Origin of the sequence: Clostridium sp., assembly GCF_036642255.1 — a bacterium.
Classification (GTDB): Bacteria; Bacillota; Clostridia; order Clostridiales; family Clostridiaceae; genus Clostridium_J.
Map to the genome: position 1 here is coordinate 1 of NZ_JAVWDJ010000001.1, position 57671 is coordinate 57671.

General features: G+C 30.6%; 48 protein-coding genes, 1 riboswitch and 2 other annotated features (1 of these 51 running past the window's edge). Of the genes, 14 read left to right on the forward strand and 34 right to left on the reverse strand.

The genetic code is table 11. The features are described 5' to 3' along the window. Positions 1-332: 332 nt before the first annotated feature. Together RR409_RS00005 and RR409_RS00010 are read left to right on the forward strand one after the other, a co-directional pair. A complete protein-coding gene (locus RR409_RS00005) occupies positions 333-926 on the forward strand; it encodes a flavin reductase family protein (RefSeq protein WP_332555656.1) in 594 nt (197 codons plus the stop codon). 1 nt (position 927) lies between these two features. Continuing rightward, positions 928-2832, forward strand: coding sequence for an NAD(+) synthase (locus RR409_RS00010; RefSeq protein WP_332555657.1), 1905 nt, complete (start codon positions 928-930; stop codon positions 2830-2832). A 204-nt stretch (positions 2833-3036) separates the two neighbouring features. On the opposite strand, the gene RR409_RS00015 is transcribed toward RR409_RS00010, so the two are convergent. Further along, positions 3037-3459, reverse strand: coding sequence for a YaaR family protein (locus tag RR409_RS00015; protein WP_332555658.1), 423 nt, complete (start codon positions 3457-3459; stop codon positions 3037-3039). Between the two features lie 580 nt (positions 3460-4039). On the opposite strand from RR409_RS00015, the gene RR409_RS00020 reads away from it, so the two are divergent. The 3 genes from RR409_RS00020 to RR409_RS00030 all read left to right on the forward strand — a co-directional run bounded on the left by RR409_RS00020 (position 4040) and on the right by RR409_RS00030 (position 8743). Next, positions 4040-4576, forward strand: a complete 537-nt coding sequence (locus RR409_RS00020) for a chromate transporter (RefSeq protein ID WP_332555659.1) — start codon at positions 4040-4042, stop codon at positions 4574-4576. Beyond that, positions 4577-5122: a chromate transporter gene (locus RR409_RS00025; protein ID WP_332555660.1), complete on the forward strand. Its 546-nt coding sequence runs from the start codon at positions 4577-4579 to the stop codon at positions 5120-5122. 969 nt (positions 5123-6091) lie between these two features. After that, entirely contained in the window at positions 6092-8743 is a 2652-nt protein-coding gene (locus RR409_RS00030) for a cation-translocating P-type ATPase (RefSeq protein ID WP_332555661.1), read from the forward strand. Between the two features lie 184 nt (positions 8744-8927). Here the strand turns inward: RR409_RS00030 and RR409_RS00035 are convergent, their stop codons facing one another. From RR409_RS00035 to RR409_RS00045, 3 genes are all read right to left on the reverse strand, one after another. Further along, the gene (locus RR409_RS00035) at positions 8928-9776 is read right to left on the reverse strand and encodes a S1-like domain-containing RNA-binding protein (protein WP_332555662.1); all 849 of its coding nucleotides are present in this window, start codon (positions 9774-9776) and stop codon (positions 8928-8930) included. Between the two features lie 16 nt (positions 9777-9792). Beyond that, positions 9793-10263, reverse strand: a complete 471-nt coding sequence (locus RR409_RS00040; protein WP_332555824.1) for a GAF domain-containing protein — start codon at positions 10261-10263, stop codon at positions 9793-9795. Between the two features lie 147 nt (positions 10264-10410). Beyond that, the gene (locus tag RR409_RS00045; protein WP_332555663.1) at positions 10411-10917 is read right to left on the reverse strand and encodes a gamma carbonic anhydrase family protein; all 507 of its coding nucleotides are present in this window, start codon (positions 10915-10917) and stop codon (positions 10411-10413) included. 633 nt (positions 10918-11550) lie between these two features. On the opposite strand from RR409_RS00045, the gene RR409_RS00050 reads away from it, so the two are divergent. Further along, positions 11551-14565 (forward strand): vitamin B12-dependent ribonucleotide reductase, encoded by a 3015-nt coding sequence (locus RR409_RS00050; RefSeq protein WP_332555664.1) that lies wholly within the window; start codon positions 11551-11553, stop codon positions 14563-14565. Positions 14566-15004: 439 nt separating this feature from the next. Here the strand turns inward: RR409_RS00050 and RR409_RS00055 are convergent, their stop codons facing one another. Beyond that, on the reverse strand, positions 15005-15337 hold the full coding sequence (locus RR409_RS00055) for a hypothetical protein (RefSeq protein WP_332555665.1): 333 nt from the start codon (positions 15335-15337) through the stop codon (positions 15005-15007). A 146-nt stretch (positions 15338-15483) separates the two neighbouring features. Continuing rightward, the gene (locus RR409_RS00060; protein WP_332555666.1) at positions 15484-16224 is read right to left on the reverse strand and encodes an SDR family oxidoreductase; all 741 of its coding nucleotides are present in this window, start codon (positions 16222-16224) and stop codon (positions 15484-15486) included. Between the two features lie 549 nt (positions 16225-16773). On the opposite strand from RR409_RS00060, the gene RR409_RS00065 reads away from it, so the two are divergent. Further along, the gene (locus RR409_RS00065; RefSeq protein WP_332555667.1) at positions 16774-16944 is read left to right on the forward strand and encodes a 4Fe-4S binding protein; all 171 of its coding nucleotides are present in this window, start codon (positions 16774-16776) and stop codon (positions 16942-16944) included. A 169-nt stretch (positions 16945-17113) separates the two neighbouring features. On the opposite strand, the gene RR409_RS00070 is transcribed toward RR409_RS00065, so the two are convergent. The 9 genes from RR409_RS00070 to RR409_RS00110 all read right to left on the reverse strand — a co-directional run bounded on the left by RR409_RS00070 (position 17114) and on the right by RR409_RS00110 (position 26966). Continuing rightward, positions 17114-17965, reverse strand: coding sequence for a YitT family protein (locus RR409_RS00070; RefSeq protein ID WP_332555668.1), 852 nt, complete (start codon positions 17963-17965; stop codon positions 17114-17116). Positions 17966-18347: 382 nt separating this feature from the next. After that, positions 18348-19739 carry an asparagine--tRNA ligase gene (asnS, locus tag RR409_RS00075; RefSeq protein ID WP_332555669.1) on the reverse strand — a complete coding sequence of 464 codons (1392 nt, stop codon included), beginning with the start codon at positions 19737-19739 and terminating at the stop codon, positions 18348-18350. Between the two features lie 151 nt (positions 19740-19890). After that, positions 19891-20139, reverse strand: a binding site (T-box leader). Between the two features lie 175 nt (positions 20140-20314). Further along, the gene (locus RR409_RS00080) at positions 20315-20809 is read right to left on the reverse strand and encodes a QueT transporter family protein (RefSeq protein ID WP_332555670.1); all 495 of its coding nucleotides are present in this window, start codon (positions 20807-20809) and stop codon (positions 20315-20317) included. Positions 20810-21295: 486 nt separating this feature from the next. Beyond that, positions 21296-21841, reverse strand: coding sequence for a carbonic anhydrase (locus RR409_RS00085; protein ID WP_332555671.1), 546 nt, complete (start codon positions 21839-21841; stop codon positions 21296-21298). A gap of 201 nt (positions 21842-22042) precedes the next feature. After that, the gene (locus tag RR409_RS00090) at positions 22043-22735 is read right to left on the reverse strand and encodes an LrgB family protein (RefSeq protein ID WP_332555672.1); all 693 of its coding nucleotides are present in this window, start codon (positions 22733-22735) and stop codon (positions 22043-22045) included. Beyond that, positions 22716-23084 carry a CidA/LrgA family protein gene (locus RR409_RS00095; protein WP_332555673.1) on the reverse strand — a complete coding sequence of 123 codons (369 nt, stop codon included), beginning with the start codon at positions 23082-23084 and terminating at the stop codon, positions 22716-22718. Before RR409_RS00095 ends, RR409_RS00090 begins: the two co-directional genes overlap by 20 nt. Before the next feature lie 341 nt (positions 23085-23425). Beyond that, a complete protein-coding gene (locus tag RR409_RS00100; protein WP_332555674.1) occupies positions 23426-24265 on the reverse strand; it encodes a YjjW family glycine radical enzyme activase in 840 nt (279 codons plus the stop codon). Next, positions 24258-25754 (reverse strand): YjjI family glycine radical enzyme, encoded by a 1497-nt coding sequence (locus tag RR409_RS00105; RefSeq protein WP_332555675.1) that lies wholly within the window; start codon positions 25752-25754, stop codon positions 24258-24260. Before RR409_RS00105 ends, RR409_RS00100 begins: the two co-directional genes overlap by 8 nt. A 501-nt stretch (positions 25755-26255) precedes the next feature. Further along, the gene (locus RR409_RS00110) at positions 26256-26966 is read right to left on the reverse strand and encodes a hypothetical protein (RefSeq protein WP_332555676.1); all 711 of its coding nucleotides are present in this window, start codon (positions 26964-26966) and stop codon (positions 26256-26258) included. A gap of 247 nt (positions 26967-27213) precedes the next feature. On the opposite strand from RR409_RS00110, the gene RR409_RS00115 reads away from it, so the two are divergent. Continuing rightward, positions 27214-27711, forward strand: coding sequence for a metallophosphoesterase (locus RR409_RS00115; RefSeq protein WP_332555677.1), 498 nt, complete (start codon positions 27214-27216; stop codon positions 27709-27711). A gap of 224 nt (positions 27712-27935) precedes the next feature. On the opposite strand, the gene RR409_RS00120 is transcribed toward RR409_RS00115, so the two are convergent. From RR409_RS00120 to RR409_RS00180, 13 genes are all read right to left on the reverse strand, one after another. Beyond that, entirely contained in the window at positions 27936-28916 is a 981-nt protein-coding gene (locus RR409_RS00120; RefSeq protein WP_332555678.1) for a biotin--[acetyl-CoA-carboxylase] ligase, read from the reverse strand. Between the two features lie 85 nt (positions 28917-29001). Continuing rightward, positions 29002-29637, reverse strand: coding sequence for an HDIG domain-containing metalloprotein (locus RR409_RS00125; protein WP_332555679.1), 636 nt, complete (start codon positions 29635-29637; stop codon positions 29002-29004). 450 nt (positions 29638-30087) lie between these two features. Then, positions 30088-31026, reverse strand: coding sequence for an ABC transporter permease (locus tag RR409_RS00130; RefSeq protein ID WP_332555680.1), 939 nt, complete (start codon positions 31024-31026; stop codon positions 30088-30090). After that, entirely contained in the window at positions 31027-32124 is a 1098-nt protein-coding gene (locus RR409_RS00135) for an ABC transporter permease (protein ID WP_332555681.1), read from the reverse strand. Further along, a complete protein-coding gene (locus tag RR409_RS00140) occupies positions 32118-33641 on the reverse strand; it encodes an ABC transporter ATP-binding protein (RefSeq protein WP_332555682.1) in 1524 nt (507 codons plus the stop codon). The genes RR409_RS00135 and RR409_RS00140 overlap by 7 nt, the downstream gene beginning before the upstream one ends. Positions 33642-33802: 161 nt before the next feature. After that, positions 33803-34915, reverse strand: a complete 1113-nt coding sequence (locus RR409_RS00145) for a BMP family ABC transporter substrate-binding protein (protein WP_332555683.1) — start codon at positions 34913-34915, stop codon at positions 33803-33805. A gap of 119 nt (positions 34916-35034) precedes the next feature. Then, positions 35035-35610: a xanthine phosphoribosyltransferase gene (locus RR409_RS00150; RefSeq protein WP_332555684.1), complete on the reverse strand. Its 576-nt coding sequence runs from the start codon at positions 35608-35610 to the stop codon at positions 35035-35037. 236 nt (positions 35611-35846) lie between these two features. After that, positions 35847-35948: riboswitch (purine riboswitch) on the reverse strand. A gap of 119 nt (positions 35949-36067) precedes the next feature. Next, positions 36068-37612, reverse strand: coding sequence for a VanW family protein (locus tag RR409_RS00155; protein WP_332555685.1), 1545 nt, complete (start codon positions 37610-37612; stop codon positions 36068-36070). A 409-nt stretch (positions 37613-38021) separates the two neighbouring features. After that, the gene (locus tag RR409_RS00160) at positions 38022-39380 is read right to left on the reverse strand and encodes a VanW family protein (RefSeq protein ID WP_332555686.1); all 1359 of its coding nucleotides are present in this window, start codon (positions 39378-39380) and stop codon (positions 38022-38024) included. A 315-nt stretch (positions 39381-39695) separates the two neighbouring features. Further along, positions 39696-40874: an acetyl-CoA C-acetyltransferase gene (locus RR409_RS00165; protein WP_332555687.1), complete on the reverse strand. Its 1179-nt coding sequence runs from the start codon at positions 40872-40874 to the stop codon at positions 39696-39698. 479 nt (positions 40875-41353) lie between these two features. Beyond that, entirely contained in the window at positions 41354-42709 is a 1356-nt protein-coding gene (locus RR409_RS00170) for a sigma 54-interacting transcriptional regulator (RefSeq protein ID WP_332555688.1), read from the reverse strand. A 14-nt stretch (positions 42710-42723) separates the two neighbouring features. Then, positions 42724-43251, reverse strand: coding sequence for a Gx transporter family protein (locus tag RR409_RS00175; RefSeq protein ID WP_332555689.1), 528 nt, complete (start codon positions 43249-43251; stop codon positions 42724-42726). Between the two features lie 9 nt (positions 43252-43260). Beyond that, the gene (locus RR409_RS00180) at positions 43261-43656 is read right to left on the reverse strand and encodes a NusG domain II-containing protein (RefSeq protein ID WP_332555690.1); all 396 of its coding nucleotides are present in this window, start codon (positions 43654-43656) and stop codon (positions 43261-43263) included. 687 nt (positions 43657-44343) lie between these two features. Between RR409_RS00180 and RR409_RS00185 the strand changes: the two genes are divergently transcribed. Further along, entirely contained in the window at positions 44344-45387 is a 1044-nt protein-coding gene (locus tag RR409_RS00185) for an FAD:protein FMN transferase (RefSeq protein WP_332555691.1), read from the forward strand. 151 nt (positions 45388-45538) lie between these two features. Here RR409_RS00185 and RR409_RS00190 read toward each other — a convergent pair whose 3' ends face one another. Continuing rightward, positions 45539-47995, reverse strand: coding sequence for a hypothetical protein (locus RR409_RS00190; protein ID WP_332555692.1), 2457 nt, complete (start codon positions 47993-47995; stop codon positions 45539-45541). Positions 47996-48231: 236 nt separating this feature from the next. After that, positions 48232-48469, forward strand: a binding site (T-box leader). A 299-nt stretch (positions 48470-48768) separates the two neighbouring features. Between RR409_RS00190 and cysK the strand changes: the two genes are divergently transcribed. Together cysK and epsC are read left to right on the forward strand one after the other, a co-directional pair. Then, positions 48769-49674, forward strand: a complete 906-nt coding sequence (cysK, locus tag RR409_RS00195; RefSeq protein WP_332555693.1) for a cysteine synthase A — start codon at positions 48769-48771, stop codon at positions 49672-49674. Between the two features lie 21 nt (positions 49675-49695). Beyond that, entirely contained in the window at positions 49696-50226 is a 531-nt protein-coding gene (gene epsC / locus RR409_RS00200) for a serine O-acetyltransferase EpsC (protein ID WP_332555694.1), read from the forward strand. Positions 50227-50342: 116 nt separating this feature from the next. Here epsC and RR409_RS00205 read toward each other — a convergent pair whose 3' ends face one another. The 4 genes from RR409_RS00205 to RR409_RS00220 form a co-directional block, all read right to left on the reverse strand. Continuing rightward, on the reverse strand, positions 50343-50813 hold the full coding sequence (locus RR409_RS00205; RefSeq protein WP_332555695.1) for a DUF2680 domain-containing protein: 471 nt from the start codon (positions 50811-50813) through the stop codon (positions 50343-50345). Between the two features lie 110 nt (positions 50814-50923). Next, complete coding sequence (gene proC / locus RR409_RS00210) at positions 50924-51733, reverse strand: pyrroline-5-carboxylate reductase (RefSeq protein WP_332555696.1); 810 nt, start codon at positions 51731-51733, stop codon at positions 50924-50926. A gap of 91 nt (positions 51734-51824) precedes the next feature. Further along, complete coding sequence (locus RR409_RS00215; RefSeq protein ID WP_332555697.1) at positions 51825-52394, reverse strand: XRE family transcriptional regulator; 570 nt, start codon at positions 52392-52394, stop codon at positions 51825-51827. Between the two features lie 249 nt (positions 52395-52643). Continuing rightward, the gene (locus tag RR409_RS00220; RefSeq protein WP_332555698.1) at positions 52644-53453 is read right to left on the reverse strand and encodes a ZIP family metal transporter; all 810 of its coding nucleotides are present in this window, start codon (positions 53451-53453) and stop codon (positions 52644-52646) included. A gap of 380 nt (positions 53454-53833) precedes the next feature. Between RR409_RS00220 and RR409_RS00225 the strand changes: the two genes are divergently transcribed. From RR409_RS00225 to RR409_RS00235, 3 genes are all read left to right on the forward strand, one after another. Continuing rightward, positions 53834-54763 (forward strand): diacylglycerol kinase family protein, encoded by a 930-nt coding sequence (locus RR409_RS00225; RefSeq protein WP_332555699.1) that lies wholly within the window; start codon positions 53834-53836, stop codon positions 54761-54763. Between the two features lie 358 nt (positions 54764-55121). Next, a complete protein-coding gene (locus RR409_RS00230) occupies positions 55122-56549 on the forward strand; it encodes a DEAD/DEAH box helicase (RefSeq protein WP_332555700.1) in 1428 nt (475 codons plus the stop codon). A gap of 230 nt (positions 56550-56779) precedes the next feature. Continuing rightward, positions 56780-57469, forward strand: coding sequence for a hypothetical protein (locus RR409_RS00235; RefSeq protein ID WP_332555701.1), 690 nt, complete (start codon positions 56780-56782; stop codon positions 57467-57469). A gap of 178 nt (positions 57470-57647) precedes the next feature. Here the strand turns inward: RR409_RS00235 and hypE are convergent, their stop codons facing one another. Next, a protein-coding gene (gene hypE / locus RR409_RS00240; protein WP_332555702.1) for a hydrogenase expression/formation protein HypE crosses the window boundary here: on the reverse strand, positions 57648-57671 show its 3' end. Its footprint extends 969 nt past the window's final position; the window shows 24 of its 993 coding nt (coding positions 970-993); the start codon falls outside the window, past its right edge — the gene reads right to left on this strand; its stop codon occupies positions 57648-57650.

The window sequence follows — 57671 nt, forward strand, 5'->3', positions numbered from 1 at the left end:
AATTTTTTACTTAGCCACTAACGCTATAGCACCTTAGCTTATACATTATAACTGGATTAGACAATTACTTAACTTTACATTAACTTTCCTCTAAACTCATTATACATGGAAAATTTCTACAATATAGGTTATAATACATAAAAGAATTCACAATGAAACTGTTTATTAATTCATCATTAGGGATCCATTACAAAACTTTGCATATGCATAATTCTACGGTATTCCACTAGAGCTTTTTTAAGATGTATACTAAATATTCATCTTGGAGGCCTATATTAAACATAAAATTTATAAAATTACTTATCCTAATATTAGAAAGTGATGTGATATACATGGCTAAAGCAACTTTTAAGGGCAGTATAATGTTAAATCCTGTTCCTGCAGTCCTAATTACTTCTAAGAACAAAGAAGGAAGAGATAATGTGTTTACAGTAGGATGGATAGGGACTGCTTGCACTAAGCCACCTATGATAACTGTAGCCATAAGACCTGAGCGACTTTCTTATGAGTACATAAAAGAAAGTGAAAACTTTATTGTAAATCTCCCTTCAAAAGACTTAGTTAAAGCAGTAGATTATTGTGGCGTTCGCTCTGGGAAACAAACTGATAAGATTAAAGAAATGGGCTTCACCTTAGAATCAGGCCACATGGTTTCTTCTTCTATTATTAAGGAGTGTCCTGTTTCCTTCGAATGTAAGGTTAGATCCATAACTCCCCTTGGTAGCCATGATTTATTTCTAGCAGAAGTTCTTTGCTGTCATGTAGAAGAAACTTTGATTGATGATAAGGGTAAAATACATTTTGAAAACGCAGATTTAATTTCTTATTCTCATGGTGAATATTTTTCTTTAAATAATAAGCCACTTGGAAAGTTTGGATATTCCGTTATGAAAAAGAAAACTAAGAAAATGAAAGGTGTGAAATAAAATGAACTTTGTTAAAGTTGCCTCTGCTTGTCCAGTTACAAATGTAGCTGATGTGGATTTTAATTTACTAAACATAAAAAAGTGTATTGATGATAGCATAAGTAGGGAATGTAAAGTTGTGGTTTTTCCAGAACTTTCAATAACCTCCTACACTTGCAGCGACTTATTTCTACAAAGAAGACTTTTAGATAAAAGCGAAAATGCCTTAGAAAGTCTTTGTAATTACTCTAGTGATAAAGATATTCTAATAGCTGTAGGTGCTCCCTTTGAGCATAACAACCTACTCTATAATGTAGCTTACATAATTTTTAAAGGCAAAGTTCTAGGGATAGTTCCTAAAAGTTACCTACCAAACTACTCTGAATTCTACGAAAAACGTTGGTTTAGCAGTGGATTACATGTAGATACAGACCTTATTGATTTATCTTTCCAAAGTGAAATTCCCTTTGGTACAAATTTAATATTCACTTGTGGTGACATAAAGATAGGCTTTGAAATTTGTGAAGACTTATGGGTAACCATTCCACCTAGTAGCTATTTAAGCATATTGGGAGCTAATATTATTTGTAACCTATCCGCATCAAATGAGTTAGTGAGCAAGAGTGACTATAGAAAGAATCTTATTTCAAATCAAAGTGCTAGATGTATGAGTGCTTATGTGTACTCCTCCTCTGGAGTCTTCGAATCCACTACAGATTTATTATTTAGTGGTCATCTTATGATTGCTGAAAATGGTTCAACTATATCTGAAAACAAGAGATTCCAAAGAGAAAACGAAATTATTACTGGTATAGTAGATATAAATAAACTTAAATCTGAAAGACTCAAAAATGTAAGCTTTAGGGATAGTGTAGCTTTTTGCCCTTTTAAGGGAGAATATATACACTTTAAATTTGATAACACAGAAATAAGTGAGTTCGATAGATATATAGATAGACACCCCTTTGTACCAAGTAATGAACATGAACGTGATTTGCGCTGTGAAGAAATCTTTAACATCCAATCCTCTGCCCTTGCAAAAAGGTTTTGCCATACAAAATTAAACAAAGCAGTAATAGGTATTTCTGGTGGATTAGATTCTACTCTAGCACTACTTGTAGTTGTAAAAACCTTTGATATGCTGTCCATTCCAAGAAAGAATATAGTAACTATTACAATGCCTGGATTTGGAACAACAGATAGAACCTATACAAACGCCTTAGATTTATGCAGGCATTTAGGCACCGATTTAAGAGAAATAAATATTGTGGATGCTTCTTTGCAACACTTTAAAGATATAGGTCACCCTGTAGAACTTCATGATGTTACCTATGAAAATGTGCAAGCAAGAGAAAGAACTCAAATACTTATGGATCTTGCTAATAAAGAAGCTGGACTTTTAATTGGTACCGGAGATTTATCGGAATTAGCTCTAGGCTGGTGTACTTATAATGGCGACCATATGTCTATGTACTCTGTAAACTGTTCTATTCCCAAAACCCTTGTGAGGTATTTAGTAAGATATGTAGCTGAAAAAGAACTTTCTGGAAAAGTATCAGAAACTCTTCTTGATATACTAGATACTCCTGTTAGTCCCGAACTCCTTCCTAAAGATAAGAATGGAGAGATAGCTCAAAAAACTGAAGATATAGTAGGACCTTATGAGCTTCATGACTTCTTCTTATATTATTTCATTAAACAAGGTGCTACACCTGAAAAAATATTATTTTTAGCTAAAGTAGCCTTCAAGGATAATTATTCTGAAGAAGAAATTTCTAAATGGCTTCATATGTTCTTAAAACGTTTCTTTACTCAACAATTTAAGCGTTCTTGCCTTCCTGATGGGCCAAAGGTAGGTACTATAAGCGTATCTCCCCGAGGGGATTTAAGAATGCCTTCTGATGCAAGTTATAATAGTTGGATATAAGATATAAAAAAGTACCCTAAAAAAAGAGAAGTATGTTGACTGCTACAATAATGTAACTTTCAACCTACTTCTTTTTAAATCTTTAATTTCTAAGAAGTTTATTCGTTTAAAAACTATAAAAAACCTAAATACATATTAAAATTCATTTTACATAAGAGTATTCACACTTTAAATTCTAATAAATAGTCCACAAATTTAAAATGATTATTTATAGATATCCACAATTAATCCAGCTATTTCATCTATTGTTCCCGCAATATTTAAATTTTCTTTTTCTTCGCTTAATAACATAGATGTTAGTTCTTCTAATTTTTTATCTATAATTTCAACTGTTACATAATATTGAGTTTGCCAAAAGCTTATATCCTTCTTCACTGAATACATAAAGGCCATCATGGATTCTAAATATTCCTTAATAGCTCGCTTATAAGCTTTAACATCAGCATAACACTTAGAAACTGCTAGCCTATTGCCTTTGCTTTTTATATCTTTAAACATTTGTTTTAGTTGTTCTTCAGATTTTTGTTGACGAGCAAAGTTAAAATTCTTTGTAAAGTCACTTTTACTTCCTACAGCAATTCCTTCTTGCTTTACTGGAGCAGTTCTTCTCACTTTAGATATTTCCATTTCACTTAACTCCCTTCAAAGCTACTTTTTATAATACAATTATAATTTATATTATAATAAATAACTAGTAAGTACGCTACCCCATTTTGCGGTATACTGCATCTAAAGGAAAGAGGCATCTCATAATGCAGCACATGCACTATGAGTAGTTTCCTTTGTTTTATGTAGAATGTGATCTATACTTTACATAAGTGGATTCATTAACAAATCAATGTACTCTAAATATATTAAGGTTGTTTTAAAATATTGTGAATAAAAGTTAGTTCTGTGACAACCATTTCTTATTTACCTGGGTATTGAACTTGCTTGTAATCACAAAATATTTCTTGATTCTTTATATTGTGATCTTAGATACCCAATGAATCATTTAGCTTTATTCCAACAGATTTGCGCTCATAATATATAAAGGGTATAATTCTAATGTTGGGTTGTATTTCCAATTCATTATATAAAAATTAAAAATAAACCCTATGTTTAATTTTAATTTTTAAGCATCTTATTGCTAAAAGACAATCTAGTAAGTATAGATTATTTATAAAATTTTTCTTGAAAACCATAAATTTTCTTGGAGGTAATAATAATGAAACGATTATTAATGATGTTTTTAACCTTTTTTAAAATAGGTAGCTTTACCTTTGGTGGTGGTTATGCCATGATTCCTCTTATTGAAGCAGAAGTTGTTAGTAAGAACAAATGGCTTACTAAGGACGAATTTATAGATGTTATAGTTGTATCTCAAACCTTTCCTGGAGCTCTTGCGGTAAATAGTTGTACTTTTATTGGGTATAAGCTAGGAGGCCCCTTAGGTGCTACTTTAGGATTATTAGGTGTAGTGTTACCCTCATTTTTAATAATACTCCTCATCGCCATATTCTTTGATAAATTTAGAAGTCTGTATATTGTAGAACTTATCTTTAAAGGAATTAATGCTGCAGTTCCTCTTCTTATTTTAGTTGGCGTAAATAGTATTTCTAAGGTTGTGAGTAAAACTACAAAAAATATTCTTATTATAGTAGCTACAATATCTGTAATCTTAATCTTTGATGTAAACCCAGTGTATATAATTTTAGTCTCAGGAATTTATGGTATTATGTCAAATAGAAGGAAGGTGGAATAGATGGGAATCCTTTTAAAATTATATTTAGCTTTCTTAAAGGTAGGTACTTTTGGTTTTGGTGGAGGGTATGCGATGCTTCCATTAATCGAAAGAGAAATAGTTGATAATAATCATTGGATTGGTAAAACTGAATTTATTGATATTATAGGTATTTCCCAAATGACTCCTGGTCCTATAGCAATAAACTCTGCTACCTTTGTGGGTTATAGAGTTGCCGGCGTTGTAGGAAGCATAGTTGCTACTTTGGGTGTTGTTACCACTTCTTTTATTCTTGTATCCTTAGCCTATATATTTTTCAACAAGTTTAAAGAGTCCAAAATTCTTTCCTCTGCCTTATCTGGTATGCGCCCTGCCCTTATAGGTTTAATAATATCTGTGTTTTTGTCTTTGGGTTATGAATCCTATAGAGATTTAAACAGTATAATTATTGCCTTAATTATTGGTACATTACTTTATAAAACAAAAATAAACCCTATTTTAATCATTGTAATTTCTGGTATTCTCGGTGTAGTTTTTTATGGAGTAATACCAAGTTTTATAAGTTAATTTAAACCACATTTTCGAAGGATAAATCTCATGTTCCCTTCAAGTTATAGATATTTATTGATTAAAGTAAAATCATGGTGTAAAGTGGTTAATCCTACTTTATTTATTGATTATTTGACTTTATTATGCTGAAATTTCTTAACTAATGAATTTTTTGCGATATATCACTTGCAAATTTATTGACATAATTGCAAAAAAGCTGTATAAATATATTATAGACATATTTATTACTTAGATATTACTGTTTATAAGGATTATTGTATAATCTAATTTATAATCATTTGATATGAAGTAAATATATTTTTTATTAATGAGGGAGTAATTAGCACCATTGATTGTGTGGCAAGGTCAACATCGTGACTTTATAAGTCTGGCCTTGCCTTAAATGATGAGACTCATGTATGAAGCAAATTGCATTATACATGGGTCTCTTTTATTTTACAATGGCTTTTCAACTTACAATTTAAGATAGATTTGAAATTTCACTTATTAACTCCGGACTTATCTTTGTTTTATTGTAAATTTAAAAGTTTATTCAAAAATGAATTTTTGTCACAATAATGCAGCTTTAGTGAAAATTATATATACTTTAGATATAATCACTAAAATCAACTTGTTAATATTAAAATAATTTCTTAATTTTTCTACCATATTATGGTATAATATCTTTCAGTCCCATATTTTCAATAACTTCACAGTTTAATTTTTAAGTTATCTGAAAATTAACTAGTCAATAAGCTGGACTACTTTGCATCATACTCAGTGAACAGAATTTATTGGTAACAAACAGATCATCAATGGAACCTGGGTGCTTGTGAATGCAAAATATTCGTCATAGCTTTGTCTTATTTTTTCATTCAGATACTTAATTTGAAATCATATCTATATGGGATAATTTTATAGTACATAATAAAATTTTTATAAATAATAAAATTATGTAGGTAAATAATAATTTATGAGGTGATGCTGATGTATTTTAACGAAACTTCTGAAGATGTTATAAAAAAGTATGGTACTAATAGTGCTACTGGATTAACTTCTTCCCAAGTAAAAGAACACACAGAAAAATATGGCTTAAATAAACTAGCTACCAAAAAGCCAAAAACAAAAATCCAGCTATTCTTGGCTCAACTTAATGATATTTTAATTTATATCTTAATGGTTGCAGCAGTATTATCGGTTATAGTAGGTCACGAAATTGGTGATGCAATAATTATTGGTATTGTTATTCTTGTAAATGCTTTTGTTGGAGTAATTCAAGAGGCTAAAGCTGAAAAGGCATTGGATGCCTTAAAACAACTTTCCACTCCAAAGGCTATTGTAAAAAGAGATGGAGAATTAAAAGAAATTCCATCAGAAGAAGTAGTTCCTGGTGATATACTTATTATCGATGCAGGTAGATTTATTCCTTGTGATATTCGACTTATTGAAAGTGCAAATTTACAAATTGAAGAATCTGCACTTACTGGAGAATCAGTACCTGTAGATAAAAATGCTAAATTAGTTTTAAATGATGAAAAAGTTTCTCTTGGAGATAAGAAAAACATGGCTTTCATGTCAACTCTTGCAACCTATGGTAGAGGTATCGGTGTGGCTGTTGCTACAGGTATGGATACTGAAATAGGTAAAATAGCTAAGATGTTAGATGAAAGTGAAAATGAACTTACTCCACTTCAAAAGAAGCTTGAGGAATTAGGAAAAATCCTTGGTATTGGTGCCATCGTAATATGTGTAGTTATATTTGGTGTTGGTCTATTACAAGGTAGAGGTTTCAGTACTATGTTTATGACTGCTATAAGTTTAGCAGTTGCTGCTATTCCTGAAGGTTTAGCTGCTATAGTTACAATAGTACTTGCTCTAGGTGTTCAAAGAATGATAAAAGAAAATGCTATTATCAGAAAACTTCCTGCAGTTGAAACCCTTGGATCAGTAAATATAATTTGTTCTGATAAAACAGGTACACTAACTCAAAACAAAATGACTGTAGTTAAGTTTTATGCTGATGGTACTTTAGATGAAGTTTCAAAGTTAAACCTTGAAAATAAAACACAAAAACTTTTATTAGAAAATATTGTGCTTTGTAATGACGCAACTGCTACTGAAACTTCAAAAACTGGAGATCCAACAGAAATTGCGTTACTTGAAGCTGGTAACTTATTTAATGTATTTAAAGAAGCTTTAGAGAAAACTCATAAAAGAATGGATGAAATCCCTTTCGATTCAGATAGAAAATTAATGACCACAGTAAATAACTATGGTGATAACTACTATGTAATGACAAAAGGTGCTACAGATAACCTTTTACCATTATGTAATAGTGCTTATATTAATGGTGAAATAGTACCAATAACTGAAGAGCTAAAAAATCAGTTCCTAAAAGCTGCTACAGCAATGTCTGATGATGCTCTTAGAGTTTTAGGCTCTGCCTTTAAGATAGTTCCATCTACTCACATTGAAATAGATGAACTTGAAAAAGACTTAGTTTTCATTGGTTTAGTTGGTATGATAGATCCTCCAAGATTAGAGGTTAAAGATTCTATAGAACTTTGTAAGCAATCAGGTATTAAAGCAATAATGATTACAGGTGACCACAAAAACACTGCTTTTGCCATAGCTAAAGAGCTTATGATTGCAGATAGTATCAATCAAGTAATTTCTGGTGCTGAACTTGATGATATGAATGACGAGCAGCTAGCATCTAAAATTGACGCTCTAAGAGTTTTTGCTAGAGTTTCTCCAGAACATAAGGTTAGAATTGTTAAAGCGTTCAAAGCTAAAGGAAACATTGTATCAATGACTGGTGATGGTGTTAATGATGCTCCTTCCTTAAAAGCAGCAGATATTGGTGTTGCTATGGGTATCACTGGTACAGACGTTGCAAAAGGTGCTTCAGATATGGTTTTAACAGATGATAACTTCTCTACTATCGTTGCAGCCATTGAAGAAGGTAGAAATATATTTAATAACATTAAAAAATCTGTAATATTCCTAATTTCTTGTAATGTTGGGGAAATAGTTTCACTATTCCTTGCTATAATTCTTGGATGGGCATCTCCATTAAATGCTACTCATATTCTTTGGGTAAACTTAATAACAGACTCCTTCCCTGCTCTTGCTCTTGGAGTTGACCCAGGTGACAAGGATGTTATGAAGAAAAAACCAAGAAATCCTAAAGATAGCATATTTAAAGGTTCTATATTTACTTTAGTGCTTAACGGTTCATTGATTGGTCTATTAACACTAATTGCCTTTGTTTATGGTGTACACACTTACGGTGGTGCTGAGGTTACTCTTACTACTGTTGCAAATAATCCAGAAGCATTAATGCATGCTCAAACTTTAGCTTTTGTAGTATTAAGTGGTACTCAATTAGCTCATGCTCTTAATATGAGAAGTGAAAACAAATCCATATTTAAGGTTGGCATTTTTACTAACATGTATATGCTTGGCGCAATTGCCATTGGTATAATTCTACAACTTGTAGTAATATATATCGCTCCTATAGCAGAAGTATTTAAGGTTGTACCTTTAACTTTAAAAGATTGGGGCTTTGTACTTCTATTAAGTATCATTGTACTTGTAGTTAATGAAGTAGTTAAATTATTTAAACGTAACAAATAAGTTGTAGTGTAATTTTCAATCTACAACTCATTTAAATCAAAAATTAAAGGAAGCACTAAAGAACTCTATCTTTTTTAGTTCTTTAGTTACTTCCCTTTAAACTTACTATATAACTGAAACAATTTCTTCTGTCATAAGAAATAGCCTCCTATTTAATTAGGAGGCTATTTCTATACAGAATAACTTATTCTTGCGTTACTTTTAGTCTTGTTCCTTCTTCATTTTGAGTAATTAGCCCTTTTTTCATTAAGCCACCAAGAGCTCTTTTAAAGGTATTCTTACTGCTTTTAAAAGCTTTTTTTATTTCTTCTGCGTCACTCTTATCATTGTAAATCATAAAGCCATTGTGGCTCTCAAGATATTTCATAATCACTTCTTCAATTGAATCCATTTCTTCTAATCTTGGTTTTCTTGCAGTAACTTCAACTTTTCCATCGTCAAAATATTTCTTTACTCTAACCTTTAACACTTCTCCCATAACAGCCTTAGCGAAATACTCCTTGCTAAGTATTAATCCTCTATAAGTATTTTCTAATGCAACCATTACATTACCATTTTTGTGAGTTCCATAAATGGTACCTTCTACTTCATCACCTATGTTATAAGTTGTAGTATGGTGAAGATGTTTATCAACCTTTGTAGTAGCAGCTATTCTATCTGTTTTATCTAAATAAATATAAAACAAGTAACTCTTTCCTACTTCTAGGTCATAAGATATTTCTTTAAAAGGAACTAAAACGTCTCTTTCTAATCCAATACTTATAAAGTATCCAACCTTTGATTTATCTACTACTTCTAAGTATTGAACTTGCCCTACAGTAGATTTAGGCTGCTTCATTGTAGCTATTATTCTGTCCTTAGAATCTCTGTAAATAAAGACTCCTACTTCATCTCCTACATTAAACTCTCCCACAGCACTTTTTCGTGGTAAAAGAATATCGTCAGAGGTGGTTTTACCATGACCCTCTAAATAATATCCAATATCACTAGTTCTAACAACCTCTAATTTATTAAAATTTCCTATTTCTATCATAACTTTCTCCTAACTCCTATAGCATTTCCCAATCAATATATTTATTTAGTTTTTCAACAAATTTTAGTAGGTATTTTTCCTCTAGCTCAGTGAATCTGTTAAGAACCGGACTATCAATGTCTAGTACTCCATATACCTTTTCATTCTTTATTAAAGGAATTACAATTTCTGAATTAGACGCAGAATCACAAGCAATATGCCCTGGGAATTCATAAACATTTGCTATTCTTTGGACTTCCTTTGTGGATACTGCAGTTCCACAAACTCCTTTTCCAACTTGTATTCTATTGCAAGCAGGTCTTCCTTGAAAAGGCCCTAACACTAATTCACCGCTACGCATGAAGTAAAATCCACTCCAATTTAGTTTATCCATAATTGCATAAATAATTGCACTAGCGTTTGATATGTTAGCATATATATCACTTTCTGAGCTTAATTGTCCTTCAAGTAAGATTAACATATACTTATATTTTTCTTCAGTGGTCATTTTATCTAAAACATCTAATTTTATCACTGCTTAACGCCTCCATAACTTCCAATTAAATAAGGAACAAGTTCATTTTGTTTAACAAATTTGGAAGGAGATTTAACTTTCATCTAAAGAGGATGTGGAAATTATCCTTCCAAAACGGCATTATAACTTTTTATGTTCCTCTGCCATTTCTATATAATGAATAACCGAAGATTTAATTGACTCAATCTCCTCTTTCGTTAACTCTCTTATAACTTTTGCTGGGGAACCTATACAAAGTACCCCACCAGGAATTTTTTTCCCCTGAGTTACTAGACTTCCTGCGCCTATAATTGTATTCTCGCCAATTTCTGCATTATTTAATATAACAGAACCCATTCCTATTAAAACATTATTGCTTATCTTGCATCCATGTATTACACAATTATGTCCTATAGTTACATTGTCACCAATTTCTGTAGGAGTACTAAAATCATTATGTACAGATGTATTATCTTGTATGTTTGTATTTTCGCCAATTGTAGTATAACTCATATCACTTCTTATTACAGTGCCATACCATATGTTTGCATTATCATTAATTTCAACCTGTCCGATCACTGTTGCATTTTCTGCAATAAAGCATGAGTCCTTTATTTCTGGTGTGTTTCCTTTATAAGCTTTTATCATATCCTCTTCCTCCTCCATTAAATATTCTTAAATAACTAATAATACCTGATTTTTATGAAAATCACTTTAACTAAAAACTTATTTTATGAAAGAATTCTCATGGTTAATAGGCTTATAGACTTTACCCCTTATTATATCATTAATAGACAAATTAATTAATAAAATAAGAAAAATTTTCAAGCTATCCTATATTTTTCACAAGGAACTTTCACAACAGCTACTGATGAAAGTCATCTAATTAACCATATAAAAATGCTTTTTCATAAAAAATTAATAATCAACCTTGCTAAAAATAATTAAAATTTCTTATTGCATCTTTCTATTATAATTCCACAATATTTAAGTTCTTATTATTTATAGCTTATTTCTGTCAAGAAAAAAATTTTAAATTTTACCAAAATATTTTTAAACTTAGCTATGTATTGCAGCTAAAGGCTTTGCTAATTTTTCACATTAATTATCTAAATATTTAACAGTATTAGTCGATAATTTCTATATTGATTAATTAATTACTTTGGTATATAATACCACATATAGTAGTACACTATTAATATACAACTATATATTGTGTGTCGATTTATTTTATAGGGGGTGACTTTGCTGGTCTTTTCTTTGGAATAGCTAGCATTTATAATGAAGAAAATAAAGGATATGATTAAAAGATATTATACAAAATCATTGGAAAACGATAAAAGCCTTACAGTATATGACTTGTTTCAATGGAAAAAAGTAAATGTGTTTTTAAAGGATTATAAGACAAATAATATAATTGTGGATATGAAGGATTTAGAGTTCCCTGTAGATTATTCACAAAATGCTTGTGACATCATTGCTTCTAAATACTTTAAGAAAGCTATGGTTCCAAATGAAGTTGGATATGAGAATAGCCTTAGGCTTGTAGTTCATAGAATCGTAAATTTTTGGTGCGAAGCACTTATAGATGAAGAAATAATTACTTCCGAAGAAGACTTTCAAATTTTATATGATGAGTTAGCATACTGTTTCTTAGCTCAAATGTATGCTCCGAATTCACCTCAATGGTTCAATACAGGGTTAAAACATTCCTATGGTATTGCTGGGGAAACTCAGCATAATTATTATTTCGATGAGACCCTTAGAAAAGTTGTTAAAAGTGAAGATGGATACACTCGCACACAAGCATCTGCTTGTTTTATTTTGTCAGTAGAAGATAAACTTTTAGGTCCCCACTCTATATCTGAGCAGTATGTAACAGAAACTAAACTATTTAAAGGTGGTTCTGGTACTGGGACTAATTATTCTACCTTAAGAGGAAGAGGGGAAAAACTTTCTGGCGGTGGTGTTTCTTCTGGTGTTATGAGCTTCTTAAAGGGCTTTGATAGAAATGCAGGAGCAATTAAATCAGGTGGTACTACGAGAAGGGCTGCGAAGATGCTATGTCTAGATATAGATCATCCTGAGATAATGGAGTTTATCCAATGGAAAGCTAAAGAAGAAGATAAAGTTCGCGCAATGATTAAAATGGGCTATGATTCAAACTTTGAAGGGGATGCTTACGAAACAGTATCTGGCCAAAACGGTAATAACTCCATAAGACTTAGTGATGAGTTTATGAATAAAGTTGATAATCTAGAAGTTCATCCTAATGAGACTCTTACTCTTAAAGGTAGAGTGGATGATAGGATTAATAGAAAAGTTAAAATTCAAGACCTTTGGGATTCATTTAATACTTCAGCATGGCAGTGTGCTGACCCAGCACCTCAATTTGATGATACCTTTAATGCTTGGCATACTTGCCCAGCTGGTGAAGATGGATTATATGGTGCAAAACACAATAGAATAAACTGTACTAATCCTTGCGGAGAATATGCTTTCTTAGATGATACTTCTTGTAATTTAGCTTCTATAAATATTTATAAATTTTACAATACAGAAACTAAATCCTTTGATATAGATGGCTATGTTCATTTGGTAGCTTTAACTCAGCTTGCCCTTGAAGCATCAGTTTATTGGGGTCAGTTCCCAACAGAAGATATTGCTCGTAAAACCTATATGTTTAGAACTACTGGGCTTGGAGTTGCAAACCTTGCTTCTCTGCTTATGGTAATGGGGCTTCCTTATGATTCAGAAGAATCAAGAACACTTTCTGCTGCTTTAATAGGAACTCTTACAGCAACTTCTTATCTTACTTCTGCACTAATGGCAAAAGAACTTAGTCCTTTTGAGAAGTATGATATAAACAAAGACTACATGCTATCAGTAATTAGAAATCATGGAAGAGTTGCTGGCGCTATAAACTCTCCTTATGAAAACTTACACTATAAGCCATTAGAGGTTGATCATGATATATTGAATAAAAATAATCTCTCTAATATGTCTGATACTTTAAAAAATCTTTGGTGTGAAGCTATAGAATATGGTGAAAAATATGGCTTTAGAAATGCACAAGTGTCTGTGGTTGCACCTACTGGTACTATTTCTTTTGCTATGGATTGTGGCGCTACTTCCATTGAACCGTACTTCTCTCATTTTATTTATAAGAAGCTTTCCGGTGGCGGCTTCATGACTTTAGTAAATCCTGTAATTGAAGCTTCCTTACAGAACTTAGGCTATAGCGAAAAGGAAATTAGCGATATTATAGAGTATATATTAAGAAAAGAAACAGTTACAGAAAAAGGTTTTGAATATGAAAAGATTATAGATGGTAAGATCGAAGGTGCTCCACATCTTAAGGAAGAACACTTACCAATATTTGATACTGCTAACAAATGTGGTAGTGGTAAAAGATATATCAAACCAATGGGTCATGTTTTAATGATGGCTGCAATAACTCCATTAATCTCTGGAGCTATATCTAAAACTGTAAATTTACCTAAAAATGCTACAGTAGAAGATTTTAAGAAAGTAGTTTTAACCTCTTGGAAACTTGGCGTAAAGGGAATATCTCTTTACAGAGATGGTTGCAAAGCAAGTCAACCACTTAACTCTACTAGCTTAAATAGTGATGATAAGATTGCTCTAGAAGATTTAAGTTACGATCAACTACTCGAAAAGGCAAAAGAGTTACAACATAAATCTAATGTTTCTACAAGAGAAAAACTTCATGGAATAAGATTTGGTACTACTCATCCTGCTCAAATAGATGACGTAAAGATCTATACTACAGTTAACAGAAACGAACAGGGGGAAATATCTGAAATTTATATGACTACTGATAGAGAAGGAACAATAATAACTGGACTTTTAAATTCCCTATCTAAATCTATTTCAGTAATGCTTCAATATCATGTTCCAGCAAGTGATATTGCAAAAATGCTTAGAGGTCAAAAGTATGAACCTTATGGCTTTGTACAAAAGCATCCATACATTAAAAATGTTTCCTCTATTTCTGATTTAATTAGTAAAATTATAGATATTGAGCTTGGAGATTTTTCTAGATGCCAGGTAAAACCTGATAACTACGAAATTCTTATAAATAATAGATCTAAATCTTTTATGGTAGAAAGTGAAATATCTAGTTCCATAGATGAGGACTTAAAATTCCCTAATTCTATTGAAGGAGAAAGAATTTACTCAGAGGTTTGCTCTCACTGTTCAAGTACAAGACTAGTTAAAAACGGAACTTGTAAAGTTTGTCAGGATTGTGGAACTACTACAGGATGCAGCTAATCCTTAAGCTAATTTTCTCCTCTTACCATTAAATTACCTATAGATTATAGCTAAAAACTGACTCCATAGAGTCAGTTTTTTTGTGTCTAAATTTCACAAAGATACCACAAATTTATGGAAAATTCATTACAACTACTTGTTACAATTAAATTATAGTGATTTAAAACTGTAGTAAATCAGCTTCGACATGTTTTAAGTATTACCTACTATTGCTATAGACTTACTATTATCACTTAAAACTTTAGATTCAAATGAAATAAATTATTTAGAAACTCATAGAAAAAAATAAAATTTAATATTTACCCCAGTGTGTATAAAAAACAAAAGAAAGAATGAAAATCTCATTCTTTCTTTTGCTTTTGTATCAAATTAATCAATATTAAAATGCCATGCTTCATTGTAGAAAGTTCACTTTCTACAAACATACCATATTTTACTTTTACTTTTGCTCTTCTTCTTCTTCAAACTCAACATCAATTATAGGTGAATCACTATAATCAATAATTGTATCTTCACTGCCTGCCTCATATTCATCCTTATTATTCATGTTATAATTTGCACTATAGCTAGGATTATCTTCATATTGTTTTTTTATTTTTTTAGCTTTATATTTAAAATAAAATACTACACCTGTAATAATTATAGCTCCAAATACAACTAGGAAAAATAAGCTTCTCATTAAAAATCCAAGAACTCCAAATATCACTGGTGAAAACACGATAAGCAAGATAAATATTAACATAATTTTTAGTATTTCTTTTAAGTTATTCATAGAATTTTTAAGTTCCTTCCCCTTCTTTATCAAGGTATATTTAATTTTTACTAATACCTTGTCCTAAATATATGAATTTTATATACATTATATTATAATTACTCACTTATTAAAATATATTATTGTATTTTAATAAAAACTTAATATTATTGCAATCCACCGTCCACATTTATTATTTGACCTGTTACATAACTAGAATCCTCACTAGCTAGAAATGCCACAACCTTCGCTACTTCTTCTCCATTTCCTAATCTACCAAGGGGAATTTCATTTATTAATTTCTCCTTTTCTTCCTTTGATAACCATCCGTTCATTTCTGTATTTATAACTCCTGGTGCAACTGCATTAACTCTTATATTGCTTGGAGCTAACTCCTTTGCTAGGGATTTAGTAAAAGAATTTATAGCCCCTTTAGAAGAAGAATACAAAACTTCGCAAGATGCACCTAAATTTCCCCACATAGAAGAAATATTTATGATATTTCCGTTTTTTTTAGAAATCATGTGTTTTATAACATTATGAGAAGTATTATACACAGATTTAAAATTCACATCCATAACTGTGTTATAATCACATTCCTCCATATCCATAAATAAACCTACCTTTGATATAGCCGCATTGTTTACAAGGATATCAATTTTCCCAAGTTCGCTTATTACTTTATCAATCATCATAGCTGCAAACTTATAATCACTTACATCTCCTTTTACTAACATTACAAAGGCTCCACTATCTCTAATTTCTTTTACGGTGTTCTCTGCACTATTGTCATCATTGACATAATTCAGTACTATCATAGCTCCTTGTTTTGCTAGCTCTAAAGCAATGCTTTTTCCTATGCCTCTAGTTCCTCCAGTTATTACAGCAACCTTACCCGTTAAATTCATTTTATCACTCCTAAAGTAAAAATCTTGATATATCAAATAAAGAACAACACCATTTTATTCCATCATCATCCAAAATAGCTTCACTCTTAATTAAAAGTAACATTCTATCAATGAACTGCGACTATCTCTTATTGAGTATGGGTTATCTCCTCTTTTAAAGTATTATTGTGAAGATTTATATTCTTTATATACGGTTAATTAAAAACTAATAATATTAATTATAGTATTTATTTTACCCCACTAAAAAATTTAATTCTACAACAAAATATTTATATAAAAATTGGCGTTTTTTTCAGTATCACCATTATAAGAAGTTATCTTTCTTTAAGCTTGCTTGTTTTAAACCTAGAATTAACTTTTGAAATACTATGTTAAAAATATCACATGTTTAGTAAATACTAATAAGTCTTTTGTATTTTGATGATAAATTTCACTGTTTATTTCATTTTATTCCATGACTAAATCGTTTCTATATTTTGATAAATCTCTTTATTATTATTTGAAAATATGTTATTATAATGTTGATTTAAGAAAAAGGAGGTTTTGATTATGGCTTATAAAATTGCAGATGCTTGCATATCTTGCGGAGCTTGTGAACCAGAATGTCCAGTTAACTGTATAACAGCTGGAGATGGAATATACCTAATCGACGGAGATGCTTGTATCGAGTGTGGTGCTTGTGCTAGCGTTTGTCCAGTAGGAGCTCCAGTTCAAGAATAATTGAACATAACTAATAAAAGTACAAGCTATTAACTTTATTGTTAATAGCTTGTGTTTTTTTATGTGAGTTATAGAACTTATACACCTAGCAGAAACGAACTACTAAGTAATGAATAAATTCATTTTATTTAACCCTTCTTGAGAAGAGATTTAACCCACCCAAATCTTTTTATTCCATTAAGTCTGTGAATCCCTCACCTAAAGTTTCATGAACATTATAAGTTATTATAAATGCCTTAGGATCAATTTCCTTAATAAAGTTTTTAAGTCTAATAACTTCTCTTTTTCCTAAAACCGTAGTAATAACTTCCTTATTTTGTAGTGAGTAAGCGCCCTTAGCATCATATAATGTTGCACTTCTATCTAACTCTTTAATAATAAAGTTTTTAATTTCAGCACCTTTACTACTTACTATTTCAACCTTCTTAATTATATTTAAACCTTGAATAGCTGAATCTACAGTAAATCCATTTATAATTACACCTAGTAAAGAATACATTCCAATAGTTGCACCAAAGGCAGCTATTGCTAGTAGAGTTACGATTAAATCTGCCAATAACAATCCTTTACCAATATCCAAATGCATATATTTATTTAAAATCTTTGCAACTATATCAGTACCACCAGTGGAAGCATTTTGATTAAACACTATAGCCATCCCTATAGCACCAACTAGAATACCAAATATAAGATTAATAAATATATCCTCAGTTATTGGTCCCTCTAATGGAAATAGAATTTCCATAATAGAAATCAAAAAAGAAAGCATTAAGCTGGAATATATTGTCTTCACCCCAAAACCTGAACCTATAAAAATAAACCCTATTATAAATAAAATAACGTTAAGTACTAACATTATTGCTCCCACATTTAAAACGGGAAAGTAATGGTTAATTACCATAGCAAGTCCTGTAACTCCGCCTGCTGCTAGATCGTCAGGAATTAAAAAGAAGTAAACTCCTGCTGCAACTAATATAAGTCCTAATGTAATCATTACATATTCGTAGATTGTTTTTTTCATATTGGATTACCTCCTTAAAGTATATTATTTAATTAAACATAAAAATATATTTATTTTTGCACAAATAAAAAACTCTTAACCTATATGGAAAAGAGTTATACTCATTTCTAAAATTGCATGTAACAAATTCAGAAAATCTTTATTATGTATAGTAACTCTAATAAGCTCACGTCTTAATATGGCTACTACAATATATTTTAGCTTAATTTATCATTGTTATCCTATTTTATTATACTATAAATTATTTAAATAGTAAATACTATAAACCTTGTTTCTTTAATGAGTTATGTTAAATATTTTTAACAAATTAACATTAAAAAACAATAAAAATAGTCCTTAAGTGATTTTTCAATCATTTAAAGACTATTATTTTTTTTAAATCTTAGAACTCAGCCGTGCCTGTAGTTCTTGGGAAAGGTATTACATCTCTGATATTGCTCATACCAGTTACATACATGATCATTCTTTCAAAACCTAATCCGAAACCAGCATGTTTTGTTCCACCGTATTTTCTAAGCTCTAAATACCACCAATAATCTTCTTTGTGAAGTCCTAGTTCCTCTATTCTCTTCTCAAGAAGTTCTTGTCTTTCTTCTCTTTGGCTTCCACCAATGAGTTCTCCAACTCCTGGCACTAAAAGATCTGTAGCTGCTACGGTTTTGTTATCTTCATTCATTCTCATATAGAAGGCTTTGATATCCTTTGGATAGTCAGTAACAAATACTGGCTTCTTGAATACTTCTTCTGTAATATATCTTTCATGTTCAGTTTGAAGGTCACAGCCCCACTCTACTGGATATTGGAACTGCTTATTAGCTTTCTTTAAAAGCTCCACAGCTTCAGTATAAGTTATCTTACCAAATTCTGAATTTGCTACATTAGTTAATCTTTCAATTAAGCCTTTATCTACAAAACTGTTGAAGAATTCCATTTCTTCTGGAGCATTTTCCATTACATAGTTAATGATATATTTAACCATATCTTCTGCAAGCTCCATATCATCATTTAAATCTGCAAAAGCAATTTCAGGTTCAATCATCCAAAACTCTGCTGCATGTCTTGGAGTGTTTGAGTTTTCTGCTCTAAAGGTCGGTCCAAAGGTATAAACATTTCTAAAGGCTAAGGCGTAAGCTTCTGCTGCTAACTGTCCACTAACTGTAAGGTTAGTTTCTTTTCCAAAGAAATCACCCTTGTAATCAATTTTACCTTCTTCAGTTTTTGGAATGTTGTTTAGATCCATTGTTGTAACTCTAAACATTTCTCCAGCACCTTCACAGTCACTTCCTGTGATAATTGGAGTGTGTGTATACACAAAACCTCTTTCTTGGAAGAACTTATGAATTGCAAAAGCTGTTAAAGAACGTACTCTAAATACAGCTGAAAATGCATTACTTCTTGGTCTTAAGTGTGCAATAGTTCTTAAATATTCAAAAGTATGTCTTTTCTTTTGAAGGGGGTAATCACTAGAAGACTCTCCTTCTACTGTTATTTTTGTAGCCTTAATTTCAAAGGATTGTTTTGCCTCTGGAGTTAAAACTATTGTTCCTACTACTGTTATAGATGAACTAATGCTTAATTTTTCTATTTCTTTAAAGTTTTCTAAATTGTCCTCAAAGACTACTTGAACATTCTTAAAGAAGCTTCCATCATTTACTTCAATAAACCCAAAGGCCTTAGAAGATCTTAAAGTTCTAATCCATCCAGAAATAGACACTTCTTTGTGATCAAATTTTTCTGTTTCTCTGTAAAGTTGTTTTACTAATACTTTTTCCATATTAACTCCTCCTATATTACTTACAAACCTGAGTTTGTTTATTCATTTAATTTATTTTATACCTAAACTAGCTAACTATTTTAGAAAACTATTAGCTATGGCTTTCAAGTTTTTTATTATTTTATAAAACAAAAAACCTTCCATCCCTAAGTAAAGGGACGAAAGGTATTAATTTCGCGGTACCACCCAATTTGTGATATAGAATCACCGGCTCTATCAGTACGGAGAGTTCTCGATACTGCTCAAGGATAACGGTATGATGCCGTCTAAGTCTACTCTCCAATGGATTTCGGTTAGAAACTCAAAGATGTTCTTCAATATAAGCTTCATATTGGCCTTCCACCCTCACCAACTCGCTTTAACTACTTCTTATATCTACTCTTCTTATCATTGTTTTTACTTTTAGTATTACTTTTATAATATACAAAAGTTTAAATAATTATACTAATTTTTCTATATAAAATATTATATTCTTTAAATATATTCTTGTCAAATAGTTATTGTTACCAACACAATATTGTGTTATTAAAAATATTTTTCAGAGTGAATTTCTTCTTAAATAACTCTATAACCTATTAATATTTTTTAAGCCTTAAAGTTTCAAGTAGTTTTTTATTGTCTAAGATGTACTTAAATATTACAACTCCAACAATTGAAACCACTGTAAATTCTCCCACTGCTACTTGAAGTGTAGATAACCAAAATGGAAGATTTAAGACATAATAAAGTTCCGCTCCAACCATAAAGGCGTTAAATATTGTTGCCCAAAGAGATGCAATGAAAAGGTTTTTAGTTTTACTAATCGCAATTGTAGCAAATAAAGTAGCTAAAGTTCCAACTATTACATCCACCATTCCCATAGGACTTAATAAGAAGTTTGAAATAAAACATCCTATTGTAAGTGCTGGTACATATAATGGATCTATAAATGCTAGAAGCACCATAACTTCAGAGAATCTAAACTGTACCCCTAAAAAAGATAATGGAGCAAAAACATAAGTAAGAGCCACATATATAGCTGCTACTAGAGACATTTTTAATAATCTAACTAAATTGTTGTTATCATTCATTTTTCTTCCCCCTAACATATCTTTAACAGTTGGCCATACCTCACATATCAACTTCAGCATTATTATCCGTGAACTCTTTTTAATATAAATCTATAATTAAGTTTCCTGATTATTAGATAAAGGTGATCTTTCCTTTATCCTAGTCTAGTTTGCACATAATGAACCATTCTATCACTATGAAAGGTAATTCATAACCAAAACTAGTTGTAACTTAAAAATAGACTTCTAAATAAAGTTAATTTCACAAATAAATAAAGCTGCCATAAATGACAGCCTTGTAATCTTTAACGCATAGGTAATAGCCTTTGTATATATACAAAGGGTTGTACTCTAAAGATTTCAATGCCGTAGTTTTATTTAAAGACAGGAGGCTTACGAACTGTCCTACTAATTTTAATAAAATTCAACAGTATTAATTATATATTACACGGTAATAGAAATCAAGTTGTAAAATTTGTTCCTCTTATGTTCCTTATCTAATAAACCTTATTCATCTTCATTGATTAAATATAAAAGATTATCATCAACATTATAAAACAATGGAGCCACAAGTATCTTTGGATACTTTGTTCTCAATCGCTTTGCTTCACTTAATAAAAAATCTACTTCATTATCAATTTCAAACATTGGTGCAAAATTAGTGAAATGTTCCTTGGCTTGTTCCTCGGTCCATCCCGCATTTTCAACTAGACCACTAATAAATCTCTCTTTTTTAGACATTAAATTAACCATACCACAATTATTATGACCAGTTAATGCTATGGCCTTTACTCCCCCCACTGCAATTGCATAGGAAACTTTAAATTCACTATAACGTAAGTTTCCACCACCGGTACGGAGAATGTATGAGAAGTTATTAGGAATTTTAAGCTGTTTTCTATTGTCCATACACATTCCTATTAATAATTCTGCTTTTTCATGCTCTTTAAAAGGATAGCCTAAATTATGATAATTTAAAAGTTTTTCTATTGGTGTACCCTTATATTTTAACGAAATGTCCTCATTGCAGGATATTTTAATTAATTTCTTCATAGAATTGGAATACCGATATTAAATCATTAGAAATAACTCGATATTTCCTCCCTTCCGTAATTTTATACTAATTATAATTGGTATCTTTACCAATAACAATAGTTTTTGTATCTATTCTAACTAATGTATTTATTCCTACTCTAATTAGTGGCTTGTGGGGATGTTTAAACTATCGTTAACCGTTCTATACATTTACAAATGTTAAAACAAGGTGGCAAAAAAGGATGCACAAACCACTGTTAATAACCCTGATACTGCAATGGATAAACTGCTCATTGCTCCTTCTATTTCCCCTATTTCAAGAGCCTTTGCTGTTCCTATAGCATGCGAAGCTGTTCCAATAGCTAATCCAACTGCTATAGGTTCTTTTATTTTAAATAACTTACAAACACCTTCTGCTAAAATATTCCCAAGTATCCCAGTAACGATAATCACAGCAACAGTAATTGTGGTTATTCCACCTAATTCTGCTGATACACCAATGCCGATGGCTGTGGTAATGGATTTTGGTAGTAATGTAACATACTGTTCATGAGTCAGTTGAAATAGATACGACAACCCTAATACACTTCCAAGACTAGATAACACTCCTGTTGATATGCCGATAATCACAGCCTTACTATTCTTCTTTAGTAGCTCTAATTGCTGATATAAGGGTATCGCTAAGCAAACCGTTGCAGGAGTTAAAAAATAGCTGAGATATTTTGCTCCCTGATTATAACTTTCGTAGTCTATATCGAAAACTAATAAAATAGTTATTACAAAAATAATGGAGATAAGCAATGGGTTTAAAAAACTCCACTTGAATTTCTTTTTTATTGCCATGCCAAGAATATAACCTAATATACTAACGGCTACTCCAAAATAAACTGAATTACATAATATCTCTTTCATCACTGTCCCCCTTGCGCATTACAAATTGTGTCATCCTCCCAGTTACTACCATAACAATAATGGTGGTGAGGAAGGTGATGACGATAATTGGTAATAAAATATGGGTTAATTCCTCCCAAACAGTAAGTAACCCTACTGCCGCTGGTATAAACATTAAAGGCATAGTTTCTAACAGAAAATCACCAGCTTGTTTTACTCTTTCTAACTTAACAACTTTTCTTTTTAAACATATTAACATTATTAGTAAGCCATAGATACTAGCTGGAATTGGTAATGGTATTAGTCTATATATTGCCTCACCAATAAAGGTAATTGCTAAAATAATTCCTAATTGATAAATGAATTTCATCCAAGATGCCTCCTTATTAAAGAATAAATTAATCAGTGTTAATTTATTTTGAATTTAAGTAACTTATATACACATAGATTGTACCACTGATTAACAATATAGGTCTAAGTTTTCTTCATGGTTCTTTGCCATATAAATAAGGTTATTTAAGGATATTTGAGAATGATAACTGCTTTGGTGTAACAAGACTCTTTTGCTCACAAAGATATTTTATTGAATCTAAATCTGACTTCTAAGTTGTTAGACTTAAGCAGCTTACTGTGCCTTTAATAACCTACTTAAATAACTTCATTTTTCATTGCAAATAAAAAGCTAGAGAAACCCGTCCTCTAGCCTTTATCTTACACAATTATTACATTTTTACAGCCATTTGAAATAGCTATTTCTTTAAGTTCTTCCATATAACCTTGAGTTGGTACAGTGGATTTTATTAAAGCTTCTCTAACTCCCATGGGCCTATATTTAATGAGTTTATAAATAATATTTGGGTTTATGCTTGCAAGAAGCTTGCTTCCCATATCCACAGTTTTTTTGCTATCTAAAACTTGTGGAACTACTACTGTTCTAATTTCATAGACCTTATCTAGCTTACCTAATACCTTTATATTTTCTATAACAGTGTGATTCTCCAGCCCAGTAAGCATCTTGTTTTCTTCACTGTCATAGGCTTTTAAATCTATCATGGCCTTATCCATTACTTCTAAGAATTCTTTATCTTTAAATATTGGAGTAGAACCATTGGTATCAACAAAGGTAGTTAATCCCATTTTCTTAACTTCCCTAAAAAGCTCTGTTAAAAAGTCACTTTGAAGTGTACATTCTCCACCAGACACCGTTATTCCTGATATAAAATATCTAGTCTTTTCCAAGTATTTTACAATATCCTCCACCGTCATGGGGGTGATTTTAGGACTGCTATTTCTATTGCACACTGCAACACATTTATCACAGTTTTGGCATTTTTCTATATCATAAGCTACTTTTCCATCTACTTTAGATAGTGCTCCATATTCACAATGAGGCACACAAAGCCCACAGCTATTACAGTGATTTATGGTTTCTGGGTTATGGCAGTATAGGCAGTTATAGTTACAACCTTGAAGAAATATAGCTGTTCTATTTCCTTCCCCATCTACATTGCTGAAGGGAATTATCTTATTTACTAAGGCACTTTTACTCATTGTGTCTTAGTTTTCTTTCAAGAATTTTTGAGTTTTTAACTGCACCATAGCCTAATGCCACTGTATCTTGTAGAACCTGCTCTCCTCTATCTAACTTTTCAATGTCTGAACGTTTAACTAGATATCCTGTGATTCTTATAACATCACAATCATCACAGTATAAGGAAAAGTATCTCATATCTAAGGAGAAGGCTCCCTTAATTATATCTAAAATAGATTTAGGATTATTCTTTGACATAGTATCAAACTTAAAGATATCACCTATTCCTGATGGGAAGTACTTATGGAATACAGCACTTTGAACTAAATGCTCATGTAACTGTGGTTCCTCTCCAATAGGAATTCTGCATCCTGGACTTGTTTCACAATCGGTTTCTATTCCAACTTGAGCATGAAGCAAGAAGTGTCCATTTGTTGGAGTGCAGTATGGATTATTATGAGCTTCAACTATATCATACATAACTTTAATTATAGTTTCTCCAAGCTTATTAGCCTTTTCATTATGCCCAAATCTATCCTTTTGCTGCGTAGCCCCTAAAAGAGTGTTTACACATTCTGCAAGTCCTACTAATCCAAACATAGCAGTAAATCTATCTGGACTTATTAATCCTTCTCTGACTAAGAAGCTTGATTCAAAGAAATTACTTTCTTCTACAATAAACTTAATTCTTTTATCCATATAATCAATCATAGCTTCCATGGCATCAGGAAGTACATTGGCTAAGAAGTCTTCTGGATTTTTAGCCTTTTTAGCTACCTTTGATAAAATCATTCTAACTAGAGTGTAGCTACCTCCACCAATATGCAAACCATTATAGCAGCTAGCAATTCCATAGTCTTCACCAAGCTCCTTAGAAAACATTCTATGGTTTGCAAAGCTTGGTTTTGCACAAGAAAGAGCTGTTTTTATAGCTTCAATAGCGAAGTCATCACTAGTTTCTTCGCTATATTTTAAAGTTATATTTGGTGTTGCATTTTGAAGTTCTCTTTCTACTTCTAGTATGATTCTACCAGCTTTTGATTCTCTAGGTCCTATGTTTCCATGACAGAAAGAATCTGTAATAGTTCTATCTATATGCATTAAAAAGAACTTAACTGCTGCATATGCTTCTTTTTCATCTTTTACAAAAGGCTCTAGTAAATAATCTATATTTCCTATATATACAGGAAAAGAAGTTATTGATGGCACATGTTTATATAGTATCAATAAGTTATTTACAGCTTCCCATATATTTGTTGGTGGCTGTAATCTCAAAAATTCACTACCTTGTTTCATAAACTTTTCATAATTAGGAACAATATATCTTGGCCTATAGGGTGCTACTCCTTCGTTTAAGTCACAAATTAACCCTTCTTCTCTATATTGTTTCGTCTTATCACTCATATTTAAAACATCTAAGCTATTTTCTGAAGCTCTTGCTAAATTTAGTACCTTCATCTCATAGGTTAAAGTCTTGTCCTTTATAATGTTAAGGATTTCATTACTCATGTTATAATCACTCCTTCTCAAAATATGATCTTACTTATATTCTTTATCTCAGCCTGCATAACTATTTATTTAAAATAGTTATTACCTTTAAAACACTTTAAAATTTTCTTATGAAGAAACCTTCTTAAACCCATATTATTCAAATAATTAATTAGTTAATTTCCATGAACTTTTCAAAAGAAAATTAAACTTCCCTTAATATTATTTTGGTATAATACTCTTTATTAAACTTTGTTTTATATAATATATTATACATAAAAACCTATAATAATTCTACATTTATTAATAATGATTATTACCAAATAATTTCTCTAAACATTTGTTTAATACTGAAACTTCCTATTTTTTACTATATATTTTTCAAATGTAGTATTCTTCATATTTCTACAAATTTCTGAAAATTACTCAAAATAAAAATATAAGCAAAAGCTTATATTTTTATTTTATGCTATGGATTAATACCTCTATTAAAATTTCTATAATTTTTCTAAAATCTAAAAGTTATCTACAAAATAAAATTTCTCTGCCCCTTTTTCCACATTCTTTTATGATTTCTGCGTTTTTTAGTGTATAAGTTATTTTTCTTACCTTATGTACTGGAACATTTAATGTTGCTGCTAAGTCCTTATTGGTAAAATACTCTGGTAGTTCCTTTGGTAAAAAGCATTGAAAATCCTCTATGGAGTTAAAAGTATGTTTTTCAAGCACCTTTACTAACTTTCTATCCACGATGCTTATTCCTTTTCTTCTCCAACTTCCTTTTCCATCACTTTTTCTTATTTCCTCTTCTACAATCATTAACACTTCTAATTTAAAGTTTTCATTTCCTAATAAGTAGGGCGTACTAACTAGTTCATCAAAAACATCAACTAAAATTCCCCTTTTGGGAGATTTTCTTCTGCTCATAACTTTTCCTTCTTCATTTAAAGTTACTATATATTTTTCCACTGCTATTGGATGCACTAGTACTACATTATTATTTTCTTCTGTAATCTCTTTTAACTTCCTACCTATTGCATAAAAATTTTTTGTTTGTATTTCATAAAAAACATCGTCCTTGATTACATCAATAATATAGCTTCCAACTTTATACTCAACCTTTGAATTTTCATCACTATACAAATTTTTTATATCTGAATGTAGACTCTTTTCGTTATTTGTTCCTATTCCTCTTCTATCTATAACCTTTTCCTTGGTCTCTTTTTCTGTCACTTCTAGTCCCCCACGTATCTATGATTTTATAGATTAATTGTATTATACTTACCTATTATTTTATATAGTTTATTAATAAAGTTTATAATTTGTAACAGGAATAACTTGCATTAAATAAGCTATATTATGAAAAACTTTTAAGTATATATGGTAGAAATAAATTACCTTTCCAAATCCACAATATTAAGTCCTTTTAAAACATTAAAAATATTAAACCTATCAAGCATTTAATAAACTAATTTTGGCGGTGATAAACTTGAAGATAGCAATAATTTCTGATACACATATTCATAAGCATGATGAAAAACTTGAAATTTTAATTAAAAACAGACTTTCCTGTGCAGATTTAATAATTCATGCTGGAGATTATACTGATATAAGAGCTGTTACCATCCTTCAAAGAACCAAGAAATTCCTGGGGGTTTGGGGAAACAATGATAAAGCTTCCATAAGAGAAATTACTAAAGAAAAGGAAATACTTAAGGTAGAAAAATATAAAATTGGAGTATACCATGGTCATGGTATGAGAAGCACCACTATAGATAATGCATACCATGCTTTTTCTGATGATGAAGTGGATATAATAATCTATGGCCACAGCCACCAACCTTCCATCTGTACAAAAAAGAAAGTACTGATGCTTAATCCTGGTTCTCCAACAAACAAAAGGAAAGAAAGGTGGTATTCCTATATAATCCTTGAAATTTGTGGAGACAATATTTTTGCAAGCTTACATTTTTACTAATAAATTTTAGCATTATTTACATGAAAAAAAGTCAACCTCCTTATGGAATGTTGACTTTTTTATGTTTTATTATTTTATTAAAAAGTTTACTTTAACCATTAATAAAATGAATTTTAGGGACTATCACAGTTTATCTTGCGGCTAAATATTTGTACACGGAAACTTCCTAGTCACTATTATAGCTATTAGTGTTAGAATTAAAGAATTTTATTATTATTTCTCAGTTATACATATCCGTATAATCCTCTAACAGATACCTCTCCTGATACCACTTTTCCAAGAGTTCCATCTTCATACTGAACTACTAATTCACCCTCATCATCTAGATCTAAAGCTTTTGCTCTTCTTTCATTAGTTCCATTAATGAGCTTAACCTCTTTTCCTAAGAGAATAGACCTAAATCTACATATCTCTAATACTTCATTAAGGTTATTTTCTTCAATAAAATAGCCATATAGTACTTCAAATTTATTTAAAATATTTGCTAATAATAATTTTCTATCTACTTCATTACCTGTTTCTATTTTTAAAGAAGTAGCAACATTTTCAATATCCTCAGGGAAACTATTCATATTAACATTTATTCCAATGCCCATTATTATATAATTAACCCTGTCTATTTCTCCACTCATTTCAGTTAAAATGCCACAAACCTTTTTATTATTTAAAACTATATCATTAGGCCACTTTATGTAAGAATTTATCCCCATTTTTTCCATGCCTTTCTGTACTGCTGCTGCTCCTACTAAGGTAAGTTTTGAAGCCATAAAAGGACTTATATCTGGCCTTAGAATTATAGACATCCATATTCCTGTGGATTTAGGTGATACCCATGTTCTTCCTAGTCTTCCACGACCCGTAGTTTGCTCTTCTGCAATGACGATAGTTCCATGAACTGCACCTTCCCGAGCTAGCTTTTTTGCTAATAAATTAGTAGAATCTATAGTTTCATAATGAATGCAATTACTTCCTATATCCTTTGTATTTAGATGTGTTTTAAATTCCCCATAAGTTAATAAGTCTGGAGCATAATCCAATCTATATCCCTTTTTAGATACAGATTCAATTTTGTACCCTTCCTCTTTTAAGGCTTTCATATGTTTCCAAATCGCAGCTCTGCTAATACCAAATTCCTTACTCAACTTTTCTCCGGAGATGAAATCCTCTGTGTTATTTTTTAAAGCTTCTAAAATTTCTTCTTTCAAAATATCTTTCCTTCCAATAATATAACTAAAGGTTATATTAATATTAACTTTACAATTTGTTCTTAATTTAAATTCACTTTAGTATCTATTTTCTAGCTTTATTTCTCAACTTCTTTTTACTTTTTTCTAAGAATATTTTAACATTTTTTTCTTCCTTTTCAATATTAGATTTGTTCATGTCCCCTCTTCCCATTCTATCACATTTTCCAAGTAGGGCTATTTCATCAATAGAAGTTTCCTCATTCATTTTCTCTACATCTTGCCACGGCAATTCCTTTACCACAAATAATATCTGCATATGCCATCTGACAAGTCCTGCTACTTCATTTACAAATTCCTTATCTTCCTCAAAGAATTCTAGAAACTCCCTTGCCATTCTTTCACCAACTTCATCATGGTCATAGGAAGTAATTTTCCCTTTTCTGACTTTTGTAGTTGGCCCCTTGCCTATATCATGAAGTAGTGCGGCCCACATAAATACTCTTGGGTTTTCACTATTATTTTTTCTTTTCGCTGCTTCATCCACTACCATCATAGTATGGTTCCAAACTGATCCTTCCGGATGATATTCTAAATTTTGTTCTGTTTTAATTAAATCACTAATCATTGTAAATGGGTGTTTTGAAGGATATGTGCCTGAATCTATAAGTTCATTAAAATACTCTGAAGGTTTTTCATCCTCCATAAGATGTTTTTCAAACTCTAAATAATAATTATTCATCTTTTTCACTCCTTTAATTCAAATTTATAAAAACATTTCACTTTTAATCCTCTTAAGAACTTTTTATTTTTTCATAGTTAAGATATTGTTTGTAACGAAAATGCCCTAAATTAATATACTATTCATATAATCTAAAATATAGTCCCCCTTAAACTTGAAGCTATGATATATTTTTTATATTATAGCTTCCTTTTATTATTTTACCATTATCACATTATATTTCATCTTATTATATACATTTATTATCTCCTTACAGTAATTCTTTACTACATAAAGATAACTACTCATTTAGTTTTTTTACCTTTAATTCTATTCTTTGAGTCTTACATAAAAATGACACTACTTTTTATACAAAAAGCACTATGAATATTACAAAACAAATAATATCCATAGTGCTTTACTATTTTTAATTATAAAACTTTTAAACTTCTAGAATCTATGTACTAAAAATCATCTTTCTTCTCTAAAATAAGAAATACCCAGAGCTGCTGGTGCTTTATTTTTACTGTTTTTGTTCATGGAAGTAACCACCAAAACTATTATAGTAACTACATAAGGTATCATATCAATTAAATATTGGGATATATTTATGCCCTGAATTCCTTGAAGTCTAAATCCTAGAATATCTAAACCTCCAAAAATATAAGCACCAAGAATTGCCCTCTGAGGTTTCCATGCCGAAAAAATTACAAGGGCCACTGCAATCCAGCCTCTACCTGCTGTTACACCTTCCTGCCAAGCTGGAACATACACTAAAGATAAGTATGCTCCTCCGATTCCACATAGTAATCCTCCTAATATTATGTTTATGTACTTATACAAATTAACATTTATACTAGCTGAGTCTGCAGCATAAGGGTTCTCCCCTACTGCTTTTGTGTTAAGTCCAAAAGAAGTATAAGAAAAATAAACAAATAATAATATAGTAACTATATATCCAAAGTACACAAATAAATCTTGATTAAAAAATATAGGTCCTATAAAAGGAATATCCCCTAACACAGGTATTTTCATGGTTGAAAATGCTGCTTTAATATTTTCAGGTGTAGATAACCCTATTAATCCCTTACCTACCATACTAGAAAAACCTGTTCCGAATATGGTTAAGGTTAGTCCTGTTACTACTTGGTTTGACTTTAAAGTAGTTGTTAAGAAAGCATACACTAATGCTCCTAGCGCTCCTGCTAAGGCAGCTACTATAATAGTAATTGTAACATTATTTGTTTTAACCGCTGTCATAAATCCCATCACAGCTCCCATGAGCATCATACCCTCTATACCAAGATTCAGATTTCCTACCTTTTCGTTCATTATTCCACCTAGGGTTGCAAATAACAATGGTGTACCTGAAACTACTGCTGCAGCTAAAAATGATATAAGTCCATCCATCTATTCCACCCCTTTATTTACTGCTGCATTAATTGCACCAACAGTATCTACATTATTTGTAAGCTTTATTTTATACCTTATAAAAAACTCAGATCCTAGCACAAAAAATAATATGGTGGCTTGAAGTAGCTCCGCTGTAGCCACTGGTATTCCAAAAGCGGTTTGAATGTATACTGTTCCTTGTAGTAATACGGCAAAACATAAGGAAGTTATAACAGTTACCCAAGGTTTTAAGCCTGATAACCAAGCTATAATTATGGCTGTAAATCCCACTCCTCCAGCTACTTCCACAGACAAGGTTCTACTTACTGCTGATGCTTGTACAAATCCTGCGATTCCACATAAAGCCCCGCTAATAAATGTAGCTAAATATATACTTCTTTTTATGTTTATCCCTGCATAAATTGCAGTATTTCTACTTTCTCCGATTACTGAAATTTCATAACCTAACTTTGAGTTATTTAAAAATACATGTACTATAACTACCAATACTAAAGCTATAATAAACCCTATATGTAAGGAAGAAATTGAGGGTAAGGTAGCATTAAATGAAAAGCTTTTTATCTTTGGAAATCCCATAGCTGCTGGATCCTTCCATGGTCCATGCTGAAGATAAATTACTATCTTTATAGCAATATAATTTAGCATTAAAGTAATAATAGTTTCATTAGTATTAAATTTTTCTCTAAGTATTGAGGAAATTAGTGCCCAAGTGCCCCCTCCTGAAATAGCTGCAATGGCCATTAAAGTTAAAAGTATGGATTTTGGCAGGTAATTAAAGTTTAGTCCAATATATGTACTGAATAATGCACCCACAAGTATTTGACCCTCTCCTCCAATATTCCAAAATTTCATTTTAAAGGCTATGGATATACCCAAGGCTGTTATTACCAGTGGAACTGCTTTAACTATGGTTTCTATAATTGAATAAGAGTTTCCAAAACTCCCCTTTATTATTCCCCCATAAACTTGTAGGGGATTAAATCCGAAAAGCATTAAGAATACTGCCACTAAAGAAAGCGCTAGCACTATAAAAGTTATTCTTATTAGAATATTAGTTTTATTTTCTACGTCTCCTCTTTTCACCACTTTTAACATGCTTCTTCCTCCTTGCAATTTCTCCCTACCATCATCATTCCGATTTTTTCACGACTTACGTTGTCACTATTTAAAATCCCCATAATTTCGCCATTGTGAATTACCATGATTCTGTCACAGAGTTTTGTTAAAACATCTAAATCTTCTCCAAAATAGAGGATTCCAGTGCCTTTCTTCTTTTGCTCATTTATTAAATTATATATATTATAGCAAGTATTAATATCTAATCCTCTCACAGGATATGCCATTATAAGCACCTTAGGTTCAATGCTAAGTTCTCTTCCCACCAAAACCTTTTGTATATTTCCTCCAGATAAATTTTTTATTGGATGATATATACTTGGAGTTTTTATTTTAAACTGTTTTAAAAGATTTTTAGATTTCTCTATCATAGGGGCTTTTCTGATAAATATACCTTTTTGCATATGATATTCTTTTAATAAAAGATTTTCTACCATACCCATAGTTCCCACAAGCCCCATTCCTAATCTATCTTCTGGTATAAAACTCATTGAAATTCCGCAGTTCATGATTTCTCTCGGGGATTTCCCCACTATATTTTCACCTTGTAAGGTTATAGTTCCTGATTTAACCTTTTGGATTCCTGAGATACCTTCACAAAGCTCTTTTTGTCCATTTCCGGCTATCCCTGCCACACCTAATACCTCACCACTTCTTAGATGAAAACTCATATTATTAACTACTTTAATACTTTCGCTATTAACTATATTAAGTCCCTGTATGTTTAAGATTACTTCTCCTTGGGACAATTTTTCTCTCTCAATAAATAATTCTACAGATTTTCCCACCATAAGTTGTGTTAAAGTTTGAGGATTAGTATTCTCTTTACACAAAGTCTCGATAACTTCACCTTTTCTAAGCACAGTAACTTTATCACTTATTTCCATTACCTCATCCATCTTGTGGCTTATGAAAATAATTGCACAGCCTTGTTCTTTCATTCTTCTCATTATATTAAAGAGTTTTTTTGTGTCCTCTGTAGTAAAAACAGTGGTGGGTTCATCTAAAATCAATATCTTAGCTCCTCTATATAGGACCTTTAATATTTCAAGATTTTGTTTTTCGTTTATAGACATATTTCTTACTTTTTTTTCAATATCAATTGTAAGTTGGAACTTGTTAATAAGTTCCTGTATTTTTCTTATTTCTTTATTATGGTTAAACCAAATGCCTTTTTTTTCACCTAAAATTATATTTTCCAATCCATTCATTTCATCAACTAATCTAAAATGTTGATGAATCATTCCTACCCCATAATTCATTGCACACTTAGGTGAGGAAAGTTTAACCTGACTACCATGAATAAATATAGAACCACTATCAGGAGTATAAACTCCTGATAGCATATTCATTAAAGTACTTTTCCCTGCACCATTTTCTCCTAAGAGTGTATGAATTTCTCCCCCATAAATATCTAAATTCATATTATTATTTGCTACAACTTTTCCAAAGGTTTTTGTTAAATTATTAATTGATATATAAGGAATTTTTTTCATACCACTCTACTCCAATCTGTAATATTGAATAACTAACAAATGACTTGTTAAATTATTGATAGAATTATATTTGAAAATCTATATGAGCTTACCGTATAATTCATGATGCACTTATATTAAACCTATTTAAGCTTTTAAGATTACAAGATAAATATCATTAACTATTGCTCAAGTTTCCCCTCTACACCTTCTACAAACCAATCAAATTTTAATAATTCCTCATCACTCATAACTTCACCTTGTTGCACTTTTACATTCCCTTGTTGATCCTTTATTGGCCCCACAAATATTTTGTTTTCTCCAGAGATTATAGCTTGTTTCTGTTTTTCAACTAATTCCTTTGCTTCTGCTGGAACCTTATCTGTAAGTGGAGCTAAGTCTACATAACCATCTTTAATTCCATTCCAAGTTACTGAGGATTTCCATGTTCCATCCATTACAGCTTTTATCTGTGGTATATAGTATTTTTCCCAATGCCAAATTGGTGAGGTCAAATAAGATTTTGGGAGTTTTGAGCTCATATCTGTGTTATAACCTATAGATAAAGCCCCTGCTTCCTCTGCCGCCTGTGCAGGACCTGCTGTATTTTGATGCTGAGCCATTACATCTGCACCTTCTGCTATTAAAGCTTTTCCAGCTTCCTTTTCCTTTGCAGGATCATACCAAGTGTTTGTCCACTTAACCTTTACTACAACTTCTGGATTTACACTTTTTGCTCCTAAAGTGAAGGCATTTATTCCTCTTACTACTTCTGGTATTGGAAAAGCTGCTACATATCCAATGCTATTGGACTTTGTTGTAAGTCCTGCGATTATCCCAGTTAAATATCTACCTTCATAAATTCTTCCAAAGTAATTTGACATATTTTCTGCTGTTTTATAGCCTGAGTTATGTAAGTATTTTACCTCTGGATGTTTCAGCGCTGAGCTTTCCATTCCATCCATAAAACCAAAGCTTGTCCCAACAATTACATTACATCCTTGGCTAATTAATTGCTCACAAACTCTTTCAGTTTCTGCTAAGTCTTCTTTTACAGATTCAACATATATAGTTTCTACACCTAGTTCCTTTTCTAGTAGTTTTCTTCCTTCATCATGAGAATAAGTCCATCCCTCATCACTTACTGGCCCAACATATATGAAACCTACCTTCACCTTCTGTTGTTTTTCTGGTGCTACTGTATTGGCTGGTTCTGTATTGCTACTACATCCTGTTAATATGAAAGTCATTAACATTAAAGTAGCTAATAGAATGCTAGTAATTATTTTTTTCATTTTTGAATCCTCCTCTAAAGTTGTTTTTTCTTTTGACTTTGATTATGTTTTATCGATAAAAAGCTATGCTAAAAATCGATTAGATTACTCCTCATGCTAGCTTCTAGATTTCCATGGATTTACTCTAGAAAAAGCACCTTTCCCTGACTAAACCCACTTATTCTTGCCAAAGATTCTACTTGCACTCCTAATCCTTCAACTTTTTCTCTACCCGATTGAAAGGACTTTTCAATTACAATCCCTACCCCTGCCACTTCTGCTGAACCCTTTTTTACTATGTCTATAAGTCCTATGCAAGCATTACCGTTAGCTAAAAAATCATCAATTATCAGTATTTTATCTCCTTCATTAATATACTTTTTACTTGTTTTAATATTGTAACTTCTCTTTTTTGTATAAGAATAAACCTCACTATCATAAGTATCCTTATCCATATTAGAACCTTCATGTTTTTTTGCAAATACTACAGGAACATTCCCAAAATACTGTGCTGCAATACATGCCACTGCAATACCTGAAGCTTCAATGGTAAGTATCTTATTCACCTCTTTATCTTTAAACCTCTTTTTAAGTTCCTTTCCCATTTCATTAAACAATTCTATATCTATTTGATGATTTAGAAAATTGTCTACCTTTAAAATATCTTCTCCAATTACTCTTCCATCTTCAACTATTCGTTGCTTTAATAATTTCATAACTTTTCCTCCAATTAAATAATGAATAACGTCATATTTTTCCACCACATTCTAAGACTATTTAATTTATATCATTTAAAAACCAAAGAAACTTTGCCCAATCTGTAATTCTTGATTTTTATATAAAAAAATAACCCCCTAATAAAACTAGGGAGTTATAAATGCATCATAGCCATAGCAATATATAGTTATATAAATGCCATAGAAATCTTAAAGATACCAATGAGATAGTTATCTTTGATGTTTATAAAACCCATAGTCCGGCACTTTACGGATGCCTGGTAGAAACACTCAGACCATATTACTGAGTATATATGAGTACGAATATTAAGTTTTTTATTTTAATCTTTCGTTCGTAATTTCTGATTTTATATTACATTAATCTTTATTTGTTGTCAATAGTTCACTATGGACCTTTATATAAAAATAAGACCTACATTCGTAGGTCTTTTACATCTTATTGATTTTCACCATCATTTGGTTGTACAGCTTCACCTTGTGTAGTTGGAGTGGTTGGCGTTTGATTATTGCCTGGCTTAATTTCATCTTTAGGTTTATCAGTACCTGTATTAGTCCCTTGTACTGGTTTTGTACCTCTTTTTATTATTTTAGGGCTTGGTTTATAAGTATCATTGTTCATAAGCTCCCTTGAGATTTCCTTACCATTTTCATAAGTTACTCTATAAGCCTTCACCTTATACCCATTTGAACCTGGTTTATCAATGACTTCTTTACCCACTTCCAAAGTTGGATCATCTACATACTTAACTGGAGGTGCTATAGTTTCATAAGTTTCTGTTGGAAAACTATAAGTTTTTCCTATTAATGAAGAATTAGAGTACAAATTAAATGTAACTTTACCTTTGTCTGTGAATCCCTCAATATAAATTGGATATTGGGTTGAGTTTGTAAATGTATAATCAGTTCCTCCATAGAATATTGTTGCATCTAATCCTAAAGGCACATATCCTACTGTCATACTGTGATTTCTTCTTTGATCTGGTAAAATTCCAAGTCTTAATACTGCATTGTGAAGAGTACTAGATACTTGGCATATACCACCGCCAATATCATCTACAAGCACACCGTCTATATAGGCTCCGCCAGATTTATACCCTTTAGCTGCCGTTGTGTCACCTACAATACTATTAAAACTAAATTTATCTCCTGGCATTAACAAAGTTGCGTTAACAGTTCTAGTACCAATACTTATATTAGTAGCTCTGTTAGATGTAGAAGTTCCAAAAGCTGTAGTAAATGATGATACCACAGAATCGATTTTGGATAACTGCTCCTTAGTCACCTTTGGATTATCCTTATTCACGGTAGCCTTTACCTGTACATTTCCTTCTTTTGTACTGGCAATTTTACTATTTAGTTCAGCAATTAACCCTGACACATCCAGCTTTGCACCTAAGCTCTCTTCTACTATAGAAAAACCACCACCAGGATTCTTTTTTATGGTTGCATCTTTCTTCTCTTTATTTACTTCCTTTTCAATCTCTGAAACTTTTCTTGTTATAGCCTCATTATTATAAGTAAATTCTAAGTTGAAATCTTTATTCTCAGGGTTTCTAATTAAATTGAATACTTTTACAGAATTTAAATCTTTTCCATAGTTAAAAGCATTCTGTACTGTGTGCTCTATATTATACTCTAACTTAATGTCTGAATAATTTATAGAATATTCCTTACCCTCTACGTTGATTTTTATATTTCTATCTGATATTTGTTTTTCATATTGATTTCCTATAGTTTTCATTGCTTCATCTATAGTTTGTCCCGAAATATCTATCCCCTCAACATTAACCCCAGGCATTATTACACTTTTATATTTATTTACAGTCGTATAAACATAAGAGGTTGTCCCAATAAAGGCTAAAACAACAATTCCTAACATAGCAGATATTACTATAAATTTCTTTTTATTTTTGGAATTTTTAACTTTATTTTTTGTCGGTTTATTATTTTGTTCTTTATTCCTCTCTAAATTTATATCCATAGCCACATCCCTTTCAAATTATATTGGAAAAATAACTTACTGTTTTAGTATATCATAAAGCTTTTAAACTTTCACTTATATATTAGTTTTAACAAATATTTCTATTTTTTGACCTTTTGGAGACTTTTAAGCTATCTATAATACGATATTAAATTAATAAACGTTCAAAAACGTCTTTTCCCATTTACAATCAAAAATAAAAAGAAGCAATCATCGCTCTCTAATTACTTCTTCTTATTTTTATCAAACACGTGAAAACTATTAATTTTTATTATATGAGCTTACTGCCAGTGGCATATATAAGTTTCATCGTTATTTCTACATTATAAAACTACCTTAACAACTTATATTTAAGATAATGCAACATATAACTGAACATTTATGGAGTTTCTTTATTGCATTATACATACTATAAGTTTTCTTTTACAACTTTATCCACTGGTTTATAATAGTCATCATAAAGTAATCCTCTATTAATTTTTTTACCATTTTCATATGCTATTCTATAAACTCTCACTCTAAATCCATCGCTGCCTTTAGAATCAATCACTTGTTCCCCCTCATCGAGACTTAAATCTTTTATATATTTTACTTTTCTAGGGATTTCCTTATATATTTCACTTTCTATATCATAAGTCTTACTCTTCAAACTTGAATTTGAATAAATATCAAAGATCACCTCATCATTTACAATGTATCCATGGATATAAATAGGATAATTTAAGGTGTTTGTGAATTTATAATCTACAGCCTTATAAAATACTGTTGCATCAGCGCCCTTTGGAACATAAGCGACTGGCATTGAGTGATGCATTCTTTCTATAGGTACAATTCCTGCTCTTAATACGGCATTATGAAGAGTTGTTGATACTTGACAAACTCCGCCTCCATAGCCTGGTTCTAGTTTTTTATTCTTTATTATTGGTGCTTCTTTATACCCCTTATCAGGAGTTGTATCTCCTACCAACTCATTAAAACTATAGGTATCTCCTGGCATAAGAAGAACATCACTTGCTGCTTTAGTTGCCAACATAATATTCGTAGCTCTTTCACTAATAATAAACTTTGTTTTAAATGATGAAATTACACTATCAATAGTTTTGAGTTGCTTTGCTGTAATTCTAGGTTCTACATACTTTACAGGCATTTCTAAATCTATAGTGTATAATCGTTGTTCTATCTTCTCTACTATTTCTTTATATCCTTGTTCCTTATCTATTTCTTCCTTTATTTTTTCCTGAGTTACTTGAAATCCAGTATTACCCTTCTTTATGGAGCTATCCATAATTTCTTTAGGTAAAGTTTTATCTATACCTTCTAGAAAACTTCTTATGGTTTCATCATTATAGGTTAGGTTTAGATTATAATTTGTATTTTCACCCTTCTTTATGAGTTTATATCGCTCACTAACACTCAAATTTTTACCATACAAGAAGGCTTCATTAACTACTTCCTCAATATTATACTTAATATTTAACTCCTTATATGGCAAATTGTGCAGTTTATCTTTTACTTTTACATTGATACTACCATTTTCCAAAGGCTTGTCATACTTTTGAAGAAAATACTCTAGAACTTCTTCCTTTGTTTTACCTGACATATCTATATTTTCTATGCTTACGTTAGGATAAACGGCATTATTGAATTTATTAGCAATAGAATACATATACCAATAATAACTAACAACACTCATTATTAATAAAATAAATACTGTTAAAATTAATAAATTAACTCTCTTTCTCTTATGTGTTTTTGTTGTTTTATCCATTATATCCTTCCTTTCCAAATATAATAAAGTGTCTGGTACAAAATAACTAGTACAGGATATTTTCAATACACAATGAAGCTGAATCTATAGATAGTACTGCTAGAAAATAGACTCCGGTTATGCAGTAGCCTTAAAATATATCATCATAATGATTATTTATTTTTTAAAATTTTAATCAATTAATTATTACTATGGTGTGTAGTAATGATTAAAATATACTTTAAGTAACTCTATCTAAAAATGAAAAAACCTAGTTAAAACTAAGATAATTTCTTAGTTTAACTAGGTTTCAAAGTTTTTAAAATTTAATTTTTATTATCTTTCAACAATAAGTGCAGTTCCTTGTCCGCCACCTATACATAAGGTTGCTAGACCTGTTTTAGCATCTCTTTTTATCATTTCGTAGATTAATGTTGTAAGTATTCTTGCTCCTGATGATCCTATTGGATGACCTATAGCAATAGCTCCACCATTAACATTAACTTTATTCATATCTAAATTTAGATCCTTTGCAACTGCTAATGATTGAGCTGCAAATGCTTCATTAGCCTCAATTAAATCTAAATCTTCTACTTTTAAATTTGCTTTTTCTAAAGCTTTTCTTGTTGATGGTACTGGTCCATAACCCATTATCTTAGGGTCTAGACCTGATGATGCATAGGATTTTATTGTTACAAGAGGTTTAACACCTAATTCTTCAGCTTTTTCTTTTGACATAACAATTAACATAGCAGCACCATCATTAATACCTGACGCATTTCCTGCTGTTACTGTTCCATCTTTCTTGAAAGCTGGTTTAAGTTTTGCCAATTTCTCAATAGTCATATTTGCTTTAGGGAACTCATCAGTATCAAATACAATCGGTTCTCCTTTTCTTTGTGGTATAACTACTGGCACAATCTCATCCTTAAATCTTCCAGTTTTTATAGCTTCTTCAGCTCTTAATTGACTATTTAATGCAAACTCATCTTGCATTTCTCTTGTTAGTCCCCATTGCTCAGCAATATTCTCTGCTGTTATTCCCATGTGGTAATCATTGAAAGCATCCCAAAGTCCATCTTTAATTAATATATCTACCATGGTAGCATCTCCCATTCTTTGTCCCCATCTATTACTTGGAACAATATATGGTGCATTACTCATGCTTTCAGTTCCCCCTGCTAATATAATGTCTGCATCTCCACTTTTAATCATTTGAGCAGCTAAGCTCACCGCTCTTAAGCCTGAACCGCAAACCTTGTTAATAGTCATTGCTGATGAATTTTCGTTTAAGCCAGCATGTACAGCTACTTGTCTAGCAACATTTTGACCTAGACCTGCACCTAAAACATTTCCAATTATAGCTTCTTCTATAATTTGCGGATCAATTCCTGCTCTCTTTATAGCTTCCTTAGCCGCAATAGCACCTATTTCCACTGCAGATAATTTAGATAAACTTCCTCCGAAAGATCCTAAAGCTGTTCTAGCAGCACTGACAATAACTACTTCTCTCATAATTAATTCCTCCATTTAATAATCTATATATTTTTAAAAACAAATTTTTATTAAAAAACGTCTTATTAATTAACTTAATAAATTTATTTTTATCATCATAGATAGTATAGCAAGTTTTATGCCAACTTTGCAACTTCAATAAAATCCATATATACCAACAGAAATAAATCTTTTTTTAAAACAAAAGTGTAAACAAAGTTTACACCATTGAAAAACCCACTATTTTCAATGGTTCATGTTAATTTTATAACACTTATGTTAAATTAATCACTAAAAGTAATTACAATACATTGCTTCATATTTATTTTTAATAATTACTAAAAAAAATATATCCCATTTATAGTTTTACATAATTTTCCCAAATTAATGCAAAAAATAAACACATGTAAACTAAGTTTACATGTGTACATTTGTTGACACTTAATTTGTACTATTAATTTAAGAGACTAAATATGAATTATTAACATTTTGAAAACTTTCTAATAAAGGCCTAATCTTTTAAGCTTTTTGTAGAGCCCAGCCCTACTTAATCCTAAAATTTTAGCTGTTTCATTTTTATTTCCACCAGTTTTCTCTAAAGTGCTAATAATAACATCCTTTTCTACTTCATCTACAATATCTTTTAATGCATTATTATCCATAGCATATTTTTTCCCCTTAGCTTTTAGAACTTTTTCTGGCAGATGTTTAGGCAATATAAGCAAATCTGTGTCTAACAGGTTTATCGCCCTTTCAATAACATTTTCAAGTTGCCTAACATTTCCAGGCCAATGATAGCCTTTTAAATATTCTAAAGCTTCCTGTGATATTCCTTCAGAATAAACCCCATATCTATTACTAAGCTTAATTCTTAAACTATTAGAAAGTAATTCTATATCTTCCACTCTATCTCTTAATGGAGGAAGGTTTAAATGTATTACATTTAATCTATAATATAAATCTTCTCTAAATTTCCCCTGTTCAATAAGCTCAGGAAGAGACTTATTAGTAGCGGCAATTACTCTTACATCTATATTAATAGTTTCATTGCTCCCCACCCTAACTATTTCTCTTTCTTGCAAAACCCTTAATAACTTCACTTGCATAGTTAAAGGCATGTCTCCAATCTCATCTAATAGGATAGTACCTCCATTAGCAAGTTCAAACTTACCTTTTAGCCCGCTTTTTTTTGCTCCAGTAAATGCACCTTCTTCGTATCCAAACATTTCTGATTCAAAAAGCTCTGCTGGAATTGCAGCACAGTTGATTTTCACAAAAGGTTTTAGTGATCTTTTACTTCCATTATGTATCGCCTGAGCAAAAAGTTCTTTACCAGTTCCACTTTCCCCAGTTATAAATATAGAAGAGTCTCCTTTTGCTGCTCTCTTTGCAAACTTCACTACTTCAATAAAACTACTACTTTCCCCTAAAAGATTATTAAAAGTATACTTCGCTTTTTTTTCACCATCTAATTCATTTTTGTAATATTGAAGTTCTTTTTCCAAATTAGAAATTTTGCTACTTAGCATCTTAAAGTTACTTAAATCCTTGAACATTATTTTTCCTATGGCACCGCTTGGTTTTCCATTTAGTATAATTGGTACTCTCATAGAGATTGTTCTATGTCCATTCACATCCTGAAGTTCCCCAAACTCTTTTATTCCCGTTTTTGCTACAATGTGGAGCCTAGTATTGGTTACCACTTCTGTTATATGTTTTCCCTCAGGATTAGTGCAGCCTAAAAATTCCTTATAACCATTACTCATCATTGTTACAAAACCATTTTCATCTACTACAACTATGCATTCTTCTAAGCTGTTAAAAATAAAATTTAATAATTCTTCATTAATTTTCATAGTTAAATTCCTTTCTAAGACAGAAAATCAAATCCCATTCGCCTTGATATTTTTCTTATATGATCTACAGCAAAATTACAGGTTAATCCAACGAATATCCCTGTACCAACACCAGCTATAGACATAATCGGTAAATATAGCATTACTCCAAAAGTTTGCACAATAAGAGCTGATACAATAAGCTGTCCTATATTATGAAACACTGCCCCTGCAGAACTTACCCCTATAATACTCACATGATTTTTACCCACTTCCTTGACAAAAATCATAGCTAAATAACTAAGAATTGCTCCTGCTAAGCTATAAAGAAGCCTTGATATACTTCCACCAAACATTACTGATAGCACCATTCTAAGTACTATTACTAGGAAAGTTTCTTTATAGCTTAAAGTATAAAGTGCTATAACAGTAATAATATTTGCTAATCCTAATTTGGCCCCTGGGGTAATAAAAGGTACTGGTATCATTCCCTCAAATATATGAAGTACTAACGCCATAGACACCAATAAGGATATATACGTCATTTTTCTTGTATTATTCATTTAATCACCTCAACGAGAAATAAAGTCTTCTTCACTTTCTTGTATTTTAGTACCTTTTATCTCAACTACCACTTTATGAGGAAGACATACTAATCTTTCTCCCACCTTATTTACAAGCCCAGGCAATATACAAACTTTATCAGGACAATCTGCATCTATAACCCCTATAGTGCTTCCTTCTATCCTAATTATATTAAAACCTTCTGGAGTTTTCACTGTAAATTCCTCTGTGGTTGTATGATTATCCAGTCTTATTTTTTTATATTCTTCTCCAGCAACTGATACTACAGCATAGATTTCTCCAGTATTATTTCGCTGACTATAGGTAAAAATAATGTAGGGTACAAAAGAAATCATCACAAGTACTATAATTATTATTACATCCCACTTCTTAACAATCTTCATTTTATCATCCATTCTCGTAATAAAATTAGGCATATAAAGTAAATTATAAAATCAAAAATGCAGCTAACCTTTTATATCTCACAATGAAATAGTCCTGTTATTAACCTAGTATGTTACAAAACACACAGGTATCCTGATTCATTATTTTTCAGATATCTTACCTTAACCATAGTAAATATGCCTTTATAGTTATTAGTATAACACAAAATATTATGAAGACGACATATTTTTGTGAAACGGTTTACTTATAAAATATGGCTATTTGAATCATATTTTGCATAACTAAGTTTTCTTTGTTTTTAATAATTCAAACCTTTAAAATACCAAAAACTAAGGCATGTTATATTAATAATTAAACATTAAAAAGAACTTCTATAACCTTTTAAGGACATTCTGCAAGGATAATTCTCCTAACCTCTTTAGGCGAAAGTCAAATCTTCTTCCCCAGCCACTTACCAAAATGAACTTGTTCATTATCTAACTGAATATATGAAGGCTAATCATGATATGATATAATAAATTTCAGATATTAAATCAATAGTATTTTAACTTAGAAACTTTCATAACCTATAATATTTGAAATTTATAGAGTCCTACATTTTAAGAAATCAACCTACTATTGGCTATAAATCAGGAAATTTAAAATGGACAGTTACTTTACTAAAGCTGTCTAAACAGGAGGATAAAATGAAAAAATTAAAACTTATTATATCAATATTGCTATTAATAACTACATTAACTTTATTCGGTTGTAGTAATTCGTCACCTAAAGAATCTAGTACGCCTTTGGTAAAGAGTGAGGTAGTTATAGGTACTGTTTGCACAATCAGTTTATATGATAATAAGGATGAAAAAATATTTGATGAAGTTTTCAATAGGTTAAAAGAATTAGAAAATATTTTAAGTATCAATAAATTAGGAACAGAACTTGATAAAGTTAATGAAATGGCTGGAAAGGAACCTGTAAAGGTTGGCGAAGATACTTTCATAGTAGTAACTCAGGGATTGAAATACTCTAAATTATCTCAAGGCTCTCTTGATATTACTATTGGACCGTTGGTTAAACTTTGGGGAATTGGAACTGATACTGCAAAAGTACCCACAGAAAGTGAAATAAATGACAAAAAATCATTAATAAATTATAACGACTTAGTACTGGATGAAAATAATAAAACTATCTTCTTAAAAAGAGAAAATATGGTGATTGATTTAGGGGCTATTGCTAAGGGATATGCTGCTGATGAGATAGCAGAAATACTAACAAGAAATAATGTAAAAAGTGCCATAATAGATCTTGGTGGAAATATATTTGCTCTCGGCTCAAAAGTTGATGGTTCTAATTGGAAAATTGGTATTCAAGACCCTGAAAATACTAGGGGTGCAAGTATAGGTTATATAGAACTTAGTAATAAATCTGTAGTAACCTCTGGAATCTATGAGAGATATTTTGAAACTAATGGTAAAAAATATCATCATATATTAAATCCTCAAACTGGGTTTCCTTATGAAAATGAAATTTTAGGAGTTTCAATTATATCTGATAAATCTATAGATGGTGATGCTCTATCAACAACACTATTTTCTCTCGGAATAGAAAAAGGACTAGAATTTATTAATTCTCAAGAAAATGTAGAAGCACTGTTTTTATCCAAGGATCATAATATCTATTTAACACAAGGCCTTAAAGATAAGCTTAAATTAAATTCTGATAAATACACAATAAAAAACTAAGCCTTTTTTAAAGACTTAGTTTTTTATTGTGTATTTATTTCTTCACTTCTTCAACACTTCTAATAATTAACTATAATATTGCTAAATGCACACATTTAATATTCAATGATTTAGCTTGTACTCTAAATTTTTGTTACTTGAAAAAACTATATCATATCCTATAGCATTTGTTATTAAAATATATTATACCTAAGGAAACTTGCTCATCAAACTTACCAAGTTCTTCTCTAATTAAATTTAGTAAAATTTCAATTTCCTCATTTCTATTTTTTAACTCACTATGATTAAGCTTAGCAATATGATATCTTTTTTCTATGCAGCTTCTATCCATGATAACTTCCTTTAAAATATCTGAGAACAAAGTCTCCACTTCAGTTTGAAGTTTTTCACCTAATCCTTTTAAGTCTATAAATACCTCTTCAATTAGTCTATCAGCTATCTGCGACTTTTCTTCACTAACTTGAAGTCTTATTCTATTTTTTACATTATCTAATCTATTTTCTGCTTTCAAGAAAATACTCTTCATTGTAATTGCTACTGTATCTACCATTTTTTCATCACGTAAAACTCTGATATCATAGCTTAATTCACTTAAGAACTCTTTATAGTGATTCATAAATTTATCATAAACTTCTTCTTTAGGAATAATTGATATTTCATTGATTTCAGTATTGAAATCCTCACAAACTGTTTGAACTCTTTTTCTGTTTCCTTCTACTTTATTAATAATTTCCATGTGTTCTAAATAAAGATTTGTATACTTAGATAAATACACATTGAACTGTTCCCATAGAAGACTTTGCAAATTTTCTTCACACCACTTTGCAATAATTTCTTTTAGTTTCTCTTCAGTGAAACCTTTTATAGTTTTCACATCATTAAATTCATCTATAACATTTAGATTGTTTTCTAAAATATCTGGAAGTGCAATTTTGATTTTACTATCTCCATACTCCCTTAAAAATTCTAGATCTCCTTTTATTTTGGCTATAAATTCTTTTAAAATAGTTTCAATTTCAGCCTCAATGTCTTTATTTTCATAAATGCTATCTGACAGTGTCTCTAATTCATGACTTAATATAGATTCCTCTTCATTAATTTTCATAATTATGGAATTAATGTCTTGATCTATCTTATTATTAAAAGAGTAGAACTTGTCTTTTATATTGATGTAGCTCTCATCCTCTATTGATAGTTCTTGTATGTTATATTGATTAAGTTCGCGAGTTAAACCCCCTTTTTCACTTTTCTCATCATTTGCACTAGAGATAGGGTTAATCTCCTCATTATTAAGCTCTTTTGTCTCACATTGTTTCCTTACGTATTCTAACGTCTCTTTAAGATAAGCCCAGGGATACTTTTCCAAAATATCATTTTCTAAAACTAGTCCTTCTATTGAACTTACCTTAAAGGTGTCAATCTTATTTTTTATATCCTTAATATTATTATTTCTATATGTCATAAACGATAGTTTTGTTGCGCTTTCGAAAGCTTCACAGTAATTTTTATTGTAAAATGCACCTTCTAATAAGAAAATAGTAAAATCAAACTCATATTCTCTTAATTCTTTACTTTCATATTTATTTATTCTTATGTGCTCGTAGATTTTACTAAGAATACCTACACATTGCGGAAAATGAGAAAAGTCCTTTTCGTAATTAATTTTATTAAAAGATTTTCTTAAATAATTAAGAACATGCTTTATAGCTGTATCCCATGTATTTATAGCATTATAAAGACTTAATATAATGCTACTCCATTCTGCTAATTCTAGATTCCAAAGCAAAATTTCACAAAAACATAATACTTTCTCTACACATTGAATATTAAAATTACTATCTCTACAGCATATGTCTTTTGTCATATCAATCCATTGTTTATCACCAGTTCTTCTATATTCACTAATTATAAACTCTAGGGCACTATAATATTCTCTATGCACTTTCAAAAAGCTTATTACATCTATATTTACATTTTCATAATCTGGAAGAACCTTGATAATATTTCTTGCTGCTTCATGCGCTTTAGTTACTATATTAAGACTCTTTGACACATTATAGATACAATAATTTTTTTGTAAATAAAAGAAGTCGCTTTCGCTAACTACTGCTTCATATTTTTCTAAGGCTTCCTCACCAGATTCCATATCTGCTATATTTTTTCCAGACCACATCATAAGTTCAAAAAAACTTACATCTTCTCTTTCCCTCATAACTTCGTGTCCATATTTATTCCCACTTTTTAAGGTTTCTTCTAAAATACTAATAACCTTATTAAAATGTTCTTTGCATAAATCATATTTTTTATCATGAAAGTATAGTTCTCCTAAAGAATAATGGGCTACTACAAGATTTTTAACATCAGTATATTCCATTTTTCCCAAAGCCTTATATTCCTCTTTAGATACAATTTTAGTAAAATAGTCAAAGACACTTATATCTTCTAGATTTGTTTTGTAAATATACTTTAAACTCCATTTATAATAATACTTCAGTGCCAATGAAGGCTCACATGTAATTTTTTTATCACTTACACTGAGATATAATGTAAATTTGTCCATGTCTTTAGTACACTGATTTATAAAGTTAATCTGCTGAGTTAATATCACTATTATTCCTCCCAATCTATAGAAGACTAAAATAAAAACTTTATCTTATAAAACTATTAAAGTTTTATAATTTGTAGTTTAATCTTACCATAATAATACAATAAATCAAAGGGTAACCATATCTAGTAACGATTTTAATAAAGAAAAGAAATATTTTAATTAAATTCATTTTAGGGGTTTACAAATTTAAAATCTATCATATAATATAAGTATAAATCAGAGTAAATAACTAAGAATTAAATGCATTGAAAAAGGAAAGTAACATAAATCTAAGTTACAGAGAGGAAACGGTGGTGTAAAGTTTCTACTGATGATTTTTGTGAAGTGCCCTTTGGAGCAGAAGCCTGAAATTATAGTAAGGTATTCCAGGTTCGCCTGTTATAGCGATAAGGTATTTTTGTACCTGATTGAGGTGAGATATTTTTATATCTAATTAGGGTGGAACCGCGAAGCATACATAGCTTCGTCTCTATATTTGGAGACGAAGCTTTTTTGTATGTTTTTTTCATTTTATTTAAGATCTTAGTTATATTAATACTTTTGGTTATACTAATTTCAAGCGCTTGAAATTTTGTAAATATAATTACTGTTAGTTAACTCTTTTTTATTAATTAATAAAAAAGCTTATTTTACAGAAACGTTACTTCGTTTTAAATACTTCTAGAAGGAACTTTGATTGTTATGAAGATGAAATTCATATAGATTTATCATAGTGTTAGAAGTTAGATCAAAAGATACTTGAAAATTAATATTAAACTTAAGGGGGAAAACCAATGTTATATAATAATATTTTAGAAATGATAGGAAATACGCCAATTGTAAAATTAAATAATGTAGTTACTGAGGACATGGCCGAAGTATATGTAAAACTAGAAAAATCTAATCCAGCTGGTAGTGTTAAGGATAGAGCTGCCATTGGTATGGTAGAGGAAGCAGAAAAAGCAGGCCTCTTAAAACCTGGAAGCATTATAGTTGAGCCAACAAGTGGTAATACTGGTATTGCACTTGCTATGATTGGCAAAGTAAAAGGTTATAAGGTAATAATTGTTATGCCTGATACCATGAGCGTTGAAAGAAGAACTATGATTAAAGCTTATGGAGCTGAACTTGTATTAACAGAAGGTTCCAAGGGTATGAAAGGTGCTATTGAGAAGGCTAAAGAAATCGCTGTTGATGACACCTACTTTATCCCTCAGCAATTTGCAAATATAGCTAATCCAAATAAACATTATGCCTCAACAGCAGTTGAAATACTGCATGACATTCCTGATCTAGATGGATTCGTGGCTGGAGTAGGTACTGGTGGTACTATTGCTGGGGTAGGTAGAAAACTAAAGGAAATTAAAAACTCTATAATTGTCAATGCTGTTGAACCTTCAAAATCTCCAATTTTATCAGGTGGAGTCCATTCTCCTCATAAAATTCAAGGAATTGGTGCTGGCTTTATCCCTGAGAACTACGAAAGTAAAGTAGTGGATAAAATAACAACTGTTGATGATGAAGATGCTTTTAATACAGCTAGATTAGTTGCTAGCGAAGAAGGTATCTTAGTTGGAATCTCTTCTGGAGCAGCTATCTTTGCAGCACTAAAACTTGCTAAAGAATTAGGAAAAGGCAAGAAAGTTTTAGTGATCGCACCAGACAGTGGTGAAAAATATTTATCTATGGGTCTTTTTTAATAATTTATAGGTAGTGGTGATATGTTCAATAGACTTAAAGAAGAAATAAATAATGTATCTTCTAAAGATCCTGCAATTAGAAGTGTTTGGGAAGTAATTTTATATCCTTCCCTTCATGCTATTCTTATTCATAGGATTTCCCATAAACTTTATAACTTCAAATTCTATTTTCTAGCTCGACTAATATCGCAAATTTCTCGTTTTTTAACTGGAATAGAAATTCATCCTGGTGCGAAAATTGGAAAAGAAGTGTTTATTGATCATGGAATGGGAGTTGTAATTGGAGAAACTGCTGAGGTTGGGAATAATGTTACAATTTATCACGGAGTTACACTAGGTGGTGTAGGTCTAGAAAAAGGTAAAAGGCATCCTTCTATAGGAAATAATGTAGTAATAGGTGCTGGTGCCAAAGTTCTTGGTCCAATTGAGATTGGCGAAAACTCAAGAATAGGAGCTAATTCTGTGGTATTAAGATCCATTCCTAAGGATAAAACCGCAGTGGGTATACCTGCTAAGATTTTAGCTTATCCCTATGAGGATTATGTTATCTAGGATAATTTTAATTATAGCAAATAGTGAATTAATATTTATTCACTATTTGCTATAATTTTCATAAAAAATAAGCTAATAATAAATATTAGCTTATTTTTGATAAATTCAATAACTTACTAGTTTTCACTTTTTTTACTATTTTTCTTTTCCTTTATTTTATCTGTAAAATCAGTTCTGCTATCCATTTTTGCTTTAATTTTTGTCTTAATTTCCTCAGCTCTTTCTTTTGTAACCTTGCCTTCTGAAACAGCCTTGTCAATCAATTCAAATTTCACTTCTAATACAGCAGCTTTATATTGCTCATAAGTTATCCCTTTTTCTTTAACTAAATCTCTTAAGTCTTTTCCTTCTTCTCTAGCTTTATCTATTTCTTCTTGTGATATCTTTAACTTTTCAGTGAATACCTTTTCATTAACTTCTTTACCTCTAAGTCCTAAAGAGTCTTTATGATGATGTTTTTTATCACAACATTCCTTGTTAACTTTAGGTTGAATTTCTGAAAGACTTGTATTTTGTGCAAAAGCTAATGTGCTAGTATTAACTGCAAGAACTAATGTGAAAACTAGAGCAAGTGATTTTTTTTTCATTAACAAACACCTCCAATATTAATTATTGATATAATTGGAGTATTTTATGTATTTATTAATATATAAAATTAAAAAAACCACAAGAACAAATCAATGATTTAGCAAAATCATTACTTTTTAGTCATATTTTTAGATTTTTCCATGCAATTGACCATGGCTTCTATAACTGCACTTCTAAGCCCCTTTTCTTCTAGGGTTCTTACAGCCTCTATAGTTGTTCCACCTGGAGAACATACCATATCTTTTAATTCTCCTGGATTTTTACCTGTTTCTAGAACCATTTTTGCAGCCCCTAAAACAGCTTGTGCAGCAAATTTGTATGCTTTATCTCTTGGCATGCCTCCTAAAACAGCTCCATCAGCCATTGCTTCAATAAACATAAATACATATGCTGGAGAGGATCCACTAACGCCTATTACACTTTCAATTAAGTATTCAGGTAATATTTCCGCCTTACCAAAGCTTTCAAATATTTTCTTTACTTCCTCTAATTCTTCATTAGTAACCATTGCATTTGCACAAAGAGAGCTCATTCCTTCATTAACTAATGCAGGAGTATTTGGCATAGTTCTTACAATTTTAAAACTTTCTCCTAAAATGTTTTCTATATTCTGGATACTCTTTCCGGCAGCTATAGTAACTATTATCTTATCATTTGTTAAGTCTTCTTTAATATCTTCAATTACCTCATCATATATATTAGGTTTTACAGCGATTACTATTATATCTGTAGTTCTCGCTACATGTTTTGCACTACTACCAATTTCAATATTAAACTCATTTTTAAGTATATTCAATTTATTTGCATTTGGAGCATAAGCAATTACATTTGATGCAGGAATAAGGTTAGACTTAACTATACCACCAATCATTGCCTTTCCCATATTTCCTGCACCTATAAATCCAATTTTTTTATTCATACGTTCCTCCTACTGTTAAATAAGTAATCAATAAATTAATTCTTTTACCCATTTTATATGGGAAATAATTAACCATGAACACTTGTTAATATTATTTATTTACATCCTTAAGGTGATTTGGGATGCTTACAATCAGCATTTTTGAAATCTTATTAGTATAATTAGTAAAATTATGACACACTTTAGAATCGAAATGAGCAGAATCCCCTGGATATAGCTCTTGTCTTTCATTGTTAATAAACAAAGTAACTATTCCTTCAAGTACATAAATAAACTCTTCCCCTTCATGATGAAAAGCTGATAAATCTTCATTACTACAGTTAGGTAGCATTTCTATAAGTCTAGGAAGCATAGTCTTGTCACTTGCATTATTTGACAAAACATAGTTTATGTATAAACAATTATCTATATTATCTACTTCTCTTTCATAACTTCTTTGAATAAATCTTTCCTTTCTCTTTGCGCTAGAGAAAAAATATGAAAGTTCTACTTCAAGAGCTTCTGCAATACTTAAAAGGGAATCTGTTGCAATACTAGTAAGTCCACGCTCAAGTTGAGATAAGAATCCTGTTGATAAATTAGTCTTTTCACTTAACTCTTTTAAAGTCATCTTTTTTTGTGTTCTTAATTCCTTAACCTTACTTCCAATAATCTTATTCAATACCCATACACCTCTTTAAGCACTATAATTATCATAAAGAATAATTCTAGTACGAATTTAATAGAATAATAATTTTATAAGAAATTTATATAATATAATTATTACCCAAACTACTATGTTTTGTCCATATATTATTAACAATTTAAATTATTTAACCATCCTTATGAAAAAATTAAATCTCTATACAAAACTGCATAGAGATTTTAATTACAGATAATTTTTCATCTTAATGCACGATACTTGCATTATCTATCCTAAAGCTACATCTAGGATCATCATTACTACAAAACCCATAATTGTTGCAATTGTAGCTAAATCTGTATTTCCTCCTAGTTGAGATTCTGGTACTAGTTCTTCTATAACAACAAATATCATAGCTCCTGCAGCAAAGGAAAGAGCAAAGGGTAGCAAAGACTTCATAGTCATTACTGCGATAACACCTAGCACTCCTGCTATAGGTTCTACAATTCCAGATGCCTGGCCATACACAAAGCTTTTAAATCTGGAAAATCCTTCCCTTCTTAAAGGTAAAGAGACTGCTGCCCCTTCAGGAAAGTTTTGAAGTCCAATACCTATTGCTAGGGCTATTGCACTTGTTAAACTTGCTGAGGGCAATCCTACTGCCACTGCTCCAAATGCAACCCCCACTGCCAAACCCTCTGGAATATTATGAAGAGTTATAGCTAAAACCAGCAATACACTTCTTTTCCAACTAGTTTTTATTCCCTCAGCTTCCTCGGTTTTAAAACCTACATGTAGATGTGGTAATATTCTATCTACTGTAAGTAAAAAAAATCCTCCTGTGACAAATCCTAATGCTGGTAGAAGCCATGGGATACCTCCTCCTTCTTGCGACATTTCAATTGCTGGTGCTAATAGAGACCAAAAGCTAGCAGCCACCATTACCCCTGCTGCAAAGCCCATCATTGCATCTAATACTTTTTTATTTATATTCTTAAAGAAAAACACTAATCCTGCTCCTAAAGCAGTAACACCCCAAGTAAACAAAGTAGCAAGAAGTGCCTGATATACAGGACTTAGTTCAACAAACCATTCCATTGGAATCACCTCTTTGATTATTATCTTAAGTTTAGGCATCCTAAAATTTATACATTTCTCATCTTTGGGAACTATTTTGCATTGAGTTAATAAAAAGTTTTTATTGCTTCAATATGCAACAAAATAAACTAGCAAATAACTAGTTACCTTTTGAAGGCGCCTTTAGTAAGAATTCATTAATATATCCTATTCAAAAATATATAAAGATGCTATTAAAATTTAATATGTTTTTAACTATTAAGACAAATATTAAATTCAAAGGTTCTTTAGACATTAACTTATTTAAATGATAAAATATAATTATTATTGTTTTTCCTTACGTTAATAATTAACTTCATTAAACATTTAATAGTACAAAGTTAAATTAAGGAGTATGGTTAATGAGATACCTATTTATAATTAATCCAATAGCAGGTAACGGAAAAGGTCTAACCTATATAGATAAAATTCAAGATTATTTTAAAGATAAGAGTGAAGAATTTAAAATAGAATTAACAGAATATAAAAATCACGCTGAAGAAATTGCTAGAGAATATTCCTGCCGAAATGACTATCATATATTTGCTGTAGGTGGAGATGGTACAATAAATGAAGTTCTAAACGGTTTAATTGGTACAAACAGTATATTATCTATAATACCTTGCGGCACTGGAAATGACTTTGTTAAGACCCTATACCAGGATTTTGACATAGAAAATTATATTTCTAAACTAGTAGAGGGATGCTCAACTTATATAGATCTTGCAAAAGTAAACAATAGATATTATTTAAACATTTCTTCTGTTGGTTTTGATGCAGAAGTAGCCTATAATGTTACTAAATTTAAGCATATTAAGTTTCTTCCTGGTAGTATTTCTTATCTACTAAGTGTTTTATATACTGCCTTTAAGTTTAGAGCACTAGATTTAGAAATCCATCTAGATAGTAAAGTTATAAATCAGAAAACTTTTCTTTTAGCTAGCTCAAATGGCAAATGTTATGGTGGAGGGTTTTTCATAACCCCAGAAGCTAGCATTTTTGACGGTAAATTAGATATTTGTAATATTAAAGAGGTTAGTTTATTTAAATTATTAACTTCCATTGGCAAGGCTCTTAAAGGTGATATTAAACATATAAAAGAAGTTTCCTACTCTAAGTGTGAAAAAGTTATTATCTCTAGTTCTAACGAATTTACCTTAAATGTAGATGGTGAGTTATTAAGAACAAATCATGCTGACTTTAAAATAATCCCTAAAGGAATAAAAGTTATGTTACCCTCTGATGCCACTGTGCCTATTCAAGCACAAATACAAGAAAGTGTGAATTTTTAATTCTATTAAAGTCCCAGCAAGCTGCTTAAGGCTAACACCTCAGGACTCAAACTTATACATAATAAAGCACCTTTGTAAACAAAGGAATTTTGTTATGACAAAGAAATTTTTCTTAGCTGAATAGCTTCCAAAATGTTGTTAAATAATAGCCAAGCTCATACCCTTCTACAATTTTATGGATGAATTTAATTTCACCGAAGTTTTATTTATAGAAAAGTAAAAAACATAAAAACCTATCTATCTAAACTATGGTTAAATAAAACTATATTAAAATTTTAATAAATTTATAATCATATAAGTATTGGTAAATAATAATAAAACACATATAACTTAATAAACAAAGGATATGGTACTAATTATGCAAGAAAAAAAATTTCAAGATTTTAATTTAAACGAAGATATAATTAAGTCAGTAAAAGTTTTAGGATACGAGACACCTTCCCCTGTACAGGCTGAAGTAATTCCTTTAGCTCTTCTAGGTAGTGATGTAATTGTCAAAGCTCAAACTGGAAGTGGTAAAACAGCTGCTTTTGCAATTCCAATTTTAGAAAATCTAGAATTGGAGAAAAATGCTGTACAGTGCCTTGTGTTAACTCCTACAAGAGAGTTAGCTGTTCAAGTTCAACAAAACTTTTCAATTTTAGGCCTGTATAAAAGAATTAAAGCTATAGCCATATATGGAAAACAACCAGTTAGTGTTCAAAAAACTCAATTATCCCAAAGAGTTCATGTGGTAGTTGGGACTCCAGGAAGAACCTTAGATCACATAGAAAGAGGAACCTTAAATTTAGATAACATCCGTTACTTAGTTATAGATGAAGCTGATGAAATGCTCAATATGGGTTTCTTGGAGGAAGTTGAAAACATTATTAAAAGAATACCTAATCAAAGGCAAACTTTAATGTTTTCTGCTACCTTATCTGAGGAGATCCAAGGTCATATAATAAAACATATGAAATCCCCTAAACTGATAGAAATTACTCCTGAGACACTAACTGTGGCGAAAATAAATCAACGCTACTATAGTGTAAATGAAGAAAAAAAATATAAACTTTTAGAGGATTTAATTAAGGTTGAAGGCATTTATCAATGCATATTATTTTGTAGGACAAAGAAGAATGTAAGTGAACTTTCACAGAAAATGAGAGCTTCTGGTTATTCTATTACAGAGATTCATGGAGATATGCTGCAAAAAGATAGATTAACTGCCATGAAAGAATTTAAAGAAGGAAAATATACCTTCATAGTTGCCACCGATGTAGCTTCAAGAGGTATCGATGTTACTGGAGTTACTCATGTAATAAATTACGATATTCCTTTAGAACTAGAAGCATATGTTCATAGAATTGGCAGAACTGGAAGAGCAGGAAATTCTGGAGAAGCAATTACCTTTGTAACTCCTTATGAGGATAAATTTCTAAAGTCAATTGAAGAATTTATATCCATGGAGATACCTAAAGCAACGCCACCAACTAAAGAAGAGCTAGATAATGCACCCGTATCTACTGAAAAACCAATTATTAAAAAGATCATGCCAGCTACGAAAGATGTGGTAAAAATTTATATTAATTCTGGAAAGAAAAAGAAACTGCGTAGAGGGGATATTGTAGGATCATTAACTAATAGTGGAGCTATTCCTCCTGATTCTATTGGTGTTATAGATATCTTTGATACATATAGTCATGTGGACATTTTGAACGGTTATGGAAGTAAACTTCTAAAGGAGCATGATGAATTAAACATAAAGGGAAAGAGCATAAAAATACAAAGAGCTAGATTAAAATAGACCATAAAAAAAATGCCAGTAGAAATGCTGACATTTTTATATCCTTATATATCCTTATATATCCTTGAATATCTTACTTTTAGTAATGAAAGGTTAATTCTGTTAATATATTTAATACTTATTCATGAGATAATTTAATTTTACGTTAAAAGTTCTCATAAAGATTTGATGGATTTATAATCTATGATATAATAGATTTTATACAAAATTCAGATAAAGGGGATATTCTTATGACAAAGTCAGCATTTGAAAAGAAAGAAATGATGATTTCATTTGTGAATTCAGCAAAAAAACTTATAGATGAAGAGGGTATTGATAATGTAACAGCTAGAGGAATTGCTGGCCTTACAGGTTATAATGTAGCTACTGCTTACAAGTACTTCAATAATTTAAACCATATATTATTTTTTGCAAGTATGAAGTATTATAATCAATACATCCATGATCTACCTAATTATGTTAATGAAAATTACTCCTCTTTAAAAAATTACTTAGGAATATGGCATTGTTTTTGTATTCATGCCTTTAATAATCCCAAAATCTTTAAATCATTATTTTTAGATTCAAAACCTCACAATATATACGATACAATGAAACAATACTATGATCTTTTTCCTGATGACCTCGAAGACTTACCTGAAATTTTATTTCCAATGCTCAGCAAAGATTATATTATTGATCGAGATATCGCAATACTAAAGCTTTGTGCTGATGATGGCTATATAAAAAAAGAGGATCTAGAAGAGTTAAGTGGAAATATACTTATATTTTTTGAAGGGCTATTAATGAAGGTAACAAACTCTCCAGAAATATACACCAAAGAAAAATCAGTAAAAATTATTCTTAATTATATTAATAATAGTTTACATTATTACACTCTAAGAGCTAAAAATGTTCTTCCTGAATTTGTAGAGTTATAATTTGATTTAAATCTACAATGAGTTTACGTAGATTGTACCTTTATTGTATATTCAAAGAGTACAAGTCTATGCTTTTATAACTTTACTCTTTATAATAAAAATCAACCACTAATATTTAGGGTATCTTAAAGCTCATAATGAAGTTTTAAGATACCCTTCATTTAACTTATTGATTATATTAACATATTCTCGGTAGCATTAT

Coding starts and splice junctions, on each gene's coding strand:
- RR409_RS00005 (WP_332555656.1), top strand. CDS start 333: ATGGCTAAAGCAACTTTTAAGGGCAGTATAATGTTAAATCCTGTTCCT.
- RR409_RS00010 (WP_332555657.1), top strand. CDS start 928: ATGAACTTTGTTAAAGTTGCCTCTGCTTGTCCAGTTACAAATGTAGCT.
- RR409_RS00015 (WP_332555658.1), bottom strand. CDS start 3,459: ATGGAAATATCTAAAGTGAGAAGAACTGCTCCAGTAAAGCAAGAAGGA.
- RR409_RS00020 (WP_332555659.1), top strand. CDS start 4,040: ATGAAACGATTATTAATGATGTTTTTAACCTTTTTTAAAATAGGTAGC.
- RR409_RS00025 (WP_332555660.1), top strand. CDS start 4,577: ATGGGAATCCTTTTAAAATTATATTTAGCTTTCTTAAAGGTAGGTACT.
- RR409_RS00030 (WP_332555661.1), top strand. CDS start 6,092: ATGTATTTTAACGAAACTTCTGAAGATGTTATAAAAAAGTATGGTACT.
- RR409_RS00035 (WP_332555662.1), bottom strand. CDS start 9,776: ATGATAGAAATAGGAAATTTTAATAAATTAGAGGTTGTTAGAACTAGT.
- RR409_RS00040 (WP_332555824.1), bottom strand. CDS start 10,263: ATGACCACTGAAGAAAAATATAAGTATATGTTAATCTTACTTGAAGGA.
- RR409_RS00045 (WP_332555663.1), bottom strand. CDS start 10,917: ATGATAAAAGCTTATAAAGGAAACACACCAGAAATAAAGGACTCATGC.
- RR409_RS00050 (WP_332555664.1), top strand. CDS start 11,551: ATGAAGAAAATAAAGGATATGATTAAAAGATATTATACAAAATCATTG.
- RR409_RS00055 (WP_332555665.1), bottom strand. CDS start 15,337: ATGAATAACTTAAAAGAAATACTAAAAATTATGTTAATATTTATCTTG.
- RR409_RS00060 (WP_332555666.1), bottom strand. CDS start 16,224: ATGAATTTAACGGGTAAGGTTGCTGTAATAACTGGAGGAACTAGAGGC.
- RR409_RS00065 (WP_332555667.1), top strand. CDS start 16,774: ATGGCTTATAAAATTGCAGATGCTTGCATATCTTGCGGAGCTTGTGAA.
- RR409_RS00070 (WP_332555668.1), bottom strand. CDS start 17,965: ATGAAAAAAACAATCTACGAATATGTAATGATTACATTAGGACTTATA.
- asnS (WP_332555669.1), bottom strand. CDS start 19,739: ATGGAAAAAGTATTAGTAAAACAACTTTACAGAGAAACAGAAAAATTT.
- RR409_RS00080 (WP_332555670.1), bottom strand. CDS start 20,809: ATGAATGATAACAACAATTTAGTTAGATTATTAAAAATGTCTCTAGTA.
- RR409_RS00085 (WP_332555671.1), bottom strand. CDS start 21,841: ATGAAGAAATTAATTAAAATATCCTGCAATGAGGACATTTCGTTAAAA.
- RR409_RS00090 (WP_332555672.1), bottom strand. CDS start 22,735: ATGAAAGAGATATTATGTAATTCAGTTTATTTTGGAGTAGCCGTTAGT.
- RR409_RS00095 (WP_332555673.1), bottom strand. CDS start 23,084: ATGAAATTCATTTATCAATTAGGAATTATTTTAGCAATTACCTTTATT.
- RR409_RS00100 (WP_332555674.1), bottom strand. CDS start 24,265: ATGAGTAAAAGTGCCTTAGTAAATAAGATAATTCCCTTCAGCAATGTA.
- RR409_RS00105 (WP_332555675.1), bottom strand. CDS start 25,754: ATGAGTAATGAAATCCTTAACATTATAAAGGACAAGACTTTAACCTAT.
- RR409_RS00125 (WP_332555679.1), bottom strand. CDS start 29,637: ATGAATAATTATTATTTAGAGTTTGAAAAACATCTTATGGAGGATGAA.
- RR409_RS00130 (WP_332555680.1), bottom strand. CDS start 31,026: ATGGATGGACTTATATCATTTTTAGCTGCAGCAGTAGTTTCAGGTACA.
- RR409_RS00135 (WP_332555681.1), bottom strand. CDS start 32,124: ATGTTAAAAGTGGTGAAAAGAGGAGACGTAGAAAATAAAACTAATATT.
- RR409_RS00140 (WP_332555682.1), bottom strand. CDS start 33,641: ATGAAAAAAATTCCTTATATATCAATTAATAATTTAACAAAAACCTTT.
- RR409_RS00145 (WP_332555683.1), bottom strand. CDS start 34,915: ATGAAAAAAATAATTACTAGCATTCTATTAGCTACTTTAATGTTAATG.
- RR409_RS00150 (WP_332555684.1), bottom strand. CDS start 35,610: ATGAAATTATTAAAGCAACGAATAGTTGAAGATGGAAGAGTAATTGGA.
- RR409_RS00155 (WP_332555685.1), bottom strand. CDS start 37,612: ATGGATATAAATTTAGAGAGGAATAAAGAACAAAATAATAAACCGACA.
- RR409_RS00160 (WP_332555686.1), bottom strand. CDS start 39,380: ATGGATAAAACAACAAAAACACATAAGAGAAAGAGAGTTAATTTATTA.
- RR409_RS00165 (WP_332555687.1), bottom strand. CDS start 40,874: ATGAGAGAAGTAGTTATTGTCAGTGCTGCTAGAACAGCTTTAGGATCT.
- RR409_RS00170 (WP_332555688.1), bottom strand. CDS start 42,709: ATGAAAATTAATGAAGAATTATTAAATTTTATTTTTAACAGCTTAGAA.
- RR409_RS00175 (WP_332555689.1), bottom strand. CDS start 43,251: ATGAATAATACAAGAAAAATGACGTATATATCCTTATTGGTGTCTATG.
- RR409_RS00180 (WP_332555690.1), bottom strand. CDS start 43,656: ATGAAGATTGTTAAGAAGTGGGATGTAATAATAATTATAGTACTTGTG.
- RR409_RS00185 (WP_332555691.1), top strand. CDS start 44,344: ATGAAAAAATTAAAACTTATTATATCAATATTGCTATTAATAACTACA.
- cysK (WP_332555693.1), top strand. CDS start 48,769: ATGTTATATAATAATATTTTAGAAATGATAGGAAATACGCCAATTGTA.
- epsC (WP_332555694.1), top strand. CDS start 49,696: ATGTTCAATAGACTTAAAGAAGAAATAAATAATGTATCTTCTAAAGAT.
- RR409_RS00205 (WP_332555695.1), bottom strand. CDS start 50,813: ATGAAAAAAAAATCACTTGCTCTAGTTTTCACATTAGTTCTTGCAGTT.
- proC (WP_332555696.1), bottom strand. CDS start 51,733: ATGAATAAAAAAATTGGATTTATAGGTGCAGGAAATATGGGAAAGGCA.
- RR409_RS00220 (WP_332555698.1), bottom strand. CDS start 53,453: ATGGAATGGTTTGTTGAACTAAGTCCTGTATATCAGGCACTTCTTGCT.
- RR409_RS00225 (WP_332555699.1), top strand. CDS start 53,834: ATGAGATACCTATTTATAATTAATCCAATAGCAGGTAACGGAAAAGGT.
- RR409_RS00230 (WP_332555700.1), top strand. CDS start 55,122: ATGCAAGAAAAAAAATTTCAAGATTTTAATTTAAACGAAGATATAATT.
- RR409_RS00235 (WP_332555701.1), top strand. CDS start 56,780: ATGACAAAGTCAGCATTTGAAAAGAAAGAAATGATGATTTCATTTGTG.